Below are 57,671 nucleotides of genomic sequence, written 5' to 3'. Positions count from 1 at the left end.
GCCGCACACGTCGGCAATCTCTTGAAGGGGCATGTCCGTGTCCGCCAGCAGGGAGGTTACGTGCGCTTTCCGCTGTTCCGTCAGCCAGCGGTGCGGAGTGGTGTTCAGCTCCTCCTTGAAACGCCGTCCCAGCGTATTGACCGACATGGCGCATTCCCGTGCCAGTTCCTCCACGTTCTTCACCTTGGGCAGAGCCAGTGCGATTTCTTCCCGGAACGAGCAGCCCCGCAGGTGCGGCAGGTACTTTTCCACCTCCTGCAAGTCCGCCTTGCCGAACATCGGCGGTATGCCCTTGCGGTACTCGGACGCCCGTTCACGGCGGAAGCGGAACAGCAGTCCCGCCAGACGGTTGCAGAGCACGTTCAGGTGCGGGTATTCGTCGTAGGCGTTGATGCTTGCCTGCATCCGGCAGAGGAACAGGAATCCTCTGCAGTCCTTCTCCCGGAAATACGCCTCCGCCGTTTCCAGCAGGAAGTCTGACGAGCTTCCGTGGCGGTGATAGGCGACCAGTATCAGCAGCCCGGCTTCCTCCTTTACCCGGCACGAAAGTACGGGGCAGTGTTCCCGCAGCAGCTCCACCAGCCGCACCATCCGTCCGTTCTCCCGTGCGAGCCGTTCCGCCGCAATCCATGTCACCGGACGCTCCGCATCCGTTTGCGGCAATACCCTGCGTACCTTTTCCATCCATTCCCGCCATCCCTCCCGGACGGCTTCATTCATTAGAATTAGTGTAAGATTCTGTTTCATTTTGTTTCAACACGATATTAAATAATACAAATCTTACACGAAATTACAAATTGTTTGCAATAGATGTCCTGCCGACACCCCGTATCGGTCACGATATTTCCTTGAATTACAGATTCGGATTTTGCTCCATAGGTTCGGATATTCAGTCGTGAAAAAACAGAAAGGCTGTACCGGTTCCACCCGCAGAACGGCATGACAGTAAGCAGGGGGAGCCGGAAGAAAGTCATTCGCCGGTTGGTGAGTGCGTCTTTTCAACGGGATATTTGCCGTCCCGTATCTCCTGCAACCTTTCGATCAGTGGTTGCTCCTTGGAATGGTTCTTTTGTTCGGCTATAATGAAGAACGATGCAAAACTGCCGATAACATACAGCCAGAACAGGCATTGACCGAGCAATTTCCGGTATTCGCCCACTGTCTCGTACTTCGCCTGCATCGCTTTCAGCTTCGCAGGACGGTAATACAACTTTCTGGCAATCCAGATAAAAGGAGCGAGCGTCGCTGCGGCGAACAGATAGGCAACCGGGTTGAACCTGCTCCATTCCACCTTGTCCGTCAGGGAAGAGAACCAGCCCGTCAGCATATCCCATCCCCATGCCTCGAACAAAAGATGGAGAGCCATCAGGTTAAGAAGCCACAGGATTGCCATCGTCCACGTGGCATTGGAGATAACCGCCTTGTCTTTCCTTGCACGTTTGTTCTTGCTCCAGAAGTAATACATCCAGTATGCCGGTTCCTTGAACATAGCTTCCTCCTTTCCTTGTTTTCCGCTTGCTTATCCCGTTACGAAGAACAGCAACAGGGCGCATCCCGTTGCGGCGGCAACGATCAGCCCCAGCCAGAAACGGTAACTCCTTTCACCCAGCGTACCCAGCCAGAAATTCCCTTCCCAACTTCCCGGACGGGAGTACGTCCACCGCCATCCGCAGACAATCCCCACAAGCCACAGCAGCAGGATTCCCGCCACGATCAGGTAGCCGTACCTCGGATGCGCCTGCAACCACTCCGGCAGACCCTCCATAAACTCGCTTATCTTATCGAACCATTCCATAGCAATAACAGAAAAAGCCAAATTCATACCTTACGGACGAACCGTTATACATCAAAGCAAAAATAGTGAAAAGTCCAATCACTCAAAAAGTTTCACCGCAAAAATCTTTTCCGTTTGGAAGAAATACGTTTTATTTGCACCTATATAGCCGCAACGTATGAAGAAAGCCTCCCCACATAAAAGAACCAGTCGGCCGAAGCTCCCCGGATTCTTCGACCACCTCTTTTATTGGACGTGGCGCAGTTGTCGGCACGGCTTCCCGGATCGTAGTTTTGCGGTCATCAGTGTGGTCCAGTTCGCCTGCCTCCTGTTTCCTGTCGCCATCGCTTTACAGTTCTTGGGCACTCCGGCTGTCCGCTTCCTTTACGAAACAGACGACCGCCTTACGCTTTTCCCGCTGATACTGCCGTTCCCCGTATTGCTCTGGAGGAATATGCGCATCTATACCGAGGAGCGTTACCGCATGATGCACGACTATTACGGGGCGTTCCATGTATCGGTACGGCAACGCTATCGCCTCCGTTTCCTTGTCTGCACGGTGCTTGCAGTCCTTGCCATCCTGCTTGAAATACGGCTGTTCACCCTTTATCATGACCGCTGCACGGCCATATCCTCCGGCAACAGCCATCCCGCAAGCCTCTATGTCCCGTACCGGTATGACAACGGCAACGACCCCGTGCAGGAAGGCGTTTACCGCATCGTCGATGAAAAAGGGCGTATCGGATATGCGGACGAGCATGGCAATACCCTCGTAGAACCACGCTTCGCTTTTGGCTTTCCTTTCGAGAACGGGAAGGCGAAAGTAACCGACACGGGAGAACTGGAAGAAGCTCCCGGTTCGGATGGGGAATACCACTATTGGGAAAGCGATGATTGGTATTACATCGACCGCAAAGGGCAAAGGATTGAATAAAAGCCCCAAGACTGCCCTAAGCCCGACATTCCAGCCACCCCACCTGCCAAGCCCTTGCAGGGCAAACACGAAGCCGCCAAGCCCTATCGGAACATCCCGTTCATCCCACCTTTCCCCCGAAACAAACACCAAAACTCAAAACCAACTCATTTACAGAAACTTAAAAGAATATCGGTGCAAGCCGCAAAACAGCCCTGTGTGGCTGGTGCAAGGTGCAGCTATATATATAAATATAGCTGCACCTTGCACCACAGAAATACACACTGAAAATCAACATTTTACACTTCGAGTAAAACCACGGGTGCAACCTCGTTTTTTGCACCGCCTCCTGATTTTATGCTTTTCCTGTAATCCGGTAATCCCGAAAAATAAAAAATCCCCGAAACATTTCCCTTTTTCGGTCAAAATTCCTATATTTGCATCAGTTCCAAGAGCAGAGCGAAGCAATGCAGCGAAACCCGCACAGCTACCAAATCGCTACCGGCTACCGAACTTTCTACTCTTTAAGTCTTATCTACCAACCGATTACAAAAAAACGATTGTTTTGCCCTAAAAAATAGGATTCAAATGTAGACAACAACAAACTTTTGCCAAAACGGCGTGGTCTGCTTAGGAAATATGGCTTTCCCATATTCGCCATTCGCCATACCAATGCCGTTTTATCCACATATAAATAATTTTTCCTTCGGATATCCTCAAAGGTCTGTATTCCAATAGGAAGTTTACGCATCAAGTCATACATATTCGGTTCTTTAGCTGTTATACACATCAAAGGTAATCATTATTTCGAAATAATGATGAATGAACACTTTAAAAACGGGATATATCTGATATATATCATCTTTCTCCTTATATATTTGTTGCTTGCGTAACAAAAAGATTCCCCAAAATGCGGATAAGTGGAAAAATATTAATAATATTGTCATCTGATATTTTACATCTTTGTTATACTTTTGTTCTTAAAATGCGACACTATGATTGAATTTTCAGATGAGAAATTCTTATTGGATGAAATAAAAAAAGGAAATAATCAAGCTTTTGAATATCTTTTTAAGACCTACTATCCTCGTTTGCGTGGCTATGCTATTCGTTTTGTTGAAGATGAAGAAACGGCTCGTGATATTATTCAAGAGTGCTTCTTGCGTTTCTGGGAGAAGCGGGCATTGCTGTCGGCAGTATCGGTCACATCTTTGCTTTTTGCGATGGTGCGTAATGGATGCTTGAATTACTTGAAGCATCTTTCGATTGTTGAGAAACATCAGATTGAATATCTTGCATCTGTTGATGGAGAAGAACGGCTCTACTATTCCGATTTCGCATTAGATGCCGAACACAAACTGCTGTATGACGAGCTGCAGGAACAGATCAACATTGTCATTGGGCAATTGCCTGAACGCTCCCGCGAGATATTCCTGATGAGCCGTTTCAAAGGACTGAAGAATCGTGAAATAGCAGACAAACTTCAAATATCGACCACGGCAGTTGAAAAACACATTGCCAAAGCATTGCAGTGCTTCTCTAAACACTTCAAAGACAAGTATCCGGTAGATATTTATATTATGATTATTGCCTGGGTTATTATGAATAATAAATAAAATGGAAAAGATAAACCATTGAAAATTAGGGCGAAAAAGCAGGAACCGAAAAATTCCTGCTTTTTTATTTCTATCGGTGGTTGGGTAAAAGAAATAATAGTTGTTACATCTTATAGAAAGTGAAATTATGGAAGAAAAGAAAAACATTCGTGAGTTAGCTATTCAGTATTTCGAAGGAAGAATCCTGCGCAAAGACGAGAAACTACTGTTTGCGTATGTCGGGCAAAGCGAAGAAAATCGTGCGACATTCAGACAATGGGAAAAGGAGTGGATTGCATCAGGCTTTTCAGATTCCGGAACAATCGGAGAATGGGAAATTTTGCAGCGCAAGATTCGCACTCAAGAAGCTATTATCCCGATGCTTACTGTTTCAAAATTCCGGTCATCCGTATGGCGGCAAGTTGCTGCGGTTGCGGCTATCGTGATTCTGACCATAGGAGGCACCATAGGTATTTGGCAGATTTCTTCCTCATTAAAGCCGGAGACGTATTTTGTATGTGAAACTCCTTATGGAGAGAAGAGCAAAGTCGTTCTTTCTGATGGGACAGTCGTTTGGCTTAATGCAGGTTCCACACTGAAGTATTCGAACAAGTTTAATACGGCCAATCGTAAAGTCGAATTGAACGGTGAGGGATATTTTGAAGTCACAAAGAAGGAGGGAGCTACTTTCATCGTACAGACACATGGATATGACGTAGTCGTAAAAGGAACGAAATTCGATGTATCCGCATATGCGGACGATCCGTTTATTTCCACCACTCTGCTCGAAGGGTCGGTCGAGTTGAATTATAAGGGGACTCCGGTTATGATGTCTCCTGGTGAATCAATAAGATTGAATGTAGAAACCGGAAAATTTGTCCGTACCCAAGTAAATGCCTCACAATCAAAAGCATGGGCGGAGAATCGTATAGAATTTGATCATATCACATTAAAAGAACTAGTCGCAAAACTATCCCGGCAATATGATGTGAATATTCGATTGGAATCGGAGTCGATAGGCGATAAGACTTTCCGTATTTCTCTGCGAAACAGAGAAACGATAGGAGAGGTGATGACTGCTTTGCAGGAGATCATCCCGATAACTATCGAACGTATAGATAAGGATATATATATCAGAGAATAATTTCTATTTAGTAACAACTATTATTAAATTAAATCAGGAAGAACTATGAACAACCGAAAGAACTTATTACGGTTACTTCTTTTCGTTTCATTGAGCTTTGTTGCAGTAATTTTAAATGGTCAAACAGTGAGTAAGACATTTAAAAATGAAGCTTTGAAAACGGTATTGAAAGAAGTGGAAAAACAAACTGGATTATCTGTTATTTATAAAACAGACGAGGTAAATGAGAACAAGATGATTACGGCAACATTTAAAAATGCTTCGATAAATGATGTCTTGGATAAAATTCTTGATGAAGGCTTGATTTATAAATTGCAGAATAAAATGATTGTAATTTCTAAAAGTAACCAACAAAAGCAATCAAAAAGTGGAGAGAAAAAGAAAATTTCCGGAACGGTTGTAGACGAAAATGGTACTCCTATTATTGGAGCCAGTGTCCAAATTAAAGGTGAAGCGCAAGGAACAATTACCGACTTTGATGGTAAATTTGTTTTGTCAGATGTGCCGGAAAAATCGCTATTAACTATTTCTTATATCGGATATTTGACAATAGACATTGCTGTTACTGATGAGAAACTTTCAAAGATAACCATGATAGAAGATAGTAAGTTGATTGACGAAGTTGTAGTAGTAGGTTATGGAAGCATGAGAAAGCAGGATGTCACTACTTCCATTGCAAGAGTAGGGGGGAAAGACATGCCTGTTACAGGATTTGACCAGGCTATTGTTGGTAAAATGGCTGGTGTTCAAGTAACTCAGACTTCTGGAAAACCTAACAGTGGTGCTACTATTCGCGTGAGAGGTACAGGTACTATTACAGCAGGGGCAGAGCCGCTATATGTGGTGGATGGAGTACCATTGGAAAGAGCTTCAAGTGCTTTGGAAACTGTTGATATGAATGATGTGGAATCGATTGAAATATTAAAGGATGCTTCTTCGGCAGCAATTTATGGCTCACGTGGAGCAAATGGTGTTGTAATGATTACTACCAAAAAAGGGGCGAGTGGAAAAGCGAAAGTTAGTTATAATGGTTCTGTTGGTTTTCAAACGCTTTCAAAAAAGATAGATATGTTAGACGCTTATGAATTTGCAGCATTTGCACGTGACGGGCATAATGGTTCGTATTTAACCTCTTATCCTGACGCTAGTCCTGATGACCCTAATGAAGTACGAAAAAAATCTTACGACAAGATTCCACCTGAGTTATTTCCATATTTAGAAGGACAGAAAGGGCTAACAAATACAGATTGGCAAGATGCATTATATCGTACGGCTCCTATTACAAAGCATTCCATTTCTATAAGTGGTGGTGGAGAAAAGACAAAATTCTTTATTTCTGGAAGCTATTTAAATCAATCGGGTATCATTGTGAATTCGGGTTATGAAAGGTTTGGTGCTCGTCTCAATTTCACTTATAAAAGTGATAAAGTGGAATTAGGTGTTAATTTTTCACCGTCTTATTCGATAGAGGACAGAGTGGATAGTGATAATAATAAAGGAGTGGTAATTAATGCATTAATGATGCCACCTGTATGGCCGGTATATAATGAGGACGGTTCATATAATTATATGGGAAACGGATTTTGGAAAATAGGTACTGACTATCAGCATAATGCTGTTTTAAATCCTGTCGCAATGGCTAATCTGACAAAAGATCAGGTGACTCATGCTAATTTATTAGGTAACTTCTATTTTCAGTGGGAGATAATTAAAGGTTTGAAGTATAAGTTTTCAGCTGCCACTAATTATAATTATTTTTATAATGAGTATTATCGTTCGTCCGAATTGCCGTTACAGGGAGAGAAGTATTTTCAATCACCATCAAACCCCGTAGCTAAATCCAGTGGAACGTACTATTTGAACTGGCTTATAGAAAATACTTTAAATTATCAAAAGAACTTCAATGGTCATAATTTAAATGCTATCATTGGATTTACAGCTCAAAAAGATATGATGAAGAAGCATTCTGTACAAGCTACGGATTTTGTGAATGATTTAGTGCAGAATGTAGCCGGAGGAATTGTTTCTACAGGTGGAGCAGATTCACAGGCATGGGCATTGGCTTCTTTCTTGGCACGGGCACAATATGATTATAAAGGAAAATATTTATTGAGTGCTGCTATACGTTCAGATGGTTCGTCTCGTTTCGGGAAGAATAATCGTTGGGGATATTTTCCGTCAGTCTCTGTTGGATGGCGTATCATTTCTGAAGATTTCATGAGAAATCTTCCTTGGGTTAGTAATCTGAAATTACGTGCTAGTTATGGTATATCCGGTAACTTTAGTATTGGAAATTATGAACATATTGCTATGTTGAAATATAATCAATATGTATTGGGCACGGGTGAAGGTAGTTTAGTATCAGGTTTGCGTCCGTCGCAGATTTCAAATGATGATTTAGGATGGGAAAAAACTCGGATGTACAATGTTGGATTAGACATCGGTTTATTTGACGAACGATTGACATTTGAATTTGATATGTATCAAAGTAACACCTACGATCTATTGTTAGACGTACCTATCCCTCAGATTACGGGATTCTCAGATATGCGCAAGAATATTGGTGAAGTACGTAATCGTGGTGTTGAATTTACGATAGGTACCCATCACAATTGGAGTGGGTTCAGATGGGATGCAAGTTTTAATATTGCTGCCAATAGGAACAAAGTTCTTAAACTTGGCCCCGAAGATGCTCCGATCATCACATCTGCGGGCGTTAGCCATGCATATTTTAAAACAGAAGTAGGTCAGCCTATCGGCAATTACTTTTTGTTGGTTCAGGATGGAGTATTCAAAAATCAGGCAGAGCTAGATGCATATCCACACTTCTCAAATGCAAAAGTCGGTGATTTCAAATTTGTAGACGTTGATGGAAATGGTGAAATGGATTTGGATGATGACCGCGCAATTGTTGGCAATTATATGCCGAAGTTTACATATGGATTTATGAGTTCATTTGCATATAAAGGGATAGATTTGTCATTCAACTTGCAAGGTGTTCAGGGAAATAAAATTCTTAATCTACAAAGGCGTTATATAGCTAATATGGAGGGAAATGTAAACAGTATGGTCATTGCTTTAGACCGTTTTCAATCAGTGGAAAATCCGGGTAACGGACAGGTGAACAGAGCAAACCGTAAGTCAACCGGTAACAATTCACGCACATCTACATGGCATTTGGAAGATGGTTCTTATCTTAGAATGCAAAATATTACTTTAGGATATACATTGCCTAAGAATTTTGTACAAAAGTTCGGATTAACATCATTGAGACTTTATTTTTCCGGTCAGAATTTATTTACGATAACCAATTACTCCGGTTATAATCCGGAAGTAAGTAACTATAATTCTAATGGTTCCTTGACTCCTGGTGTGGATTATGGATCATATCCGTTATCTAAGACTTATTCGTTTGGTTTGAATGTTAGCTTTTAATAAATACATGAAATTATGAAGAATAAATTATTGATAGTATGTGCATTTTTCTGTTTGAGTTCTTGTGAGGGCTTCTTAGATTTGTCGCCGGAATCTCAGCCTAATGCTAAAGAATTTTATGTAACTGAAAATGATTTTAATAGTGCGGTAATGGCGTGTTACCAGTCGCTTCGGAATTATCCGACAATCGTTCTTGATGTATTGGAGTATCGTTCGGATAATATGTTTATGCCAAGTTTTACGTCCGGTTCTCAAGATAAATATGAAATCAACCATTTTCAAGATAACAAGACAAATAGTTTGATTGCTGATATTTGGGAGAAATCGTACAGTGCAATAAGTTGTTGTAATGTGATGATAGATCACATTCAGAATGCAACAATTAATGCCGACAAGAAATTACAATTTGAGGCGGAAGCCCGTTTCATTCGTGCATTTCATTATTTTAATTTGGTGCGTCTCTTTGGTGGAGTGCCATTGGTTGTACATGAACTTTCCGATGGAGAGGCCTTGAAGATGCCTCGGGAGAGCGTAGGCAAAGTTTATGAGCAGATTGAATCCGATCTGATATTTGCTTTACAGTTACCCGATACTTATGATAAATCAGATTTAGGGCGGGTGACATCTAATGCGGCTGAAGCTCTTCTTGCAAAAACTTATCTGACAAATAAGAAATATAATGATGCAAAGACTCATTTAAATAATATCATAATCACAGAGAAATATGATTTGCTTACTGATATAAAGGATGTTTTTGATGTGAATAATGAGATGAATAAAGAGATCTTGTTTGCCATTAAATATAGTAAAACATTGATTGACGGTGGTCATGGAATGTGGTTAAGTCTATCGGATGTAACATTGGGCCATTTTAGTGACGTCCTGAAAGGAGCCTATAATAGTGATGATGCGCGTGCAGGATTTTTGGAGTACAAAAAGAGTGGTTCTGTTTATTTACCGATGAAATATTATGATATTCAGGATGTATCTACTAAAGATGTTGGAAATGATTTTATCGTTTTGCGATATGCAGATATTCTTTTGATGTATGCGGAGGTATTGAACGAAGAATCTTTTGATACGGATATTAACTCAAAGAACAGCGGTTTTTATTATCTGAATAAAGTACGTGATAGAGCAGGGCTACCAAATCTGACATCCTTGGAAGTACCTTCACAATCAGACTTTAAAAAAGCTGTTTTGAACGAAAGATATTTGGAATTTCCATTAGAAGGAAATCGTTGGTTCGATTTAATTAGAACAGGAACGGCAAAAGAGGTCATAAAGGCCGCTTATGATATAGATATTCCGGATTATAGATTGATTTTCCCGATTCCTAGTGCAGAAGTTGAGAAGGTGAATAATCCTAATATACTTCCACAAAATCCTCAATATTAGAAAACTCACTATGTTATATTGGAATATATAGATAAGATAGTTATTTATATATTCCGATATAATTGAAATGGCTGAAACATGATAAATAGAAAATTAGTTGTTTTTGTGAGCTTTTGTATTCTGAGCATTAGTTCATTTGCTCAGACCAGATTAGACAGTATTCGCAATAAACTGTTTGCTCCTGAAAACAAGAATGTATTAGTAGCTTCTCATAGAGGTGATTGGCGAAATGCTTGCGAGAATTCTATAGAGGCAATAGATAATGCAGTAAAAATGGGGGTAGACATTGTAGAAGTTGATTTGGCAAGAACGAAAGATGGACACTTGATATTAATGCATGATTCTAAGTTGGACCGGACAACGACCGGCAAAGGACTGGTTGCAGATCATACGCTGGCAGAAATTAAAGCACTTCAATTGCGAAATGGTTGTCATATAAAAACTATTTATAAAGTACCGACCTTAGAAGAGGCATTACTGTTTGCTAAAGGTAGAGTGATGCTTAATTTGGACAAAGCTTTTGATTATTTTGATCAGGTTTATACCCTATTGGAGAAGACAGGAACGACCGATATGGTAATAATGAAAAGCGATGCTCCGGCAGATTATGTGAAAAAGAACTATGGGAAATATCTAAAAAAGGTCGTCTTTATGCCAAAGATTAATTTGGACGATAAAAATGCAATGCAGCGTTTGGATGACTATTTACAAATAATAAATCCTGTGGCGGTAGAGTTCAAATTTGCATCTGATTTGAACAGATTACCCTATGATGTAAAAAATGCGATGAAAGGGCGAGCACGAATTTGGTATAATACTTTGTGGAATACCCATGCAGGCGGTCACGATGATGATTGCTCTTTAGTTGATCCGGATGAAGGTTATGGCTATTTGATAGATTCGCTCGGGGCTTCTATATTGCAAACAGACAGACCTGCATATTTAATAAATTATTTGAAAAAGAAAGAATTGAAAAAGAAATGGGAATGTATTGAAAATTGGGATTACCTTTCCGTAGAGAATGAATGGACAATGCAAACAAGTCCTAATTTTGATGTAGAAGAAGTATTCTTGAAAGGTAAGCATACTCCTGCTACAAATGAAGATGGGATAATTGTAACTCCCTATTTTGCAGCAGTCATTGATGGAGCTACGGCAAAATCGGAATTGGAGATTGATGGAAAAAAACGGGGCGTATAGCGATGGAACTGGTCATTGAGGCGATACACGATTTCCCTAAAGATATTGATGCCAATGAAGCTCTGAAAAGGATAACAGAGAAAATACATTCTTTTTATGTTCAGCATCGTTTGTTGGAAGAGTTGGAGAAAACACCCGGTAGCCGTTTTACTGCCAATGGAGTGATTTATAGTTATGAAAAGAATGAAATATGGCAAATCGGGGACTGTCAGTGTCTTTTTGGTAATACTTACTCTTCAAATGAAAAGGAAATTGACGCTATAATGGCTAATGCGCGTGCGGTAGTAAATGAAATAGCTTTGTTAAATGGTGCTACACCGGATGATTTATTGAGCAATGATCCAGGGCGTAATTTTATTTATCGTTTTCTCCAGCAGCAAGCTATACTTCAAAACAATCCTGATAAAAATCAACCATATTCTTTTCCGGTTTTTGATGGTTTTCCCATTAATATGCATCAGGTACGTATTTTCTCCATAGGAAATCATACACAAATAGTCTTGTCGTCTGACGGCTATCCTTGTTTGTTTCCGACTTTGAGGGAATCAGAATGTTATTTGATGAATATCTTGGAGAATGATCCTCTTTGTATGCGCCAATATAAAAGTACTAAAGGTATTAAGAAGGGAAACTGCTCCTTTGACGATAGAGCTTATTTAAAAATCAGAATCAATAGATAAAAATACTGAAACAATATGAGAAAGTTATTCATTTTTAGTTTGTTGCTCATTGCTATTTCGGGGATAAATGCTCAGAATAGAAAGTTACGTGCGAATTTGTTAGATAAAAATAATCATTCGGTGATGGTGGTTTCTCATCGTGGTGATTGGAGAAATGCACCGGAAAATTCTTTGCAAGCAATACAAAATTGTATTGATATGGGAGTTGATATGGTCGAAGTTGACTTGAAGAAAACGAAAGACGGACATCTCATTGTGATGCATGATCAAACAATTGATCGCACAACAACAGGAAAAGGGAAACCGGAAAATTACACTTTGGAAGAATTGCGGCGTTTTCGTCTAAAAAATGGAGCAGCTCACAAGACTACTCATCTTATTCCTACTTTAGAAGAAGTCATGTTATTATGTAAGGGCAAAATATTAGTCAATATTGATAAGGGGTATGATTATTTTAAAGAGGCTTATTGTATTCTGGAAAAAACGGGAACAGTTGACCAATGTGTTATCAAAGCTGGACTTCCCTATGAACAAGTAAAAGTGGAGAACGGGGAAGTATTGGATAAAGTGATTTTTATGCCAGTGATAAATTTAAATAAGGAAGATGCTGAAAAAATAATAGATAGTTATCAGAAACATTTGAAACCGATAGCTTATGAATTAGTCTTTGATAATGATGAAAAAGAGACTCTTCGATTGATTCAGAAAGTGCGTGATAGTGGCGCAAGGCTTTTTGTTAATTCTTTGTGGCCTAAACTCTGTGGCGGCCATGATGACGACCGTGCAGTAGAATTTCATCAGCCGGATGAAAGTTGGGGGTGGATAATTGCCCAGGGAGCCAAGCTAATTCAAACAGATCGTCCTGCTTTATTATTGGAGTATTTGCGTAACAAGAAACTTCACGATTAAACGCACTTCCTTCATGTTGAAACAACTAATCAATTTTTACAAGGTCTCTTCACCGAGACCTTGTAACGGAGAAACTTTGTCTTCATCCGATGCCCGCCGTTTGAAGTTTCTGAAATGGTCTACCTTCCTTTCTGCGACTTTTGGTTACGGTATGTATTATGTGTGCCGTCTTAGTCTGAATGTCGTAAAGAAACCTATTGTAGATGAAGGCATTTTTTCGGAAACAGAGTTAGGCATCATAGGTTCCGTATTGTTTTTCACCTATGCCATCGGGAAATTCACGAACGGTTTCCTTGCCGACCGTAGTAATATCAACCGTTTTATGACTACCGGTTTATTGGTAACCGCTTTGGTTAACCTCTGTCTCGGTTTTACTAATTCTTTTATCCTGTTCGCTATCCTTTGGGGGATTAGCGGCTGGTTTCAATCTATGGGAGCAGCCTCTTGTGTAGTAGGGCTTTCCCGTTGGTTCACGGACAAAGAGCGCGGTTCATACTATGGCTTTTGGTCTGCGAGCCATAATATAGGCGAAGCGTTGACTTTTCTGATAATAGCCTCAATTGTCAGTGTGTTGGGCTGGCGGTATGGTTTCTTCGGAGCCGGTATAGTGGGATTGATAGGAGCGTTGATCGTCTGGAAGTTCTTCCATGATACTCCCGAAAGCATGGGATTTCCTTCGGTGAATGTTCCCAAACAGAAAAAGGAAATGAGTGAGACAGAAACGGCTGATTTTAATAAAGCACAGCGTCAGGTATTGCTGATGCCTGCCATTTGGATACTGGCTCTTTCGAGTGCTTTTATGTATATCAGTCGTTATGCTATCAATAGTTGGGGCGTTTTTTATTTGGAAGCTCAAAAGGGTTACTCCACCTTGGATGCCAGTTTTATCATTTCTATTTGTCCGGTCTGTGGCATAATCGGTACTATGTTTTCAGGTGTTATTTCCGATAAGTTATTTGGTGGACGTCGCAATGTTCCTGCGTTAATTTTCGGGTTGATGAATGTGTTTGCTCTTTGTTTGTTTCTCTTAGTTCCGGGAGCTCATTTTGGGATAGACGTGTTGGCAATGGTTCTTTTCGGTTTAGGTATCGGAGTTTTGATCTGTTTTCTGGGTGGTTTGATGGCAGTGGATATTGCTCCCCGTAATGCGTCGGGTGCTGCATTGGGAGTAGTTGGTATTGCCAGTTATATCGGTGCCGGATTGCAGGACGTGATGAGCGGTATACTGATAGAAGGGCAAAAGACTGTTCAGAATGGAGTAGATGTTTATGACTTCACCTATATCAATTGGTTTTGGATTGGTGCTGCTTTGCTTTCGGTGTTGTTTGCTTTGCTGGTATGGAATGCAAAATCAAAAGAAATGGATTAAAGTGAGTACATTAGGTTAGAATATAAGTCTTTGTTTTCGAGGTATTAGACACCATTCCGGGAAGTAAGTAATGATTGCTTATCTTTCTGGAATGGCTTTTTTATAATCAATTAAATAGAAAGTTTTATGGAAAATTCATTGAATGATGAATTATTGTGTTCATTGAAAGACGAACTTCGTGAAGTAACCGCACAAATCAATGTGCATAGTGAAAAATTAATGGATCTGCTCGACCAAAAAAAAGAATCGTCAGTCAACTGACTCGAGAGATGTCGCATCTCACGCCTGTCATCATCGAGTATCGGGGAAATCCGAAGCAATATGTCTCTGTTGTGCTCGATGCCATCAATCTGGGTAGGTTGACGTATGACGGAGTAGCAAATTGCGAACAGACTTTTCGTGCGTTAGCAAGCGTTGTAGATGTGATAAGCCCTAAGAATGGGAAAACGCTTAGTGTAGAGACGCTGGTGTCTTATGAGAAGAAAAAGCGTGCTGGAGAATTTGAGGAAAAATAATATAAAATAAAAAGACGATTGTTGTATAGTTGAACAACAATTCGTATATTTGCAGTATGGAAAAGAAACGTAAGATCCGTACATACGGAGGTTACTTTGAGGCTTTCATGGAGACTTTAACCGAAAAGGAACAAGATAAAATCCAGTATGGACTACTCTTGTTGAAAACACAAGAAAGACTCTCCACTAAATTTGTAAAATTTGTTCAGGACGGAGTTTTTGAACTTCGTACAGAATATAATGGTAATATATAACGGGTATTTTTCATTTTTGATGATGGAAATATTGTAGTGTTGTTTAATGGCTTTCAAAAGAAGGCGCAAAAAACACCGGGTAGTGAAATAGATAAAGCATTAAAAATAAAGGAGGAATATTATGCAGATAAACAATCATCAAATAGTAGATTATGACGCTGTTCTTGATGCGAAATTTGGAGCAGAAGGTACTCCCGAACGTGCGGAAGCAGAAGAAAAAGCGTATGCTTTCTACACCGGGCAAATTATCGAAGACGCAAGGAAAAAGGCTAAGATTACTCAAGCAGAGTTAGCCCGGCGTATCGGTTCCGACCGTTCTTATATTTCAAGAGTGGAAAGTGGTCAGACAGAACCTAAGGTTTCTACTTTCTATCGCATCATGAATGCGTTAGGTTGTAGGATCGAATTTTCGATGTCTTTATAAGAAGCGAATCTTTTTATCCATAATTACAAATATCGGAATATAATTTTGAAAATTGGAATTATATTCTTATTTTTGTTGCATGATAAGTGAGTAACTAATGAGAATATTTACAGAACAAGCGTTAAAAGAATATGCAGAGGAGCATCCCGATTCAAAAGTTGCTTTGCAAGAATGGGTTACTATAGTAAAGAAAAGTGAATGGGCTTGTTTCGCTGATATAAAGAAGACCTTTAATAGTGCCGATAGTGTAGGTAACCAGCATTATGTTTTCAATGTTAAAGGGAATAATTATCGCTTGGTAGTAGTGGTGAAGTTCACTGTAAAGTTTGTATATATTCGCTTTATTGGTACTCATAAAGAATATGATAAAATAGATTGTGCTAATATTTGAAAATATGACAAAGATAGAAAACCAAACCCAGTATGAATGGGCTGTAAAGAGAGTGGAGGATCTTCTTCCGTTAGTGAAGGATGATACTCCTTTGAATAACCCTAACAGCATCGAGTTGGAACTTCTTTCTAATCTTGTTGCCGATTATTCAGAGGAACACTTTTCTTTGGGAGAACCTTCGCTTGTGGATGTTCTGAAGCTTCGTATGTACGAAATGGGGCTCAATCAGAAATCACTATCACAACTGATAGGAGTTAGTCCTTCGCGTCTTAGTGACTACATTTCCGGAAAATGTGAGCCGACATTGAAAGTGGCTCGTGAAATAAGTAAAAAACTGAATATTGATGCTAGTATTGTGCTAGGAGTATAACTTCGATTCAGATTAAAAAAACATGGTGGGAAATTTGAAAAAGATAACTGTCTTTTTCAAATTTCCCACCGTTTTTTTGAGGAAGAAAAAGGAAAAGGTGAGGGTAGGTGAGGGTAAATTTCTAACATTCGTATTTTTTTTGGTACTGATATACATATCTACACTGGAAATCCTTCCGTCCTCGGAGGGATTTCTTTTTAATTATACGTATCTGTAAATTTGTCTGCGGACACCGTACAGACACTCCCTATCTACGTATATAATATCAGTATTAACCAAAGCATATATTGATATGACAACTAATGATGTATTTTTAGACGCCTGTAAAGGGCTAGTGATGCACTGTAATTGCAACATTCTTATTCTTAATGTGCTAGGCGATTTTAGAGCATATATAGCTCCGGAAGTCAGATTAAAAACTAGGGAATGTCGTTACAACGAAGTCCAGGACGCGCAAGACATTACAAAACTAATCTTGAACCTCGGACACAATTTCGCTCAAGGAATGAATGAACAAACACTTCGTGAAAAGGTGCAGTCCGTGCACAAGGAAAGTTTCAAGTTTGGTACTGATGATTATATGTGGTTCACAAAAGTTGATTTAAATAGATAAAATTATGAAAGCAATTAGTGTGCCTAACAATGAAATTAGAAAAAAGATAAACTCTTTGGGGTTTTCCCAAAAACAATATATTGAATATATTATGTACTTAGTTCAAACTAAGGTGTTAAACTCTCGTGTTACTAAGGAAATAGCGATAAGAAATGCTAGATATTTATTCAATCCTACTTCAGAAGAACTCAAGCAAGAAGAATTATATCTTAAAGAAATTTGCGCAAAAGGGTTTCCTTCTGATTATCAAGATTATTTATCTTCAACTCCTTTCTTTTCTAAAGTAGATGATTTTTTAGCTTTAGGAAGTTCTTGATTGTAAATAATCATGATAGCATTACAATATGGACATCTTACCATAGTTTCATTTAAGGGAACTGAAACTGATTTGTGACAATTATTACATTCAACGAGACTTTTATTTGTTTCCATAATATATTGTTTAAAATTTGCTCTAAGATAAGAAAATAATTATATTTGCGCAAGCCTTTTGGGGCAAAACATTGTTGGAAAATAAAAGAAGTGCCTTTACCAGTTAAAATCGCCAAATCTTTAACAAATACACAAGGCACAGTCAACCTGCTATATAGAAGTGGGTTGTCTGTCTGCGTGTATTAATAAGGCGTTTGGCGATGCCTAACTGGTAGCGGACGGCAGCCTACTTCTTCGTATATAAACCTTTCCTTTTGGGGCTGCGGAGGAAGCCAAATTCTTAATATTATGAAGAAAGTTAGTTTTGTAACCATTGTTATTCTATTTATTGTATTTATGCAAACATTTGCTCAAGATAAAATTCCCATAAGTGCTTCTATGAATGAATCTACAATAATAGATACTCTTAAAAAAGTCCAAGGAGGTGATACCTTCCATTTTCCACGCAATGCTGGTATTATTTATAATGATAAAGGTAGATTAGGAGGATGGTTAATGCGAGGTAAAACACTCCCCAGTGTGTATGATTTGATGAATCTAGATGTTGTTCAGTTTAATGATTTGAATAGTAAGTACGATACCGAACTAAAACGTAAAGTGTTCTTGGAAAGTGAAGAAGGAATCGAAATGTCAAAAAGACTAAAAGCTCTCAAAGGGCAAGTCCTGAAATACCCTTTTTATTTTGTCTTACCATTGTCCGGGTACACTACTAATAATACCGCACATGCTGAATATAATTTGAAAACAAAAACACTTGATATAGAATTTAGGACAAACTATTCTTATTATGCAGGATTTATAAATTTTCCATCTTTAATTGTAAAATGTCATCCTTCAATAACCCAAAAGCCATTCTACAATATTATAAGCGGACATAAATATAACTCTAATATAGTGAAAATACCTATGACAGAGAAGGTTGCAATTAAAGTCGAAGATAATATAAAAACTCTAAATCTTATAGTTGAATTTAAACTTCAACAAGTAAAAGGACCTCGGCTATTACAGGGAATATCTACTAAATTCTTTATTGTAGACAAAGCTACAAATGAAATTTACTTTTCATTATAGTTTTCTAGCTCTCAACAAAAACTTATCAAACCTTTTAAAATCAGCCGGACTAAGTTCCGGCTCTTTTTGTATTAGTCCGTTTTTAGGGTCTATAATGAACGGGAGTGCTTCTGCCAATAACTTCTTAAATCCACGTTTACTTTTCGCTTTGGACGACTTATAGAGGTGATTTATTACGGTTAGAAAATAGCCTTGTTTGCCACATATTTCGAAGTAATACTTTTGAGGTATTTCCACATCGGACAAGTCCCCGAAGTAGGTGTTTATCAATAATTGCGTTCCCTGTACCGTCAGACCTATAACTTCATTGACCATTGTTACACAGGGAATAGTAACTCCACCTAATATAAGCTTTGTTTGTTTTCTGTTAGTTCTATCCATTTTGCTTCTTTTATTTCTTTATGTGTTATACGTCCGTCAGAACAACAGAGGAAACAATTAAACATATCAGAAGCGTTAATGTCCCTCAAATTATATCTGAATATAAATTCGTCAACATACTTTTGCAAGTATTTCTTCGTGTGAACATTGCGATATGCACCTAATATCATACGTTTAAAATGTGTCCAACAGGCTTCTATTCTGTTAGTTGTGATATTGTCGTAACTATACAAATTCTTACTGTGGTCAACAACCTGACGAGGATATTCCTTGCCTATTTCATTGTAAGAAGCATTTTCATCTGTATAGATATTGGAATCGGGCTGCACGTGTTTCTTTATAAATGCAGAAAGAGTTTTGGCGGTAGTATCTCCCGTTACTAGAGCATTTATTAAGAAATCCCGTTGTATCATTCCAACTACCGGAGTTTTGTCTTTATGGGAACGTCCTTGCGAGTGCGCCACTTTCTTGTTCCAATGGCGGTTCTTGTTTCTACCCCCGACAAGTGTTTCATCAATTTCCACATCATCCGTTAGAGGATTTTCGTTTGCAAGATACATTTGGCTCCTTATTTTGTGTAGCATAAACCACGCTGTCTTTTGAGTGACATTTATATCTTTTGCCAACTGGTAGGAAGAAAGCCCTGCTTTATGATTAACAACCAACCATATAGCAACGAACCACCTTTGTAGGTCAATCTTAGTTTTCTCAAACATAGTTCCTGTCTTTACGGTAAAGTTCTTCCCTGTGTTTTTACAGCGATAATCCCCGTTTTTCAATTTGTAGACTTTTGAAGTTTTATCAAACGGTGAAATGGGTTTACCGTGCCAATTAATAGCCTCAAGATGTTTAATGCAGGCTTCTTCATTTGGAAACTGCTTGTAAAGAGCTGGAATTGAATTTACTTTGATGTCAAACGGGTCTTTCATAAGGCTGTCCTCCAACTATTTTGTGACGTAACAATTTACAAAGATTTTATGAAATATCAAAGAAATCCACAGACAAATTTACAGATACGTATAATTAAAAAGAAATCCCTCCGAGGACGGAAGGATTTCCAGTGTAGATATGTATATCAGTACCTTTTTTTTTAGAAGAAAATAGAAGAATAGAAATAAGAAATATAAAAATGAAAAGTTGCAAAAGTACCCTCACCAACCCTCACCTTTTTGCGTGCGAAGGAGATGAAATCTTATTCATATAGCCTGTTTGATTTCACCTGTTCCGTATCAATAATGAATACAGTGTATCTTCTCCCGTTTTTTCCCTTATGAAATTCGAAGCCGTGTTTGGACATCACTTTTCCTAGTTGGGCTTTGGTTCCGTGAGAATATTGATACCCCGTCCGTTCGCGAATCAATTCCGCAATTTCAGTGACCGTCAGATAATGCACCTTTTCGAAACGTTCCGGTTTGCGGATATGTGTCAACACCAGTTCTTCTTCCGGTGAGTGGAAAATGAAATCCTCGTTGTTCTCTTCAATCCGTGAGTTTTCCGACTGGGTGAACCAATACTGATATCCCGGCTTGTTGAGTAGATACTTGATTTGTGCATACAACTGCGCGTAGTTTATTTTGATAAATTCCATCGAGTCGACATGAAAGCAGAGAAAACGGCGGTTACCAGTGGTGTCGTGAAGCACTTCCTGATAATTGCATGTGCCGGCAAAAGAAGCCGTGTGAGGAAAGTTCTGTGAACGCCGCGCGTATGGCAGGCGGATGCTGATTACTTTGCGGGTAACCAAATCCTTGAAGATATTCAGTTCCCGTCCGTTCATCCCTTCAAACTCATCCAGATTGATAAGCATCGCCTGCGCTATTTTGGCCAGATCATCCTTGTTGTTCGGGTTGATAAGACCGGTAGAAAGATAGGCGCGCAATTCGGGCGGCAGCAGGTTGTTGATAAACGTAGTCTTTCCAATGTTCTGTATTTCGCTGCAAAGCAACAAAACAGTGTGGTTCACCACATCATCTTGTGTGGCGGCAGCGCACATTCCCACCAGATAACGTTCCAGACATTCTACCCAAAATTTCTGGTGACTAGTATGCACGCTGTTGGCAAGGATACCGATATAATCCGTTCCGTCCCATTCAGGCAGCGAGTCTAAATACTCGCGAATAGGATGGTAGGTGCTGCTGAAGTCGGAGTAGATCAGATTCTGAATCGTTTTGACGGTGCACGAATAGCCTAGTTCGTTCATCTCCATCCAAATGCTGTTTTCCATCATTTCGTCGAGAATATGGAAAGGTTCCGGTTGCTCCGTGTCCGTTTTCCTTCTGCGATATTCCATGATATGAAGCACTTCGTTGTAGCGTGTATCGTAATTTTCTTTGATATGTTGCTCAATCTGTAATATTCGCTTCTGCGTACTATTCAGCTTGCGGGTGTCGAATTCCTCGTTGTGTCCGTAAGCACTCCCGATCAGTGCGTCCATTTCATCCGCGGGAAGATCGGTGAACTGGCTCTTGATAAAAGCTGCCGCCTCTTCCTGGGGGACGCCGTAGCGATTGTACATACAAGCCAGGCAATGCAGGTAGTTGTTCCGGTTGCCGGTGACGTACTTTTCGGATTTATTGTGATAATAGTTCAGAGTCACCATTAAGGAAGCGTGCGAGGAATGGTAGTTGAGTGCCACTTGTTCGGTGAGGGGATTGTTGTCTGGTGCTGTCGTCTTCTTCTTTTTGCCGGATGCCCTTTTCTTCTTTTGAGACTTGAAGAACATCGGTGGCTGTTCCACGATGACAGCTGTGGCATCGGGATTGAAATAAATATCCGGATCGTAAGAGAACAGGCAAGTACGGCTGACATCTTGTCCGGAAGTGTCGACCTCAACTCCGCAGAGCTGGGCATAAAAGGAAGCGATTTTGTGATAAGCGGCATGATGGAAATCTTCAATTTCCTGAATCGTTTCGGGCAATGTCCCGTCCGTCCGGCATACACGTACCACGATTTTCAGTCCCATTCCTTTGGGACTGATGAAAGCGATGCGGGTGTGGGCACACTTTTTTGCCAGTGCGAGGATGCGTGCCAATGCTTCCTGTGTCTGATGGTCGATGTCTACCACGATGTATCCCAGATACTTGACGAGAGTTGCGTTTGAACGTCCTCCCCGGTAGTTGGCTGAAAAGGTGATTTCCGGTAGTTCTATTTTCTTTTCGTTGGCTGCTTTCTCGCCTTGTTCCGTGAAGATTCGGCGCACGTCCTCCACTGTTTCCTGGTATGTGCCGTTGCTGATGGCCGATACGATTTCTTCTTCTGTCATTTCGGCTATGACGCGGTAAAAGTCTTGAAAGATGGTAAAATGCTCCATGTTGGTTTGTTCTTTTTAATTTGCGGTTGCAAAGAAATTTGTTTGTAAAATAATAGAATGGAACTTTTCGTTTTTTTGATTAAGTTCCTAGGGTTCTCCCAAATAGCGTATGATCGTTGCCACTTGCCGGGGAGAGAGAAGGCGGTTGCGGGCACGATAGCCTTCTTGTTCGAGTTCTTGCAGGAGCGGAAGGTTGTAGACAATCCAACGACGTAGTATTTGTAAGGCTACTTTGAGGCATACGTTGGGGTTGTAAAGATGAGCTAGTTCCGACTTTTTATAAGTGCGGATAAGAAACGGTTGGTCCGGATAATACATGATGAATGATGTTTGATTTATGCTATAAAGTTACTGAAAATTAATGGTTTATTAAAAGAATAACGTCATTATTATTCATAGAGTATCAGGAAACTTCGTTGGGGAATCCGGAGGGTGGAAAATGTGTTATCTTTATGTCGTTAACAAATAAGGAACGCGTTCGAAATGTGTGAAATCTTAAAATTATTTTATTATGGCAATGACAGTAACTTATTCAGTAGTGCCGCGCAAGAATCCTGCCAAAAAGGATGAGTCGGCAAAGTATTACGCGCAGGCACAGGCTTCGGGAGAGTTGGATTTTGAAGAGTTGTGCGAGGGAATCACCAGCCGGTCTACCTGTACGGAGACAGATGTGCGTGCCGCCATTTCGGGTATTCTTTATGAGGCGAAGCGTGCGTTGAAAGCGGGAAGAATAGTCCGGCTGGGTGATTTGGGCAGTTTGCAGATCGGGTTGAACAGTGAAGGAGCTGTGTCGGTCAAGGAGTTTTCAAGTTCGCTGATTACGGCTGCCCATATTATTTTCCGTCCCGGAAAGACGTTGGCGGACATCACGAAGATTCTTAGCTACCAGCAGGTAACGACGCGTGCGGTGGCCCAAACGGGCGGTAGCGGCAATGAAGGAGAAGACGATGACAAAGGTTCCGGTGGTGGTTCAGACGGTGGTGGAAGCGGAGAAGCTCCGGACCCGGCAGCATGATAACTTTAATATTGGATCAAATGAAAGAAATTGTAACTAAGATTTTGGATGTAATCATGTTCCTTGTGCCTTTCTTCGGAAAAAGAAAGCGGAACAGAATTGTGAGAGAGGTGCGCTTCAATGCTACCCATAAGGAAGTGTGTAATGTGAAAACAACGGAAAGGGAGAAGGACGATGAGAAAGATTAGTCTGATTGTGATTCACTGCTCTGCTACCCGTGCTGATCGCGACTTCACGGCGAAGGATGTGGACACTGCCCATCGCTTTCGGGGCTTTTCGTGTTGGGGGTATCATTATTATATCCGCAAGTCGGGACAGATAGAGCCGATGAGGGATGAAGATACGGTGGGTGCTCATGCACGCGGTTTTAATGCGATTAGTTTAGGGGTGTGCTATGAAGGCGGACTGGATGAGGACGGAAAGGCAGCGGATACACGTACTTCCCGCCAGAAAGAGGCGATGCATCGTCTGGTAAGCGAGTTGTTGCAGCGTTATCCGGATGTAAAGGTGGTCGGTCACCGGGACTTGAGTCCTGATACTAATTATAATGGAATTGTTGACCCTTGGGAGCGGATCAAAGAGTGTCCCTGTTTCGAGGTGATTGAAGAATTTGAGAGTTGAGAATGGAGAGTTGAGAGTTGCCTGCGCACTGTTATATATACTGCATAGTTAACTCTCAATTCTCAACTTTTTCAACTAATTGACCACCACAGTAGTGAAATACTCTTTAAATACCTCCGCAGCTTTTTCAAGTTGTTCGGGGGTATTTTCTTTTACGTCTTTCAGCTTGTATTCCTGCTCCATCGCTTCATACTTATGTACGCCTAATGTATGATAAGGCAGGATTTCCACTCGTTGCACCATTTTATATTTTCCCAGAGCTTCTCCTAAATAGCGGATGTCTTTCTCGAAATCGCTGTATCCGGGCACTAATACATAACGCAGCCAGAAAGGTTTCTCGTTTTCTTCCAGCCATGCTGCCGTGCGGATGGTTTGCTCGTTACTTCTTCCGGTCAGTGCTTGATGGCGTGCCGGATTGAACTCTTTAATATCCAGCAATACAAGATCCGTCAGTTTGAAAAGTTCTTCTACTTCTTCGTTCCAGATACCGCCGTTGCTGTCTATGCATACATGTATTCCCTTTTCTTTCAGTTCACGCACTAAAGGGACTAGTGCTTTGGCCTGAAACGTAGGTTCTCCTCCGGAGAAAGTGACTCCTCCGCGTTTCCCGAAAAAAGGACGTTGGCTCATAGCCATGCGGACGATTTCTTCCGGTGGGGTAGGTGTACCTCCTTTTCCGGCTATTGTGTCGGGGTTGGCGCAATATAGGCAGCGGAAATTGCATCCTTGAAGAAAAACGACGAGCCGTAAGCCCGGCCCGTCGAATGTTCCCATACTTTCGTATGAATGTACGTTTATCGTCATATTGAGTAGATCTGATTACATACGTTCGTGGAAGCTACGGCTGATTACTTCCAATTGATGTTCGCGGCTCAACTTCACGAAGTTTACGGCATAACCGGAAACACGGATGGTGAGTTGCGGATATTTTTCCGGATGTTCCATGGCATCGTAAAGCATTTCACGGTTCAGTACGTTCACGTTCAGGTGGTGAGCGCCTTTGGTGAAATAGCCATCCATCATTGTCACCAGATTTTCTACGCGATCCTCTTCAGTAGCTCCCAGTGATTTGGGGACGATGGAGAAAGTGTTGCTGATACCGTCCTGTGAGTCGCGGTAACGTAATTTCGCTACGGAACTCAAAGAGGCGATGGCACCGTTCTTGTCACGTCCGTGCATAGGGTTGGCTCCCGGAGCAAAAGCGACACCTTTGGCGCGTCCGTCGGGAGTAGCACCTGTCTTCTTGCCATACATCACGTTGGAAGTGATGGTGAGCAAAGATAAAGTAGGACGGGCATTTTTGTAAACCGGAAGTTTCTTCAATTCTTCGCTGAAGAAATAGACCAGGTCAACACCCAGGTGGTCTACCTTGTCGTTGTCATTACCGAAGCAAGGGAATTCGCCTTGAATATCGAAACCTTCTGTCAGACCGATGTCGTTGCGGCGTGCGGTCACTTTGGCATATTTGATGGCCGACAGTGAATCGAGGGCGATAGAAAGTCCGGCTACACCATAAGCAAGGTTGATGCGTGGGTTGGTATCTACAAGAGCCATTTGGGCTTTTTCGTAGTAATACTTATCATGCATATAATGGATGATGTTCATCGCTTCGTTGTAAACACGGGCGATTTCTGTCAATACCTTCTTGTAGTTGCTCATTACTTCTTCGAAGTTCAGTGTGTCGCTGGTTAGTACGGGGATATTTTTCACCATTACCGTACCGGTGTTTTCGCAACGTCCGCCGTTGATGGCAAGCAACAGGGCTTTTGCCAGGTTGCAACGTGCGCCGAAGAATTGGATTTGTTTTCCGATTTCCTGATAAGATACGCAGCATGCGATTCCGTAATCGTCAGACTGGCGCACTTCACGCATCAGGTCGTCGTTTTCATATTGGATGGAAGAAGTGTCGATAGATACTTTTGCGCAGAATTCTTTGAATCCTTCCGGAAGTTCCGGGCTCCACAATACAGTCAGGTTCGGTTCCGGTGAAGGGCCGAGGTTGTAGAGTGTTTGCAGGAAGCGGAAAGAAGTCTTTGTCACCTTCGTGCGTCCGTCGTTGAGGCGTCCACCCAGGGATTCGGTTACCCATGTCGGGTCACCGGCAAAGATGTCGTTGTAAGATTGCATACGCAGGTGACGCACCATACGCAGTTTGATGACAAACTGGTCGATCAGCTCCTGTGCGAAAGATTCTGTGATGGTTCCTTTGCTCAATTCATATTCCATATAAATGTCGAGGAACGAAGAGACGTTACCCAGTGACATGGCAGCACCGTCTTGTTCTTTTACGGCAGCAAGGTAAGCCATGTATACCCATTGTACTGCTTCTTGTGCGGTGTAGGCAGGACGGCTCAAGTCGAGTCCGTAGTATTCGCCCATTACCTTCATGTCTTTTAATGCCTTGATTTGCTCTGCCACTTCTTCGCGCAGGCGGATGCGGGCTTCGGTCATCGGACCGGTAAGGTTACGCAAATCTTCTTTTTTTGCCTCAATCAATCGGTCGATACCATAGAGAGCCATACGGCGGTAGTCGCCGATGATACGTCCGCGGGCATAGTTATCAGGAAGTCCGGTGAGGAATCCCAGAGAACGGAACGAACGGATTTCTTCGGTATATACGTCAAATACTCCGTCATTGTGCGTCTTGCGGTAGTGAGTGAATATATCTTTTACACGGTCGTCCACTTCCACGCCGTTTTCATGGCAGGCTTTGCTCACCACGTTGATACCTCCGAAAGGTTTGATTGCACGTTTCAGAAGTTCGTCTGTTTGCAGACCGACGATCAGTTCGTTTTCTTTGTCGATATATCCGGCTTTATGAGAAGTGATGGTTGAGACGGTGACATTATCCAGTGAGCGTACTCCGTTATTGGCTCTTTCTTCTGCCAGTGCTTCGAGGCAGCGGTTCCATACAGCTTTTGTGCGTTCGGTAGGTCCTTCGAGGAAAGAAGCATCTCCATAATACGGAGTGATGTTGTGACTAACGAAATCTCTTACGTTGATTTCTGTGCTCCAAAGACCGTCTTTAAAGATCTTATTTAATTCCATAAATGATAAAATTAGAGGTTGTAGTTATCCTTTTCTTTAGAGCGCACAAAGTTACAACGTTTTTTCATATAATCAGCATAAATATGCTCTATTTTATGCTTTTCAACATAAAATACCTAGATATTGCTATTCTTTGGAAATGATGTTCGTGATTTTTTTTTGTGAAAACTCTTGTAAGTTTAAAATATATTCGTACCTTTGCACCGCTTTTAACGAAAAGCACTTCTGATAAAGAAGTTTTGGAGAGGTGGCAGAGTGGTCGATTGCGGCGGTCTTGAAAACCGTTGTACTGCGAGGTACCCGGGGTTCGAATCCCTGTCTCTCCGCTGGAAAGAATTGCAAAACAAAGAAAATCCCTGTAAATTAATACTTTACGGGGATTTTTTGTTTTTGGTGCATAGCAAAAATAAGCATATCAAAGCATTCTTTCGGTGTACTATTCGGTGTACCTGTTTGCCTTCAATGTCAGGTACACCTATTAAGTAAATAATTCATTGTTTATCAGTGTTTTGCATCTTGACTTGTTGCTCTTGGAATTTTAGTTTTGTGATTAAAAAACAAGTAAGATGGAAAGAACAACATTTTGTCTATTGTTCTACATTCGTAGGACGAAATTGAATCGGAACGGTGAGGCTCCGATAATGATGAGAATTACAGTGAATGGAGTCCGGGTTGATGCTTCAGTGAAGAAAACAATTCTTCCGGAGTTCTGGAGTGCGGCAAAAGGAAAGGCTCTGGAAAAGAAGCGTGAGTACAAGGAACTGAATCTGTATCTTGATTCTATCCGTTTGAGGATAATGAAAATTCAGCGTGAACTGGAAATAGAAGGTGTAGCGGTTTCTGCCGGCAGTGTCCTGGACCGTTTTTGGGGAAAGGATGCTCCCGTACAGCGTACCCTGTTTGAGGTTTTCCGTGAGCATAATGATAAATGTGTCCAATTGTCCGGTACGGACATGGCGCCTGCAACCGTGCAGCGTTATGAGACATCCTTGAAGCATACCCGGGATTTTGTCTGGGAGACATATCATAAGAAAGATGTTCTTTTGGATGAAGTTTCCCGCCAGTTTATTGAGGATTACGAGTTTTGGCTTAAGACAGAGAAAAAGTGTTGTCATAACACAGCCACCAAATATTTGAAGAATTTTAAGAAGATTATCCGTATTGCTTTGGCTAAGGGATGGATGAAGAACGATCCGTTTTTAGAAATTAGATTCTCATTGGATAAGGTGGAACCGGACTTTTTGGAAGATTCAGAAATCCAGAAGCTGATATCGAAGGAAATTGATATTCCACGGTTAAGTCAGGTACGGGATATTTTTGTGTTCTGTTGTTTCACCGGTTTGGCTTTCTCGGATATTCATGGTTTGAGAAAGGAACATATCGTGGAGGACTCGAACGGTGTCAGGTGGATACGAAAGGGGAGACAGAAGACCAAAATCATGTGTAATATTCCATTAATGGAAATACCATTGAAGATTTTGGAAAAGTATTCCACCAATGAATATTGTAAGAAACATGGTGTGCTTTTTCCGGTGCTTTGTAATCAAAAAATGAATGCATACCTCAAGGAACTGGCTGATATTTGTGGTATTAAAAAAACATTGACCACCCATGTTGGGCGTCATACTTTTGCCACATTTGCTCTGGCCAATGGTGTCTCGATAGAGAGCGTTGCTAAGATGTTAGGGCATACCAATGTCCAGATGACCCGTCATTATGCACGTGTGCTGGATCGTACAGTGATACGTGAGATGTCACAGATAAAGATGGATTTTCATATCTCTATTTAGAATTATCTGGTAGGAGGTTGTGTCAAAACTCTGGCACAACCTCTCTTTAGAATGGAGGAAATACAATAGCCTTCGCTCTTTGAGTTATATGACTACATCGCTGTTAATATGTGTTTTGTTGGAAAACTCTTTTAGTGAGTTCTATAGGTCTGTAAGATGCGAGCACTGGAAAAAATTATAATCAAAGATTGTTGTTTTTTCGAGAGGATGTATGATATTTTTTAGTATATGATGTTTGTGTTTTCTTATTCTATAGTTCTTGTTCTTTCTAGCAGTGAAAAAAGTAAATACTGGCTTTTACTGTAGAATAATGCATAAAAAACTATTTTGATAGGATCCGTAGCTGATGGCTCGCTATTTTGGGATGTCATATATCCTAATCTGATGAAAAATAAACTTTTGCTCTCCTTGCGTATTCAACGCAACAAGTTGATACATACTAGCGAGCAGACACAAATCGGAAACCACTATATCCTCGTCAGTGGCTTGTTGCAGGAATCTTTAATTTCTTCAATTTTTATTTTGTAATATTGGCTGCTTTAACTTAATCCATAAACACAACATAGGTGTATCTTTGAATTTAGTTAAACACACATCAGCATCATTTAACGTTAGAAATCTATTCCAATTGTCAGCTTTTAATAGAGGGATTTCTACTGCTTCATCGAATAAAGTAAAGGTAGCTCCCATATCATTAAACACTCTAACAATCCTATTAGTTATAATCTCTAATTCTTTCGCCAGAATAGGTTGCTTCAAGTCGTTGTTCTTATGGAGTATAATAACCGTCTCATCTTTTGATTTTCTTTCTATCATGCAGTTAAAATATCCGAAGTATTTATAAGAAGTACTCAGATAAGTTAAAAATTGCCCAGATTTTGTTTCGACTCTAGTTACTTGCCTTGTAATATAATCGCTAAGAACTTCATCAAAATATTCACGCGCAGATTTTTTATTGTTATTTATTGCTTCATCAAATTTTTCTATAAACTCATCTATTGAATATACTTTAGTGTTGAAATTGAAAAGTTTGTATAATGTTTTGCTCTTGAGGCGCATACCTTCGTCATCACTAACCATGCAATCGCAGTATGAGCCGAAGAAACTGTGGTAACAGTCGACTTGCATATTTCTAAACTTAACCTTCTTCCGGGTTTCTTTATTAACTCCAAATAGATCAAGAAGTATATATGACATATAATATACCGTTGCAAAATCAGTGTATGATAATCCTGTTTGAGTTAAAGAGGCTTGAATAATATCTAGAAAGGATAATCCTAATGGAGATGAGGCTAACTGCTCGTTAAAAACATTTTCACCTTCCGCTTTAATTGATGTCGGATTATATCTAGCAATAGTATTGTCTCTCATAATTTTGTATGACTCCTTATTCTCATAAAAATAGTGGGAGACGAATTTCATTAATGATGTAAAAGTTGATATGTCCATTTGGAGTTCATCGACTGAAATTGGGGCTCTTTTTTTTAGCCAATCAAAATCTAATTCACCTTTTAAATCCTTAATGCTAATATCAACAATGTTATTGATAACATTCCGCTGTTCTTCTGTTATTTGTGAAAAATCAAAATTTTCAAGCCAAGAGAAATCCTCTATTTTGCCTATAGTTTCGAAAGCATTGCGTGGGGATTGCTTTATAACTTCCTGTTTATGGTTTTCGTATATTAAATGATATCCACTTACTATCGATTGCATATATTCCATTTCAGTATATTTAATATCCGTTTTATCATCTTGCAAATCAAATAAATGAGCATTTGAGTAGAAGAAAATAAACTCATCTTTGTGAGATAATATCTTTTCACGCAAAAGAGAATACTTTTCTTCTTTTGCATTAAATAGATGACTGAAAACTTGTTTATCCAAATATATTGTAACCATAAATTGTAAAATAATAACGATTTGTTTGTTGTTTTTACCTTCTTCAATACTAAACCTTTTCGTTGTATTTCTGGAAGATTTTTTTTAATCTTCTTTGTCTTAGGAAGTTTGAAAGAAGGGTTAAATAGAGTAACAGATTGGCAATCGTTTCTGGGCTTTGTTGTGCATTGCTGTCAATATCACTCTCTTTAGTACAAAATTACGAATAAAAATCAGAAGCACATCACCCCGTCCTGTGTTTTTTACGTGGAGGTCTTTTTGCCATCACCAAATAAATCCGGTTTAAGCGTAATATCAATTCTTAGTGAATTACCGACTATTATTGCTGGAATTTATACTTCAATCCATACTTCTTCCAGTTTGCTATACAGTGTTGTACGTTCGATTCCGAGCAGTTCGGTGGTAACCTTTCATTTTCTGTTTGCCTGTTTCAAGGTACGGAAAATCCTCTCTTTGTTTTCAGCGTCATTGCGCAGGGCGAAGCTGACGGATGAGGTTGCTCTCGTCATGGTAAGCTACAGGTGCTCTTTCGTGACAAGATCTGTCTGTACCTGTAACACCGCATCCATAATTTTCTATCGAAACTTAAGGACATTGCCCGGTCACGCATGGGCAGTAATGTCTTATTGCGCACGTCATGGATTTGCGACCCTTACTCCCAGTAGGTGTATTCTCGTTGAGAGTATAAGCCGAGTATTGCGGCATACGAAATTATCACTGCATAGAAGTATGTTATGATAACCATCTGAAAAATAGACCTGGATTTGACAACGTTTGGCAACAGACTTAACCAGTCATCTACTGAAATCTCAGTGGCTATATTACTCATGGAACGAACAATTATAACAATCAGAGAAAACGGCAGAGTGAATATCCCGAAGGGTAATGTATGGATGTCAGAAATGGAGTTGGTGGTGCTGTTCGGAGTGATAGCTCAGGTATTCCAAATTGTCATCAGAGTGATATACAAAAGTGAAACACTCACCCCTATGACAACTCAACAATGTACTGTTATTACTTTTACAAGTTGGAAGATATTCTACAATCATGAAATTATTATTGTCCTTGTGTTTTAGAAGAATACACTATTTCATCCACAAGTTATATTAAAATGGTCATTTACTACATTTTCAGTTTGGGAAGAAGTGATGGGAACAGATTGACTTACTACACAAACATAAGATAACACATCCGTCTGCCTCACCGCTTACCGTTGAAACCTTAAGAGAATTTTATGTGATTCGATTATTGTATTTAAAGATAGGCGTTATAAAATTGGCTTATGGTACATATTAGGGTAAGTATAATACTTATTTTTAGCTTTAACCTCATTCTTACATCAATTTATACCTCACCTAGGCAACCTTATTTAACTGTAACCACCACTATCTATGTATCTGTCATTCATTGGTAAATAGAAAAAATGTTTTTTTCAAATATAATCAAAACTAAAAAATGGCTTATTCTATTCATTGAAAACTGAAAGTGTTTTTTTAGCCATTTCGATTCGCTGATTAAAGAATATACGAGTTTTTTCCCAAGAGTAATATGGGAAACAAGCGGTTGATATAGGAAGCGCTGCTGCTTCCTCATTTAACAGAATCTTAACCCAAATTCTTTGGTCTCTGTCACGATAGAAAAGCCACTGTACATTAGCGGCCATTGGAGATATTTCATAATCCTTCCAATAGACTGAAACGGAATCGGGCCGGCAAACCTGTACATCAGTTTTTTCTATGCCCATCAACGACACAAAAGGTATAACTGTTTCTGCATGAGCAAAACGAAAGTTAGCCTGATAATCGGATTTCCCACTTATCACCTCTTGAGCAGAACGAATGAATTCAGAAAGCAAAGGCCAAGCGATTGCAACCGGTAACATCTTACCGACAGGTGCAGAGCTCTTACTCATATATTGTCGCAAATTCTGGGTTTGCCAATAACGATGCCATTCATCAAGTGTAAAAAGGTCTTCCAAATTTAATGGGATGCTTGTATCAGGAAGAATAGCCGCAACAGAAAATAAAGCCATGACAAATTCCTCTGCCTCTTTATCCAGATATTGTTCCGGATTAAGAAGAAACTTCTTCATTATAGGAACTGGAGATATCTTCTTGTGTACAAAAGCTTTGTATATAGGAAGCCAGTCACCTTTCTCTTTATAATTGACATAAGATTTATTCAGATCAAAAAAACGAAGGATATGATTATATTGTTTTCCTTCACTTCGCTGTACCTGTAAAGCTGGATTATGCCTTATCATGCAAGAAAGAAAAGCGTCCATACTATTTATGCTGCGGGGAACATAGGTTGCTATTGCTTCAATCTTGGCAGAATTGCTGAATAGTTGAGGATAGTTCCTTATCATACGTCCGGCAATTCCTTCTTGTTCCGTCTCGCCCAACTTTGACAATTTTCCCCATTGACCGTCAAATAATCTGGATAAACGTCGTATCATAGAGAGTAAAGCCATGCCTTCTGAGGTCAGTCCATTCTCTTGTTGGGCTGATACCAATACCTTCTCCACTTTGTCTAGGGCTTTTCTTGAAGTTGGGAAGCGGGCTCCATGTCTTCCCAGATGATTTATATAAAATGGGGTCATACCATCCCGAAAAGTAATGGACGAGTCTGTCCTATTAGGATAGGGCATGGCCGTCCCTGCATACTTCTGTATCTTAGTTTGTCCCCATATAACAGGAAAAGTGAGAGACATAAAAGTCAAAACAAATAATAATCTTTTCATATTATACCTACTTAATTCATAGGCTATAACGATAAAAATGAGGATTATGTTTGCTCAAAATCAATCTTAAGACATCCAAAATCTTCATGTCCGCAAATAGTTGAACAAACGAATAAAATACGAACCAATAATGATTATCACTATATGAAGTTACTAAAATGATTGAAAATTAGAATATTCTTTTATTAAATAAGTGGTTATCCAGATGATATATTCAGCAGATTCATTTGTTTGTCACTATTTTAAACTTTATATTTGCATAAAGAATTAATATCTATATTAAAGAACTGATTTTAACACGGAATAAATGGACAGCCTTTACTTATAAAAACAAAATGGGCGAAGTATTGAATTATATAGAATTATATAATTTTTATTGAGAAAACATTATGGAGAATACACAAGAATCCACTCAAGTGCCTTCGGCGCAAATTGAGCAGGTATCACAATTTCAAGAATCCTTAACTCCGACCTTGCTGAAGGAGAATGACTCCGCTTATGAGTCTGTCCGTGATTTACGGGAAGCACTCAAGGCTGAGGATGTTTTGAATATTGCCCTGACCGGTCCTTATGGGTCAGGAAAAAGTTCTGTATTACACACTCTGATGTATTTGAAAGATGAAAAATGGAACTATCTGCCCATATCCTTAGCAACATTGGATGACGACAAACATCAAAAAACAAAGGATGAAGAAACGGAAGACCAACAAGAACTTCTGGATAACCAAACCAGTGAAAAATCTACAGGTAAAGATAACTTCGATGACCGGGATAGTGAAAACTATAAAGAAAAACTGAACCGAAGAATAGAATACAGCATTCTCCAGCAATTAATTTACCGAGAAACGATTGATACTCTACCCAATTCACGCTTCAAACGGATCACACACATTACCCCAAAACATATATCGAAATTAGCATGTGGTTTTATCGGAACGATTCTTGCATTTGCAATCCTTTTCGAACCTAGTTGGATGAGAATTGACTCGTTTTATCGTGTTTTCAGTCAAGGATTTGTTTTTAACCTAATAGGGGATATTGTGGCTCTGCTATATCTGTTATTTGTCTTATATACAATAGCACAATATGTTATCCGGATATATGGCAGTACCAAACTGAATAAGCTCAACTTTAAAGACGGCGAGATTGAGATTAAAGACGAAAACTCCATTTTCAACCGCCATCTAGACGAGATTCTGTATTTCTTCCAGGCAACTGATTATGACGTAGTGGTCATTGAGGACCTAGATCGCTTTGATACCCCCGATATCTTTCTGAAATTGAGGGAACTCAACTTCTTACTAAACAATTCGGCTGTCGTAGGACGAAAGATAAAATTCATCTATGCAGTGAAAGATGATATGTTCAAGGATTCCTCCCGGACAAAGTTCTTTGATTATATAACCACTGTCATTCCGGTTATCAACCCTTCCAACTCGAAAGACAAACTGAAAGAAGAATTGGAAAAGAGAGGGCATAAGGAGGAGATCAAAGCTGATGATTTGGAAGATATAGCCTTTTTCATAGATGATATGCGCTTGTTGAAGAATATTGCAAACGAGTATCACCAATACCACAAGCGGCTTTTTGTCAACGGTACGGAATTAAGCCACTCAAAACTACTGGCCATGATTGTGTATAAGAACTATTATCCTGATGATTTCTCAGCACTACACAACAGACGTGGAAAGGTTTATCAATGCGTATGTCATGAAACCAAACAGGAACTCACCAAGTTTGCGCTCCAGATATTGAACAAACGGAAGGAGGAGATGGCCAAACGTCGCGAAACAAAGGAAAGGAACCGACACCTGAAGGCAGGTGAATTGCGAATGATTTATGTAAACGGATATGTTACCCATATCAACGGCAATCTAATTTCTATAAAGATTAATGATAACTATTATGAAACGAGTGCTATATGGAAGGATGAGGATTTATTTAATGAGCTCATCCAAAAAGAGAGAATAGAATACAAATATTTTAATTCATATAGTATTTATACATCCCATACAAACATCCGCTTTAGCGAAATAGAGAAAAAGATTGATCCAAAAACATCTTATGCCCAACGGTTAGCCGCTATTACAACAAAAGACAAAGATTTAGCCAGGGAAGAGGAGGAACTGAAAAAGGAAGAATATCGTATCAACAGTTTTTCTTTGAAGCAACTGTTTATGCAGTTTAAGATGAATGAATGTGAAGCTTTCCAGAAAATCAAATTGGCTCCAATGATGGATCTCTTTATCCGGCGTGGTTATATTGATGAAGACTATTATGACTACATTTCTTATTTCTATCCGAACACGATTTCTCAGAATGACCGTCTTCTGCTTATAGCCATGAAGCTGGACAAAAGTCCCGAATATAATGCCAAGATAGACAAGATACAAAGTTTTGTTGCACAATTACCAACCTATGCTTATCTCAGTGATAGCGTGCTTAATATTAATCTGTTGGATTATTTGGGCAAACATACGAACATCGAACGAGAACGGTTCCTTCTATTCATGGCACGATTGGAACAACCCGTAGCTAAAATGGATTTTCTGGCCCAATATTACAAAGAGGGAAAACAAAATTATAATGTGTTTAATCACTATATCAATTGGAACGTCAATGATAGCTGGACTTCGGTATTGAACTGTGAGTACAGAGACATTCTGATCGAAGCATGGTTAAAGTTTTGTGAGAACAGCCATATAGGTGAGTTTCAAAAAACATGGTTGAAAGATAATTATGATTACTTAGCAAACAGATACGATTGCTTTGACGATAAGAAAATCAACTTTATTGCCAGTGTATGCTGTTATGAGGAATTGACAAATACTTCCAAACCCTTGTTGGAACTTATTATTAAAGGTGACAGCTATACTTTGACGAGACACAACATAAGCTTATTACTGAATCATATCAGCGATAGAGCAGGTGCAAATGAAAACAATATCACCCTAACGCGCATCAAAAGAGTCGGACGGAAAGACGTCATTGAAAGGATACAAGAAAATATGGAAGAATGCATTCAAAATGTCTTCCAGAATATATGCGATGAAGATGAAGAATCCATGCTGGAGATTTTAAATAACAAGGAGGTTAAAATGGAGGTTAAACAGAAATATCTCAAGACCCATATTAATCCTATCAATGATGTATCTAAGGTGAAAGATGACATGAAAGGTTTAGCATTTGGACTGGATTTACTAGTACCTAACTGGGATAATATAACCAATTACTATGTACAAAACGACTGTAATATAGACGATGTCTTATGGGCATATTTAGATAAACATGCGGAAATACTGGGAACAAGAAGATTTGCAGGAAGTGAGCCACATAAGCATTCGCTATTTAATAATATTATGGGTAGTAACCGGATTAGTATTAATTCCTACAAGCAGATATTCTCAGCCTTCCTGTGTAAAATGGATCTGAATGAGGAACTTTTAAATTTGGAAGATGAGCGAATCAGCTATTTAATAGATCAGAATAGCATTGAGTATACGGAGGATAATATCCGATACCTCAGCCGTCATAGTGATATACTCTATGGCAATTTTCTGTTGCATCATAAAAATGAGTTTTTAAAGGACAAAGATAAAATAGCTTATAACAAAGACCTGGCTCTCTGTTTGCTTGGTAGCTACAAGTTATCCGGCAAAGAAAAATCAGTTGTGCTCCAACAACTGAAAGCAACTTCCATAGATGTCAGTCAGAAACTCGCCAATATTATCTGTGAAATATTAACAGATTATGAAACAGAAATAGATTATGACCTGCTGAAAAAGGTTCTTGTCAAGGCATCCGTATTAGAGAAAGCAATAACAGTCATTTATCATACTATCAGACAAAACCAGGATAACCATGATGTGATTGATGAGCTATTGGCATTGTTGCCATTACCCTACAGCAAGATGAAGGAGAACGGAAAACACCCAATTATACCCGACACAGAACTGAACCGAAGCCTTTTATCATTATTAAAGGAGTGTAACTATATATCGTCTTTCTCCAAAGATAAAAACGGATTGAAGGTCAATACGAGAATTATCAAACAGTAGGAACAATTTTATGCCTTATAGAAAAAGACACGTCTTCGAAAGAAACTGAATTATCTAATAATTTGTAAGCTGAAGAAACTTTAGTTCCAAACTGCAGAAACTAAAGTTTATCACCGAAAAACAATGTATTTTGATGTAACTCTCTAAAGATTAGAGAAATATAGAGAGTCTAAAAGATGCAGGTAACGATTTGGAGACGGAAGTCCTGCTTCGGGTTACACTGCTTTGCATAGTCTCAAATAACTCGTATACAAATGTAGTCAATATTTGGAATATAGCAAAATATTCTGCTATTTATTTTTGTATAAATCTGATTATTAACATATTAAGCATTTAAAGTATTACTTTGAATGTCTGCTCATTATAGAATAGCCGGGGAAAGTGCCTCGGCTATTTTTTTGTCCTCATTTGGCGTTTTCTGTCTTTTTTTGACGGTTGCTCAACGGTTGAGTAACCAATGACCTTAAAACAACTTCGTAATATTGCACCATAAACGATAAAATCAAGGTCATTATGAATAATAGAAGAACTCTTTCCGGTGCCGGAGTTACCCACATGCTCAGCACCATACTTGCCAAAGTGAACAACATCGAGAAGCTACTTTGTCCTTCGGTTGAGAACATACCGGATAGTGAGATACTGGACTCGAAAGGCGTGCGTCTACTGACAAAGATGTCGGACAGGACACTGCTTAGAAGACGTAACGACGGTACGCTTCCTTTTTATCGGGATAAAGGGAAAATCTATTATCGCCGCTCGGATGTCCTTCGTGCCGTATTATTGGAAAAAACAGAAAACTCTAAAAAATAAGCGTTATGAAAAAGATGGTCAAGATTGAAAGCAGTTCTTTCGCTGCACTTGTGAGAAGTTATAAGAAGTCATTGAATATGCTGGCTGTGTTGCAGCATATCTGTCAGGAGAACGACGTGGCATTGTCCATGTTGCCAGATGAAGTATGCGAGTTGATTAACCTCGATCCCGCTGAAATAGAAAAGCAGCGTTTGAGAGGCCGCCTGCGTTTCGCGGAAGAGGAAAACGGTACAAGACATTATTCGATTGTGGATATAATCAATCTGAAGGATGCCATTGATTGGAAGACCATAAACAGACAGGTTGAAGAACTTTCCTTTGAGGAAGAAGAATGATGTAAATGCTTCCCTTTACAGACAAGGGCACGGCGGGCAAGGTCGGATTTATCCGGGTGCCCGCCGTGCCTTTGTCCTTTCCTTTAAAAAGCGGCTCTTTGCTGTAACCTGCGGAAGTGGAGCCTGCGTAGCTTCCACAGGTTACAGCAATGTGCCGCGGGAAACATTAGGATATTTTCTTCAGTTCCTTTACGGGATTTAAGATTTCCATTGACGGAACATGCCTTGCCTTACCGGGTGAATCCGGTATGACATCACTGCCGCTGACAAGTTTCGGTTCTTCGACTTCCGTTTTCTTCTCTTCTCCGCTTTCGTGTTTGTCCACCGGTTTAAGGGTGAGCTGTATTTTCCGGTTCACTGCGGCAAGCTCCTCACCCAACTGTTTGAGTTCCGCTTCCTTCGGCCATGCATCCGCCACTATCTGCTGCAAGACCGGAAGGTCTTTTGACAACTCCGCATTGTCTTTCTGCCGTTTCTCTATCATGCCGGGAATACGTTCCAGGGCATTGATGAAATACATTACGGCCAGTTTCGGGTCTTTGGCTATATACCCGTTATGATAGGTATATTTGATGCCGTCCAGTCCCTCAACCATGAACTTGTTCTGCAAGGCTTGCGTGTCACCGTTGTAGGTCTTTTCAGTACGCACCAAGATGCGGAAATCGAAGAGAGTGCCGATTTTCATGTAATCATCCTCCGTCCGGGCTTTCTGATTGATTGCGGCAAGCCGATTGCCGAGTATTTCAATATTGTCAGAGTCTACACTGTCCAGCCGTAAAGGATTGGGCCGAAGTCCGGTTTCCGCGTCCACGGGAGCCACATTGTTCAGATATTCCCAGTCCCGGGTGAAGCGTCCGATAAAGACGTTGTTCTTCTCTATTTCGGAAGTTCTTTCATTCAGCTTGCCTTTTGCGTTCCCCTTGTTGCGGTGATATGCCAGCCTTTCGCTTTCAAGGACTGCCAGTTTCTTTTCCAGCTTTGTCTTCTCCAACAGGTCGTCATTGCCCGAAAGAATGGCCACGTATTCACTGAAATGTACGCCCCCGCTTTCATCCATCGCCCCCTCGTCGATGATACGTGTAGCCAGATTGCGGCTTTTAAGCTGGCTGATGAATACCTGTTTGTTATGCAGCAGGTTGAACTTGTAACTGTCCAGTGACTTCTCCACCGCATAGATAAAACAGTCCACCTTGTTGTCGGCATATTGCTTGGCAATGATATTGCCTTTTCTTACCGCACGTCCGTTGCGCTGTTCCAAGTCGGAAGGCCTTCAGGGGATGTCCAGATGATGGATGGCCACGGCCCGTTCCTGCGCGTTGACACCCGTTCCCAACTTCTGTGTGGAGCCGAAGAGGAAACGGATACGGCCGGAGTTCATGTTGCTGAACAGTTCCTTGCGCGCTTTGTCACTGTTAGCTTCCTGAATGAACTTTATCTGTCTCTCGGGGATATTATGGTCTTCCACGAGCTTGCGCTTTATCTCGCTGTAAATGTTCCACTGGTCGGGCTTATACGTACTAAGGTCTGAAAAGATGAATTGTGTCCCCTTCTGGTCAAGATATTTATAGTAATATTCCGCAATCTTGGCCGCGCAATGGGATGCCTTGTTTCCCGGATTGTCACCGTATTCGGGGTCTATCAGGCGCATGTCAAGCGACATCTTGTTTGAAAAGTTGGTTGCAATCAGCATTTTCGCTTTTTCCTCCGCTTCGGACAGAGGCTCCCTGTCTATATAGGTGGCATCCCCGGTTTCGGCGAACTTCATCAGCTTCTGAATGAAAATCTCCTGTTGGGGAGTGGGCGGTATATGATAAAGCTGCTCATTGAGTTCCGGCCTGTCAACTCCCACGTCCTTGGCTGTCTTGTAATCGGTAATCTCCGCATAGAAGTTGGCAAGTTCCGGGACTTTAATAAAATAGCGAAAACGCTCCTTCTGTACGATCTGGTTGGTTACGGAAAACTCGAAGTCCGTGCTTTTCTTTGCATATACAGCCGCCCAACCGTCAAAACATGTAATCCCCTGACGTTCCATTTCTTTGGGACGGAGGTATTTGAAAAGGAGATAGAGTTCGGTCAGGCTGTTGGAAATGGTCGTACCGGATAAGAAAGTGGCACCCAAATCCCTGCCCGTGCGCTCCTGTATGGTACGGATGGCGAAAAGCAGGTTCATGGCTTTCATGCTTCCTTCCGGGTTCCCAAGTCCCGAAACCCTTGCGTGTCGGGTATTGAAGAGAAGGTTCTTGAACGCATGCGATTCATCTACGTACAGGTGGTCGATGCCCATTTGCCTGAAATCGGTCACGTCATCCGTCCGTTCCTTTATCTCCTGATCCAGCTTTTCCAGTTTGGTCTCAAGGTTCTCCTTCCTTCTTTCCAGCCCCTTCTTTATCCAGCCGCTCACTTTATTGCCCTGCCGCTCGAATACGGCAAGGTTCTCTTCGATACTGTTTATTTCCTGCGTATATATCTCCTGCTGCATTTCGGGTGACTGGGGGATTTTTCACCGTCTTGGTTATGCCGGGCACCGTATTATGCAGCGCGTGTTTGAGCAGGTCGCTTACGTAATACCCTCTTTTTTCTCCTTTCACAAAATATTTGTCCGTGATGTTCGCATTGCTTTCCTCGAAGTTCACACTGAACTCGTCGATGGATTCCGTATAGGTGAATATAACCCGACCTTGTCAGGTCGTATACCTTTCTATGTTCTCCCCTATGGAAGCTAACAGGTGTGTTAGGGCATAGGCTAACAGGTGTGTTAGATGTAACAATGACGTACGGGTAAATGCCGCCGCAAGTGCTTCCTGCGGGGTATCCACATGTTTCACTTCATTGGTATTGAACGATACGGGGACGGTGAATATGTCCGCTTTCTCTATTTTTCCGTTAATGGAACGTTCCAGCGAAAGCATTTCCCTTCCGCCTGCGTCCATCAGCAGGAACTTGGCGTTATCCTTGCCATTCAACTCCCTGAGCATACGGTAAAAACGGTCGTACTGTTTGACCAGTTCCTCCCTGAGTTCCGGCTGTTCCGTTTCCGTTTCGGCTTCCGCATTATAAAGGTTATGGTAGGCTTCCCGAAGGGGGATATAGTAGGCGGCACGGTATTGCTGGGTGACGGTCAGTTTGAGTGGGTGGAACTGTATGTCCGGAGTTCCAAGTCCCCGCAGATACCCGTATTGCTCACCCGATTTCACAATGGAGCCGTTCTTGTATTCGGGACGTATCTCTCCGGTAAACGGTCGTGGTTCCATTTCTTTCTTCCGCTCTTCTTCAAACTTCTGTCTGCGCTCCAGCCACTTTGCTTCCGCTTCCGCCCGTTCTTCCGTCATGCCTTCCTGCACGGCGGCTTCGTCATACATGTTCTCCTGCGAGAAAAGATTGAATATTTTAGGTTCATTCTCTTTTTTCTTGCGGGGCGACGAGGATGTCCGGCTTGTCGAGGGTCTGGTCTCTACTACTTGTACCTCTGTTTCCTCTTCATCGGCATAGGCGGCAAACAGGTTGAGCATGGGTTCATAGGGTTTGGGAGAAAGGGGGCTTTCTTCTTGTATTTCTTCCCTCTGTTCCATTTCCACTGTTTCCGGCGGTGACTCATGTTCGGTTTTGAGAGCGGAAGAAACGGCAGGTCGGGGTAGATTGTCTTCATAGAGTTTCCGGTCGAGATAATTCCCTGCATCTTGTGTCAATAGTTTTTTAAGATGCTTGGAAATAGCCTCAATTCCACCTTCATGAGTGAAATTCATGGCAGGCTGTCCGTACATGTTTTTGCCCACCAATAGGGATGTATAGATGATATGGTCTAAACCGGAGTAACTGTTGTTGATAGGGATGTTACCGGATATAAGATGGGTTTCGATGAAGTTCAGTTCTCTTTCGGCCAGTTCCGATTTCCGGGTATTCTTCTGCAATACGATCAGGTCGGTGCCCACTTGTGTACCGGCATCAATAAAGAGATTCTCCGGCAGGCGGATGGCGGACACAAGGTCGGCATGATTCATCAGCCATTCCCTTATAGGACGGTTCCCTGGTGAGTCCATGACACCCGAAGTCGTGATATAGGCCAGTATCCCGCCTTCCCGCAGCATATCCATGCCTTTTAGAAAGAAGTAGTTGTGTACGGCGCCAAGTGAGGATTTGCGCACGGCATCTTCGCTCCGGTCAAAATCCCGGTCATACACTCTGGTATTTCCAAACGGGATATTGGAAGAAACAACATCGAAGTAGTTGTTATAAAAAGGTTGTATGGACTGGAAACCGTCTATGGTTACTCTGCTTTCGGGATAAAGGGATGAGAGTATCTTTCCCGTGAGCCTGTCCTTCTCGAAACAATGGACTTCGGGAATATCTTTTAACCCCCTGATAAACATGCCCGTTCCGGCAGAAGGGTCAAGAAAACGTTCCGGAAGGATTCCCGCAGACTGCAACGGCTCCTGTATGGCCGCAGCGACCACTTCCGGTGTATAAAAGGCTGTGAGTACGGAGTTTTTCAGGCTTTGGATATATGCCTTGTATTCTTTCTCGTCTTTGGAATACTCGCGCAACAGTTCATGCAGTAACCGGACTTGGGGAAACAGTTCCCTGTCTGTCCTTCATCTTTCAATGTCGGTGTCTTTCTCCGCCGGATTCAGGATACATTTCAGTCCGCCAAAACCGGAGTAGCCGTTCAAGACTTTGCGCCCTTCTTCCGTGAGACAGGCTTCGGGACGCATGAATATCCATTCAAGTGCGGCGATATTGTCCGCCAGATGTTGTCGTTTGTTATATGCCATATTCTTCTATATAAGATTGTATGAAACCTGTAAGTTCAATGGTTAGGGTACGATAGGAAGGGGATGTTTCAAACCGGTCGTCTATGGGATATTTACTGAATACGGCTTCTGTGAGCAATAGTATTTTCAGGCAGAAATCCGTCCGTCTTCCCGGTCGGATTTCGGGAAACCATTCCGACACGACCTCGAACACCGTATCAAATTTGGAGAAGCGCAAGTCCTGATAGAGAACGGCCTCAGCCAGTTGCAGTGCCTGCGCGGGGTATAATCCGTCACGTATGGCACGTTCATAAGCGCCTGCCGCTTCATCAGCCCGTGAGCAGACAAGTTCCCTGTTTCGGGCAATATGCGGATGGCTTTCCTTTAAATAAAGAAGGAGAGTCGTCTCAAAATAAGACAATTCTCCGGTTGCGGTATTTTTATCTTGTATCATCATCTGTCATCGCTTTAAAATGTTAATGGGATATTTAAGCATATACCCGGCTGACATAAAAGAAAACCGGGTATATAACTGCCAAAAACATGAATAATCTCTCTGTTACATAACCGAGAGGCTCTTCTTGGACTGGGCCTTTACGGATGCCACATGGCGGGGTGCCTGCTGTTTCACTTCCTTTTTCTTGTCGTTCTTATTGTCAACGGTCGGTTTGTATTCCCGGGCATTGCGTCCTATCAGCAATTGGTTGCTCTTGTTGCTGAAACGCACATCATCGGAAAATACCCTGCCTTTGTAGCGCATATTCTCAATAAATACCATTTCATGGTTCTGAAGCATCTTTTTCTGTTCGGGGGTGATTCTGGCGCCCATTATGGTGTCGCTCACTTTCAATTGTTCCCCGGACTGTTTGAATGCGATGTCCATTATTCTTGGATCGACGAAGGCAACGCCGGAAAGCAGCGTATCGTTTTTACGCTGTATGTCGTTGAGGGGAAGCTGTCCGCCTGAGGCGAGGATTTGCTTCTGTTTGTCGTCCAGTCTTTTCCCGTAAATATAATCCGGTATCTTGATGGCATCCACCGGCATGGTAATGATGCGGTTGCTCGGTTCATGGAAAGCCACATAACATTTGCATACTGCTCCGGTATGAATATCTTTCATTTCCTTGACGGCTCCCAGGGTTCCGGTGTCTTTAAGCGACTGCTTTTCCTCATCCGTGAATACTCCCTTATAAGTAGGCAAATCGTACTGCGGTTTGTCAAGCCTGCTCAGGGTTTTGAGTTGTACCTTACCGTCCTCGCCCTTGACACAAAGAAAGCAGGCTTCTCCCATATCCTTCTTTTCACCGTTCACTTCCTTGCTGATTGGAAAAGCCTTTGAGGTGATTCTTCCTTTAAGCATTTCGCCCATGCAATGGTTGTCGAACAAAAGTTGCTTGTCAATTCCAAGTGCGCCGAGTTCTTTCCACGGAAGCTGGTGTTCGTCGAACTTATACCTTCGGGCAAGTTTGGCGATACGTCCCTCATCGTTAAGCTCGCTGTTCTCTACCAATTTTTTACCTTCCACTCCGGGGTCTTCGCCTTTTCGGATCTGGACTACGGCATTCAGTGTCTTTTCCAAAAGGACGAGAGGAACAAGGAAAAAACTGAAACTCGTGGGATTGTCGTACTGGTTCTTGAAATTCCTGAAGAAGAGTTCCAGCGGTGAGGTACGGTCCAATTTCAGGAAGCTGTTACTGTTCTTCTTGTCGGGTGGTACGATTTCGAGACTACCGTCCTGTTCGTTCATTTTGGAAACCACGGCGGTCTTGTTCGTTCGTTTGTCGAGGATGGCCATTACATGTTCGTCCTGACGTTGTTCTTGTTGTTCTTGCTTTTTCTTAGCCATAAAATCAAAAATTTAGTGATACAATAATGATTACTACCGGGTAGACTTTAGCCCGTCGGTGCGAATGTAGAACATTATATGATAGGATGATATGTTTGAGGAACTAGTGTGAATGGATGGCGGAGATTGGCGGGAAATGGCGAGATAGGGATATAAAAAGAGAGTGATCAGATTATCACTCTCTTTGTCTGTTATATAGGATTATAAGATTCTATATATCTATATGCTTATTATTAAGTTATACACGAATATGTGTTTGAATTTCAATTCTATCCTTAATTTGATTATACAATGGAAGATTTTCTTCCGGTGCAACCTCAAGAGTCGCTATAAGTACATAGGGAATATTCTCTGACATGCTTTCTTCTTTTCCACATGAAACAACGATCTCTATATTTTTACCCTCTAAATAAGGGATGGCTTTTTTACCTTCAAAAATCTCATGTTGTATGGTTCCGTGTTTCACTGCATTATTATCAGCTTCTTGACGTTGATCTGTAATTTCATTACCTTTCGGTGAGAAGGATAAACGTGCTTTCCTATATATTTTATTACTAGGATTAATTGGAGTGAACCAAGACAAAGTAATTGTGAGACGTTTTTTACAGGTTTTGGATTGTAAACACTGTGGCAATGGATAGTCAAACACAACTTCTTGATTCTGTCTTATAGTTCCATGTCCTATTAGAGTTACTCTTTGCTGTGTACACTCTTTTACCCGTTCTATGTCAGGCATTCCATATCCAATCCAATTAGATATAGACCGTTTCTTCATCCTGCCATTTGTTCCAAGGCATTCATTCAATTTTTCACCGATCTCTCCCCAACTACATCCATGCACCAACATACCTTTAACGGCAATGGCCATAAGATTATCTGGAAGTTCTAGAAGAGGTATTTCGCGGATTATATTGACAAGATATGCCCCTAAATGACTGACAAGGGCTGTGGCATTACTTGTACCTTTTAAATATGCTATACTTGTAGGATTAGGAGGATAAGCTACCATTTGTCCAGGAGCTCTAGAAGAAATTTTGGAAATACGAAGTGTAGCATCCATTGAGTCCGCATATATTTCATTATATAAAAGTTTTCCTCCTCTATACACTAAGTCAGGTTTGATACTTCTGTCATATCCACCTCCAATAGCAGTATACGTAGCAGGCATTAATGAAGGAATAGGATTAATACGCCCATCCATTACACAAGGATTAGACATATCAGCATGTAATGCTCCCACTGTTAAACAATTTACACTTTCAGCAGGCGCAAGCAATGTTCTATTCCTCTTATCAGCTTGAAGATGTTTATAGATTATAGACATTTGTTCTTTTTGTGCTTTTTCTTTAAAACTTCCATAAGTACCATTGAGGTATAAGAATGAAGGGTGATTTCCTGCACTTACAATAAAAAGTACTTTATAATGAAAACTTAGCCAATCGAGCATACGAGCCTCAGGACTCATTGAATGTAAAAATAGACGAGATGAATCACCTACTGAAAGATTAATAATTTTGACTGTCTTGGAAACATCCTCTTCCATGATGCGTTTTACTGCCCTGTGCAGTAAATCTACAAATATAACATCATCGGGCACACATTCTTCATGCTCTATATTAGTGCGAAATATTGGTCGGACATAAAGACGGCTGGTAAGAGGAGACCATGGAGCATTAGCGTCACCATGAATTAGTAATGAGGCCATAGCTGTTCCATGTTTGCGATCAGCTGCAAGATAATTTTCTTCCCAACCATCTGGATCATCAACTATTAATCGATCGCGTAACATTGTATGATTCTCCAGTGGCATACCATCCAATAATGCCACTAAAGGACTTGTCTCTATTAAATTTGTATCATAATCAAATATTCTCTCTATTTCTGCGTTTTCATCTGAAATAACCTTGTCAATGACTTGTCCAGTAGGTCTTATCCACTGCACTTCATTTGCCTTTATAAGCGGAGCTGAGCCTTCAAGCATTTGTTTAACTGTAGCTGCACTGCATTCTATTATTATAGCATGAAATTGAATATCTACATTTTGATACGTACTAATTATACGGCCACCTGCTTGTTCTGTCAAAATACGGATCTGTAATTCTCTTGCTGAACGTTTTTCACTAGATGAAGAAAACCAAAGTTCTATCTGTACTTTGACCGCTGAAGTTTCTTTTATGGCTAACTCCTCAAGTTTATCTCTTACTCCGTATTCATCTAAACGGTCTATTTCATTCCATAATCTGACATCTTTTAATTGTTCAAAAAGCGTGCGAAAGGGGGCAAGCCCAAAATCAAATTGACCTTTGTCACAATAGATTTGCCAAAGTGACAATAATTGTTGTAAAGCACGCTGGTTAGACATCACAAAATAAAATTTTTCATTATATTTTTTGTCTTGGCCTTTGGAATCTAAATTTGCAAAATCTTCATCAGGTTCTTTATCTTCACCATCTAACTCCCCAATCCATTCAAAGCCTTCTATTTTTTTTGCAGCCTTAATAAATGAATCTACACTTCCTGCCACTTCAAACACAAGCACTGATTCTGGATCAATACCATCTACATTCATCTGAACTCCTATGTTTTGTGTTTGAAATGCGTTTTGCAAAGCTTCAAATCTAGGAGCTAAACGAGATTTCTGATGTTCTATCGTTGGTTTGCGCATATTTTGCGGAAATGACCTCGTAGGTTTAGGTCGAGGTTGGCGGGGAGTAAATGTCAGTATATCCATAAGTCCCTTTTTATTTATGAGTTGGAAAATCTTTTAGTACTTCAAGTGAAATATTGCGAATATTTGATTGAGGAATTGAAAGAATATAGCGTCGCATTACCGAAAGTCCAAATTCTTCTATTTCAGCATAGCTATAACCCAATAATCGTTTTGCTATAGTTTCAGCGGCTAGTCCAAAAGATATTGCATATTGTTTTTCAAAAAGCTTTACCCAACGACAAATATTATCTCGTGTGGGTATAGGCATTTCTAGCTTAATCTGAAAACGACGCCACATAGCCCTATCAAGTAGTTCTGGATGGTTAGTAGCACATATAATAATATTATAACTTGGAAGAGCATCTATTTGTAATAAAAGTGAACTGACTACACGCTTTATTTCACCAGTTTCATGCATATCACTACGCTCTTTCCCAATAGTATCAAACTCATCAAAAAAAACAATGCATTTGCGTGAACGTATAAAGTCAAATAATCGGCGCATACGTAATGCTGTTTCTCCTAGATAAGAACCTACTAACGAATCATATCTAATAACATAGATAGGAAGCATCAATTCTGTAGCAATCACTTCTGCCAATGATGTTTTACCAGTACCAGGAGCACCTGTTAATAATATACGGTTACGAGGTTCCAAGCCATAAGAACGCAGTAAGTCGGAACGATAATGTTCTTCTACAAGTTCCTTGCATAATTTCACAATATGAATTGGTAATATAAGCTCCTCAATTCGTTTGGAAGGTTTAAGTTCAACAAGATAGTTTTCAATTTCATTTAATGATGTTGTTACATTTTCTTTATTCGGTGGTATATTAAGTGCATTTTGTTCTACTAAAGCATTCAGTTCTTGTTCTAGCCTATTGGCCAATACGATATGTTGTTTATTACGCTCTTCTGCAATAATAGACTCCGTCACCCGGCGAAACATTTTTTTATCGCCAGAGACAACACTCTTTACGAGTTCTATTATAAGGTCAGCACGTGCCATAAATTGATATTATATGCATTACAATAGTTTATTTTACAAAGGTATGAAAACTAATTTATTCTCTGCATATATATGATTATATTTCTTTTCTGGAATGGTCTTTCGATAGCTTTACTTCAGATTCAATGTATCAGTCTTACTTGTAATATTCCTCATTCTGTACTTTCAGATATTTTTTTTGAAATATATCGAATAGGCAAGAGCATGGCAGGCCGGTCGGACTTGTCCGGGCGCCTGCCATGCTTTTGTCCTTTCCTGAAAAACGGCTCTTTACGGCAATCTGCGGAAGTAAAGCCTGCGTAGCTTCCGGGATTGCCGTAATGTGCTGTGGGAAACATCTTGTTAGAACGCCGTTTCAGGATTAAGCCTGTTCTCCTTCATTACCTCCCAATAAATGTTTGAGTGCCGGGTCATTCTCAATACGGATCAGTTCGTTCTCTACCAGTTCGACAATATCCTGTTTGATTTGTCGGTAGTTCGCTTGTATCTGCTGTTCCATTGTATCATTGCCGTCCTCGTCCAGAAAGCTGCTGATTTCGGGAATAGGTTGATAGGCTGCCGTTTCCTTTTGCACAGCTTCATTATCCACAACAATCTGTGCATGGAAGATTTTCTGGTCTATCGTTTCACCAAAATTGTCAGCTACGGCTCCAACAAACATACCTTGCGATAACGTACTTATTTTGCTGGCAGGTATAAGACTGTCCAGTTGGGTATTGATAGAAGTGGATGTATCATTGCGATTGATGCTCATGGATTCTCGTTTTTGCAGGATTTTCCCGAACCGTTCCGATAATGTTTTAGCCGTTTCGCCTACTACTTGACCGCTGAATACATTGCCGACAGTTGACATGATTACAGCGGCCTCTTTGTCTCCGTAGTCACGCTTTAACTGGCTGAAATCCTGAAAACCTAACACGACTGCGACCTTGTTGCTTCGTGCCGTGGCAATAAGATTATCCAGACCTTTAAAGAAGATAGTTGGTAGCTCGTCAATAATCACACAACTTTTCAATTGTTTCTTCTTGTTTATCAACTTGACGATTCTTGAATTATAGAGTCCCAATGCCGCACCATAAATGGAAATTCTGTCAGGATTGTTACCCACACATAATACTTTCGGCTCTTTTGGATTATTAATATCCAGCGTAAAATCACTGCCGGACATCACCCAATAAAGTTGCGGACTTATTAGTCTGGACAGTGGGATTTTAGCACTTGCAATCTGGCCCTGGAGCTGCTCGCTCGCCCCTCCTTTCCATGCGTCTATAAACGGACTAAGATAGTTTTCCAAATCGGGATAACTTGTTAGGATAGTAAAAACGTCTTCATACCTTTTATTAAGCAGTTCGATGGCATGAGGGAACGTGCAAAACTTGCCGCCTTCATAGATTTTCAAGAACCAGATTATGGCCGTAAACAATACAATCGGAGATTCTACAAAAAAGTCCCCCTGCTTTTGCACCCAACTTTTATTCAAATTAAGCATGATAGTATAACTTGATTCGTAAGCGTCCGAAATATCCGTCATCAGTTCCGGAGCCAGCGGATTACAACGATGGCTCTTGCGTGGGTTATCGAAGTTTATCACATAGAACTTGGGCGGTATCTTGTAGCGGTGCCGATACTTGATCAGATGATTGTAAGCGATAACCGATAGGTCGTCAAACTTAAAATCATATATATAAAGTGCATAGGACTTCTCGATTGCCTGCTTTATATAATTGTTTACTACGGCATAGGACTTGCCGCTACCCGGTGTACCTAAAATCATACTGGCCCTAAAAGGATTCACTACGTTTATCCAGCCTTTCCATTCCTTGCCCCTATACCAGAACTTGGTCGGCAGATTAACGGAATACTCGTTTTCCATTAACTTGGTTTCCTGCATGAACGATTCGTTCTCACGGTTGAAAACATCCTCCAACAGATTACCTTTAAGCAAGCGGCTTATCCATAAGCCGGATGCCAACAAAGAAAAGAAACCTCCGGTTAAAGTCGTGGTATATAGTACCGCACAAACACCCGATGAAGCATTGATGGAAAGCAACCACCAATTAAAGAAAAAGAGTATTGCGCCCGCTATGGCCGCAATAATAATCTGCCTTCATGTGATTTCATGTTTCTTTACTCCTTTATTGCCCATACAGGACAGACCGAGAAAGAGAACACAAAACAGCTTTGTATACAATAGGGACGAGAACAGCCCGGTCGTGCGTTGGAAATTGGAAAGTATCCGGTCCACTATACCGAGCGTTCAGCCCATTTCATGGAGCCAGCCGTAACAAAACCAATAGATGTGTATTGCCATAAATAAAAAACTGATGGCCCGCATAAAGTCCGTAACCTTTGCCAGACCTCTTAAATCATCTTCATTCTGCATAATCGTAAATTTAAAATTAGACTTCTGTTCTATACATTATTACATTATAACCTGCGCCTGCGCTTTTTCTTCTTTTTCTTGCGTCCATAGCGGAAAGACGGGTCGATATACTCGTGAGTATGGTCGTCTTCCATAAGCATGGAGAATATATCGACGGCTCCCAGTGCGGATGTGTCAATCAGACTTTCGGAAGTTTCCGGTTGCCGGCGGTGTTGTTGTTCCTGCCGTTCTTCCCTCTCTTGTCTTTCTTCCCGTTCCGTATCTCTATCCTGCCGGGGCGTTTCCGGCTGGGTTGGCGGTATCAACCGTTCATGGTCTGCATTGGGGTTGTTGAATAATTCATTGAACACATTGGCAGAAAAGGCTTTACCCAGGCGTGAACCGTTGAATACAGTCCGGCAGGTATGGTCTATAAAAGTGATACCGTACAGACGTCCTTCGGGATTGATACGGTAAACTACTTCTATATCCGCCTCTTTCAGCCTGCGGGCAAAATCCTCTTTCGTGCCTATGTCCTGCATGGCTTTGATGATTTCCTGCCTTGTCCTTTCTGCGAGGTTGTCCTGCTTCACCTTTTCAGTGGAAGCGGCAAATTTCTTTTGCAGTGCTTCATAACCGAACGCCTTGCCGAACTTACTGGATTTGAAAGGTGTGCCTACCTGCTGTCCGTTATCATCCAAAGCTCCGTACATGATGCCGTGGTATTCCTTCCCATTAACACTTCCCCTGACTTCATAAACGGTTACGTTATACAGGTTCAGAAGGGTGTTATATTCCGCAAGCGAATGGCAGTTGTAGCATTCCAGTAATGTACGGGCGGTATGCTTCACCTGCGCTTTCACGTTGCCTTTCGGATAATCCACTTTTTGCAGGTTTACCAATTCCCGCTCGCTATGTTCTCCGAGTGTGGGATGAAGCCCATACTTCACTTCCATTTCCCGACAGATGTTCTGTGCCCGGATGGCTTCCCGGTTGTGGTCTATCTTTTCTCCTTTCTCGTTGATGCGTACCGAAACGATGTGCATGTGCTTGCGATCGATGTCTTCGTGCAGCCAGACAATATAAGGCTGGTTCCCGTAACCGAACTTTTCCATAAACTCCTGAGCCAAAAGGGTCATCTGTTCTTCCGAAAGTATGTCTTTCGGGGAAGGATTCAATGAGATATGGATAACCGGTTTCCTAACGTGTGAATTAAGTGCGATATAAGGTTCAAAAGCCTGCATACAGTTTTCAATCGGAACATTCCCCGAAGTGTCCGCCGCAATTTTGGGATGTCACAATACCTTTGCCGTACCGTCATCCACCTTTATCTTATTATAGGCAATCACTCCATAGAATGAACTACCTGATGTAATATTCGGCACCATGATGTTATTCCTTTTTAGTGAGATACTCCTTCTCGAACCGCTTTGTCAGTTCGATAATCTGTTTGCAGAGTTCCTCCAGCTTGCGGGTTTCTTCGGCCAGTTTATAAAGGAAAGCAAACGATTTCTTTTCCCCGTAAATGGTATGGATGGTCTTTACACATTGGTTGTAGTTGTTTCCAATACGGCGGAACTGTTGATAGAAAGCGGTTAGCTGGGCGTAATACTCCTGCGCTTCCTTATCAATCTTCACTACCTTGAACTCTCAGCCGAAGATGCGGGCAAAGATAAATTCGGCCTTGTTCTTCATGCCGGATTGTTCAAACATCGTGAGAAACTTCTCGTTCTCACTGTCATTGAGACAGAGGTAATAGCGGTGTGTGCGCGGGTCTGCCAGCACCTTGCGCCCTGCGGCACTACGGATTCTTGTTTCATCTTTCATAACATGAATAATTTAGGAAGTTCGACTTAGGAGAACTGACATCCCTGAAAAGCCTTTCGGGGCGAGACTTTCAGCGGGTAGAAATATTTTCAACCGCTGAAAGTACACCTCGCTATATGCTGACGCATATTAAAATCCGGCTGTGCCGGATTAAAGGTCTAAAGGATTTGTTTAACGTTCTCTTTTCGAGAACGGGCTGCGCTCTCCCGGCGACAAAGGTAGATAGTTTTTTCGGTATGGGTATTATCAGGCGTTACGCCAACAGCTGCCAATAAATGACTTTGAAACCACGGTTATGTCACGGATGCTCTTTTTGAGGTTTATTTGCAGCCGGATAGCTATTCAGTTACTTATTTGGATAGATAAAAAGGTAGTTATCAGGATAACTATCCGAATAGCTTTCTGACTAAACAGGCATTTAATTAAGCAAGTTTTCAGATAAGCATTCATAAGGCTATCTATTTACTTGCACAACTATATACAAAGATGTATAGACAGGCAAGTGTATATTCGGATAAATGGAGAGGTAAATATACTATTAGCTAAATACTTAGATAGACAGCCAGATAGCTATGTAGCTACATAGCTGAATAGATAAATAGCTATATAATTGCATAGCTATGTAAGTATAAAGCTAAACGGATAGTGAAATGACTGAACGGATAAGTGGATAGATGTCTATCTGCTGAATTATAAATAAAATTATTCACTTAAATTAGGCAACGATGGAAAAAAGAAAGGAAACGGTATTCATTTCGTTCGCTTCCCAGAAAGGGGGCGTAGGTAAATCGACGTTTACGATTTATGCGGCATCATGACTGCATTATGTAAAAGGTCTCAGCGTAGCGGTAGTGGATTGCGACTATCCGCAACATTCTATTATGAAACAGAAAAAGCGGGATATGGAAGTGGTGAAGACCACACCCGTTTATCAGAACCTCTTGGTGGAGCAGACCGGGCGGTTGAAGAAAAAGGCTTATCCGGTCATTGGAAGTACCCCGCCGGATTGTATGACTGACTGAAGGAGATTTGAAGGGAAATCGGACATACATTATGACATGGTACTGTTCGACCTGCCCGGAACTATGGGTAGCGACGGGGTTATCGCTGCAATTAGTGCGCTCGATTATCTGTTCGTGCCGATAAAGGCAGACCGTCTTGTGCTGGAAAGCACGCTGAACTTTGCCACCACCATTAATGACCGGCTGATAAAGACCGGCGTGTCCGCACTGAAAGGTCTTCATCTATTCTGGAACATGGTTGACCGCAGGGAACGCACGACATTGTATGATGTGTATCAGCAAGGTTTTTCCCTGTTAGGGCTGGATTGTCTCAAAACACGTATTCCCGTGCGCAGTAACTTTACCAAGGACTTGTCCGCTATGGGCGGCCCCGTTTACCGGAGTACGCTGTTCTCTCCCGATGCGGCATTCACCAAAGAGTGCGGCTTCGATACGTTTATGGATGAAATCATATCTGTACTTAAAACCGAATAGTCATGGCAAAGAAAACAAGCGGACAAAATCCGGTGGATGAAGCGTACCTGCGCAGCCTGATGGCAGGGGTTCCTTCGGAGCCTCCTTTATCATCTGTACCTTCAACCGGCGGAGGTAATGGCGAAAATAGAGAAACCGCTTTATCCGATGAGAAAGGAAAAGCGGATGGCACTGCAAATGAAACCGTCAGGGATGTTTCCGATGCAGGTGGTGCCGACCGTTCGGAAGTGGTTACGGAAAAAACGTCACCGAAAACGATTCGCACGGCTCTGGCTGACTTTATACGCAGATTCCTCACCCCTTATAAATGTGAAGGCAGACAGGGGGTATATATAGACAAGGAACTGCACCAGAAAATATCAGTCATCGTGGGCATTGCCGGAAAACGGCAGTTGACGGTAGGAAACTACATAGACAATGTATTGAAGGAGCATTTCGAGAAACATGCGGATGAGGTGAAGACCTATTTACAAAAGAGTTATAACAAAATATTTTAGGGTATGAATATACAATCAGGTTACTATGAAGCCGGAATCGCTCTGTTCTGGCTATTGTTCGCCTATCTGTTCATGGATAAGTTCCTGTTCAAGGGACAGCTTGGCGAAATATGTTTCGGAAAGGCACGCCGCCGCATGGCAAAAGCTCTGCGGGGCGTTGCCGGATGGTTCGATCCGGTGAAAGAGGAACAGAAAAAAGGGCGCAGGCGCTCGAAAGGGAAAGCGGAAAAGAAAGACGTTCTGGTAGCGCCGGAGTCTGAAAAGAGGAATGTCACGACCGCAAAAACGGAAGTGAAGGACAAAGAAAAGGCTGAAGTCAAGGAAAAGGCAGAGGGCAGGAACATGGAAAAACCTCCCCAAAAACGCTCTGAAACGGACAGTCTTGTCGTTACAAAAAGCTACGGGATACGTCAACGGCCGCCAATAAACGTCACCGGTTCCGGAACTATTGCAGGTAAAGAAAATGCCTCTACTTTTGCTGGCAGAAACGAAGATACAGCGCCACAAAAGGTAGCACAAGTGCCGCCGGAGCGCATTCCGGAACTGTTCCGGGACAAGCGCGTGGAAGAGTGGAGGGCTTCTTCGGATGAGAGTTCCGGCAAGCCGGATGGCGATAGCGGACAGGGAGGAAACGGTGACGAAGTGGATACGGATGAGTTGAACGAGGAACTGGATGATTTGAACTGTATCCGCGAAGAGTATTCGGGCGAGGCAACCGGCATAGGGCCGGAAGAGATTGACCTGATTATCGACCTCTGCAACGGCAAGGATATTCCGACAGACAAACGATTGTCCCTTTTAAGGGCGATCCACCATATCAAAGATACGCAGATTGAACGCTCGATACTGGAAAGTATCAATGGCAGCGACAGCCGTATCAGCAAATTTCTGGATGAAGCCGAGCAAATGGGCGGGGCTGCTCCGGACAGAGATTAACCAATTAAAAAAGGAGGTAACAATGACAAGAGGTTATTTTGATACGGGTTGACAGCCCGTATCACCTTAAAGAGAGAAATTCGCTATGGTATTAATGACTGAATAAACCAACAAAACCATGTATATGACTTATTTCGATTCGGGTTGATAAATGGATGTTCCCGCCTGGTAAGGGAACACTCCAATCAAGAAGAGACAATACCTTTGGTAACTTACTTATAAAACAGAATGGCTATGACAAAAGGCTATTACGATTCGGGATGACAGACCGCCTGCGGCATTCACCCGGTAAGGCAACAAGAACTATTCACCATTAAATTTTATCCGTATGAATATAGGACTGGTAGATGTGGACGGACATAACTTCCCCAATTTTGCGCTGATGCGCCTTTCAGCTTATTACAAGGCAAAAGGGCATCGGGTGGAATGGGCAGAACCGACGGGACGGTATGATAAGGTGCTGGCAAGCAAAGTGTTCACTTTTAGTTCTGACTATGATTACAATCTGCTGGATGCGAAGGAAATCATAAAGGGCGGAACGGGATATGATATTGCCGGCAGGCTTCCCGAAGCTGTGGAAAACAGCCGGATGATGGATTATTCCATTTACCCCCAATATCCTTTTTCCCTTCAGTTCTTTTCAAGGGGCTGCATCCGTAAATGCCCCTTCTGTCTCGTCCGTGAGAAGGAAGGATACATTCAGGCCGTGGAGCCGGTGGAGCTGAACCCGAAAGGGAAATGGATTGAGGTGCTGGATAACAATTTCTTTGCCAATCCGCAGTGAAGATCGGCGGTAGATTATTTGATGAAGGCCCGGCAACCCGTTAAACTGCACGGTGTGGATGTGAGGATTATGAATGAGGAACAGGCCTGGCATCTAAACCGGATGAAGATGAAGCAGAACATCCATATTGCGTGGGATTTGCCCCGGCTGGATCTGACCGACCGCCTGAAAGAGATGGTCAGGCATGTGAAACCTTACAAGATAACCTGCTACGTGCTGATAGGATTCAATTCGACCGTTGAGCAGGATTTGTTCAGGTTGAACGTACTGAGGGAACTGGGGATTACTCCCTTTGTTATCCCTTTCCGGGATTATGCAAACAAGCGGACGCCTACGCAATACGAGCGTGACCTTGCCCGATGGGCGAACCGGATGTGGCTATTCAAGTCTACCTCCTTTGAAGACTATACACCCCGCAAGGGTTTCAAGTGCGGAGAATATCTGAAATAACCTGATAAAGACAAGACACAATAGAGACAATGAGAACAAACGGTTATTACGATTCGGGATGATTCACATCCTGCTTTCAAGAGAGAATTAACAAGAATGTTTCACCACCAAATCAAGTGACAATGCAAATAGCATATTATGACTCCGGCTGATTTCCGGCCGGAACTTACCCCCTGAATCAGTAAACCATAAACGGCCACGGCTGCCTTATGGGGATAGTGAAAGGGGGCAGTCCGTGGCTTTTTTAATCACCTAAAAAATCACGGAAATAAATGAAAAAGAAAAGATTGATTATGATGCTTGCCGCTGTTGCGGCGGCAAGTGCGGCAATGGCCCAGGGAAACGGGCAGGCAGGTATTACGGAGGCCACCCAGATGGTGACAAGTTATTTCGATCCGGGAACAAAATTGATTTATGCAATCGGTGCCGTAATCGGTCTCGTTGGCGGCGTCAAAGTCTACCAGAAGTTCAGTTCGGGCGACCCCGACACGAGTAAAACTGCCAGTTCG

General features: G+C 41.4%; 49 protein-coding genes, 1 tRNA gene and 7 pseudogenes (2 of these 57 running past the window's edge). 34 read left to right on the top strand and 23 right to left on the bottom strand.

What is annotated here, in order from left to right; all coding sequences use genetic code 11:
• From HMPREF0106_RS12070 to HMPREF0106_RS12080, 3 genes are all read right to left on the bottom strand, one after another.
• Positions 1-747 carry the 5' portion of a helix-turn-helix domain-containing protein gene (locus tag HMPREF0106_RS12070; protein WP_009040051.1) on the bottom strand. 99 nt of this gene lie to the left of the window's left edge, so only the first 747 of its 846 coding nucleotides appear in the window; its start codon is at positions 745-747; its stop codon lies beyond the left edge, outside the window.
• A 223-nt stretch (positions 748-970) separates the two neighbouring features.
• Positions 971-1,489: a hypothetical protein gene (locus HMPREF0106_RS12075; RefSeq protein WP_008627612.1), complete on the bottom strand. Its 519-nt coding sequence runs from the start codon at positions 1,487-1,489 to the stop codon at positions 971-973.
• Between the two features lie 30 nt (positions 1,490-1,519).
• Entirely contained in the window at positions 1,520-1,822 is a 303-nt protein-coding gene (locus tag HMPREF0106_RS12080) for an immunity 17 family protein (protein WP_008627610.1), read from the bottom strand.
• 259 nt (positions 1,823-2,081) lie between these two features.
• Between HMPREF0106_RS12080 and HMPREF0106_RS0124745 the strand changes: the two genes are divergently transcribed.
• Positions 2,082-2,708, top strand: a complete 627-nt coding sequence (locus HMPREF0106_RS0124745) for a WG repeat-containing protein (protein ID WP_224262758.1) — start codon at positions 2,082-2,084, stop codon at positions 2,706-2,708.
• Between the two features lie 532 nt (positions 2,709-3,240).
• Here HMPREF0106_RS0124745 and HMPREF0106_RS12085 read toward each other — a convergent pair.
• Positions 3,241-3,450 (bottom strand): annotated as a pseudogene (locus HMPREF0106_RS12085) (AAA family ATPase); the annotation flags it as partial.
• 232 nt (positions 3,451-3,682) lie between these two features.
• On the opposite strand from HMPREF0106_RS12085, the gene HMPREF0106_RS12090 reads away from it, so the two are divergent.
• The 15 genes and pseudogenes from HMPREF0106_RS12090 (at position 3,683) to HMPREF0106_RS12160 (ending at position 18,487) form a co-directional block, all read left to right on the top strand.
• A complete protein-coding gene (locus tag HMPREF0106_RS12090; RefSeq protein ID WP_009040048.1) occupies positions 3,683-4,303 on the top strand; it encodes an RNA polymerase sigma-70 factor in 621 nt (206 codons plus the stop codon).
• 127 nt (positions 4,304-4,430) lie between these two features.
• Positions 4,431-5,426 carry a FecR family protein gene (locus HMPREF0106_RS12095; protein WP_032851359.1) on the top strand — a complete coding sequence of 332 codons (996 nt, stop codon included), beginning with the start codon at positions 4,431-4,433 and terminating at the stop codon, positions 5,424-5,426.
• Positions 5,427-5,471: 45 nt separating this feature from the next.
• Positions 5,472-8,861, top strand: a complete 3,390-nt coding sequence (locus tag HMPREF0106_RS12100) for a TonB-dependent receptor (protein WP_009040046.1) — start codon at positions 5,472-5,474, stop codon at positions 8,859-8,861.
• Positions 8,862-8,876: 15 nt separating this feature from the next.
• Entirely contained in the window at positions 8,877-10,259 is a 1,383-nt protein-coding gene (locus tag HMPREF0106_RS12105) for a RagB/SusD family nutrient uptake outer membrane protein (protein WP_009040045.1), read from the top strand.
• A gap of 78 nt (positions 10,260-10,337) precedes the next feature.
• Positions 10,338-12,139 (top strand): annotated as a pseudogene (locus HMPREF0106_RS25430) (glycerophosphodiester phosphodiesterase family protein).
• 15 nt (positions 12,140-12,154) lie between these two features.
• On the top strand, positions 12,155-13,048 hold the full coding sequence (locus HMPREF0106_RS12115; protein ID WP_009040042.1) for a glycerophosphodiester phosphodiesterase family protein: 894 nt from the start codon (positions 12,155-12,157) through the stop codon (positions 13,046-13,048).
• Positions 13,049-13,061: 13 nt separating this feature from the next.
• Positions 13,062-14,417: an MFS transporter gene (locus HMPREF0106_RS12120; protein ID WP_004315522.1), complete on the top strand. Its 1,356-nt coding sequence runs from the start codon at positions 13,062-13,064 to the stop codon at positions 14,415-14,417.
• Between the two features lie 126 nt (positions 14,418-14,543).
• Positions 14,544-14,678 carry a hypothetical protein gene (locus HMPREF0106_RS28125; RefSeq protein WP_004302294.1) on the top strand — a complete coding sequence of 45 codons (135 nt, stop codon included), beginning with the start codon at positions 14,544-14,546 and terminating at the stop codon, positions 14,676-14,678.
• A gap of 8 nt (positions 14,679-14,686) precedes the next feature.
• Positions 14,687-14,932 carry a hypothetical protein gene (locus HMPREF0106_RS12125; protein WP_004315521.1) on the top strand — a complete coding sequence of 82 codons (246 nt, stop codon included), beginning with the start codon at positions 14,687-14,689 and terminating at the stop codon, positions 14,930-14,932.
• A 56-nt stretch (positions 14,933-14,988) separates the two neighbouring features.
• Positions 14,989-15,342 (top strand): annotated as a pseudogene (locus tag HMPREF0106_RS12130) (type II toxin-antitoxin system RelE/ParE family toxin).
• Complete coding sequence (locus HMPREF0106_RS12135) at positions 15,308-15,610, top strand: helix-turn-helix domain-containing protein (protein ID WP_004302297.1); 303 nt, start codon at positions 15,308-15,310, stop codon at positions 15,608-15,610. The pseudogene HMPREF0106_RS12130 and the gene HMPREF0106_RS12135 overlap by 35 nt, the downstream one beginning before the upstream one ends.
• Before the next feature lie 97 nt (positions 15,611-15,707).
• Positions 15,708-16,001 (top strand): type II toxin-antitoxin system HigB family toxin, encoded by a 294-nt coding sequence (locus tag HMPREF0106_RS12140; protein ID WP_004316673.1) that lies wholly within the window; start codon positions 15,708-15,710, stop codon positions 15,999-16,001.
• A gap of 4 nt (positions 16,002-16,005) precedes the next feature.
• Positions 16,006-16,371: a type II toxin-antitoxin system HigA family antitoxin gene (locus HMPREF0106_RS12145; protein WP_009040041.1), complete on the top strand. Its 366-nt coding sequence runs from the start codon at positions 16,006-16,008 to the stop codon at positions 16,369-16,371.
• Between the two features lie 617 nt (positions 16,372-16,988).
• Positions 16,989-17,300 (top strand): hypothetical protein, encoded by a 312-nt coding sequence (locus HMPREF0106_RS12155; protein ID WP_009040039.1) that lies wholly within the window; start codon positions 16,989-16,991, stop codon positions 17,298-17,300.
• 404 nt (positions 17,301-17,704) lie between these two features.
• The gene (locus HMPREF0106_RS12160) at positions 17,705-18,487 is read left to right on the top strand and encodes a hypothetical protein (RefSeq protein WP_009040038.1); all 783 of its coding nucleotides are present in this window, start codon (positions 17,705-17,707) and stop codon (positions 18,485-18,487) included.
• On the opposite strand, the gene HMPREF0106_RS12165 is transcribed toward HMPREF0106_RS12160, so the two are convergent.
• The 4 genes from HMPREF0106_RS12165 to HMPREF0106_RS12180 all read right to left on the bottom strand — a co-directional run bounded on the left by HMPREF0106_RS12165 (position 18,482) and on the right by HMPREF0106_RS12180 (position 22,496).
• Entirely contained in the window at positions 18,482-18,868 is a 387-nt protein-coding gene (locus tag HMPREF0106_RS12165) for a hypothetical protein (RefSeq protein WP_009040037.1), read from the bottom strand. The genes HMPREF0106_RS12160 and HMPREF0106_RS12165 overlap by 6 nt on opposite strands.
• Positions 18,829-19,584 carry an IS1595 family transposase gene (locus tag HMPREF0106_RS12170; RefSeq protein ID WP_232286782.1) on the bottom strand — a complete coding sequence of 252 codons (756 nt, stop codon included), beginning with the start codon at positions 19,582-19,584 and terminating at the stop codon, positions 18,829-18,831. The genes HMPREF0106_RS12165 and HMPREF0106_RS12170 overlap by 40 nt, the downstream gene beginning before the upstream one ends.
• Before the next feature lie 476 nt (positions 19,585-20,060).
• Positions 20,061-22,178, bottom strand: coding sequence for a BT4734/BF3469 family protein (locus tag HMPREF0106_RS12175; RefSeq protein ID WP_009040034.1), 2,118 nt, complete (start codon positions 22,176-22,178; stop codon positions 20,061-20,063).
• Positions 22,179-22,265: 87 nt separating this feature from the next.
• Entirely contained in the window at positions 22,266-22,496 is a 231-nt protein-coding gene (locus tag HMPREF0106_RS12180) for a DUF4248 domain-containing protein (RefSeq protein WP_004302304.1), read from the bottom strand.
• 193 nt (positions 22,497-22,689) lie between these two features.
• Here HMPREF0106_RS12180 and HMPREF0106_RS12185 point away from each other — a divergent pair, with 193 nt between their 5' ends.
• Genes HMPREF0106_RS12185 through HMPREF0106_RS12195 form a run of 3 tightly spaced genes read left to right on the top strand, consistent with a single transcriptional unit; the run spans position 22,690 to position 23,814 of the window.
• Entirely contained in the window at positions 22,690-23,193 is a 504-nt protein-coding gene (locus HMPREF0106_RS12185; RefSeq protein WP_004305836.1) for an HU family DNA-binding protein, read from the top strand.
• Entirely contained in the window at positions 23,190-23,381 is a 192-nt protein-coding gene (locus tag HMPREF0106_RS12190; protein ID WP_004302306.1) for a hypothetical protein, read from the top strand. The genes HMPREF0106_RS12185 and HMPREF0106_RS12190 overlap by 4 nt, the downstream gene beginning before the upstream one ends.
• The gene (locus tag HMPREF0106_RS12195) at positions 23,368-23,814 is read left to right on the top strand and encodes an N-acetylmuramoyl-L-alanine amidase (protein WP_009040033.1); all 447 of its coding nucleotides are present in this window, start codon (positions 23,368-23,370) and stop codon (positions 23,812-23,814) included. The genes HMPREF0106_RS12190 and HMPREF0106_RS12195 overlap by 14 nt, the downstream gene beginning before the upstream one ends.
• A 75-nt stretch (positions 23,815-23,889) precedes the next feature.
• On the opposite strand, the gene pflA is transcribed toward HMPREF0106_RS12195, so the two are convergent.
• Both pflA and pflB read right to left on the bottom strand, forming a co-directional pair.
• Positions 23,890-24,618 (bottom strand): pyruvate formate-lyase-activating protein, encoded by a 729-nt coding sequence (gene pflA, locus HMPREF0106_RS12200; RefSeq protein ID WP_009040032.1) that lies wholly within the window; start codon positions 24,616-24,618, stop codon positions 23,890-23,892.
• A gap of 15 nt (positions 24,619-24,633) precedes the next feature.
• Positions 24,634-26,862, bottom strand: coding sequence for a formate C-acetyltransferase (gene pflB, locus HMPREF0106_RS12205; RefSeq protein WP_004308785.1), 2,229 nt, complete (start codon positions 26,860-26,862; stop codon positions 24,634-24,636).
• Positions 26,863-27,103: 241 nt separating this feature from the next.
• Between pflB and HMPREF0106_RS12210 the strand changes: the two genes are divergently transcribed.
• Positions 27,104-27,188, top strand: a tRNA-Ser gene (locus HMPREF0106_RS12210).
• 240 nt (positions 27,189-27,428) lie between these two features.
• Positions 27,429-28,652 carry a site-specific integrase gene (locus tag HMPREF0106_RS12215; RefSeq protein ID WP_009040031.1) on the top strand — a complete coding sequence of 408 codons (1,224 nt, stop codon included), beginning with the start codon at positions 27,429-27,431 and terminating at the stop codon, positions 28,650-28,652.
• A 510-nt stretch (positions 28,653-29,162) separates the two neighbouring features.
• Here the strand turns inward: HMPREF0106_RS12215 and HMPREF0106_RS12225 are convergent.
• Positions 29,163-30,551, bottom strand: a complete 1,389-nt coding sequence (locus tag HMPREF0106_RS12225) for a hypothetical protein (RefSeq protein WP_009040029.1) — start codon at positions 30,549-30,551, stop codon at positions 29,163-29,165.
• Between the two features lie 319 nt (positions 30,552-30,870).
• Positions 30,871-31,153 (bottom strand): annotated as a pseudogene (locus tag HMPREF0106_RS27840) (sigma-54-dependent Fis family transcriptional regulator); the annotation flags it as partial.
• 225 nt (positions 31,154-31,378) lie between these two features.
• Between HMPREF0106_RS27840 and HMPREF0106_RS12230 the strand changes: the two are divergent.
• A complete protein-coding gene (locus HMPREF0106_RS12230) occupies positions 31,379-31,627 on the top strand; it encodes a hypothetical protein (protein WP_009040028.1) in 249 nt (82 codons plus the stop codon).
• 389 nt (positions 31,628-32,016) lie between these two features.
• Here HMPREF0106_RS12230 and HMPREF0106_RS12235 read toward each other — a convergent pair whose 3' ends face one another.
• A complete protein-coding gene (locus tag HMPREF0106_RS12235; RefSeq protein ID WP_009040027.1) occupies positions 32,017-33,294 on the bottom strand; it encodes a histidine-type phosphatase in 1,278 nt (425 codons plus the stop codon).
• 389 nt (positions 33,295-33,683) lie between these two features.
• On the opposite strand from HMPREF0106_RS12235, the gene HMPREF0106_RS12240 reads away from it, so the two are divergent.
• From HMPREF0106_RS12240 to HMPREF0106_RS0124730, 4 genes are all read left to right on the top strand, one after another.
• Positions 33,684-37,352 (top strand): hypothetical protein, encoded by a 3,669-nt coding sequence (locus HMPREF0106_RS12240; protein WP_009040026.1) that lies wholly within the window; start codon positions 33,684-33,686, stop codon positions 37,350-37,352.
• A 513-nt stretch (positions 37,353-37,865) separates the two neighbouring features.
• Positions 37,866-38,162 carry a helix-turn-helix domain-containing protein gene (locus HMPREF0106_RS12245; protein WP_009040025.1) on the top strand — a complete coding sequence of 99 codons (297 nt, stop codon included), beginning with the start codon at positions 37,866-37,868 and terminating at the stop codon, positions 38,160-38,162.
• A gap of 5 nt (positions 38,163-38,167) precedes the next feature.
• Positions 38,168-38,497, top strand: coding sequence for a hypothetical protein (locus HMPREF0106_RS12250; protein ID WP_009040024.1), 330 nt, complete (start codon positions 38,168-38,170; stop codon positions 38,495-38,497).
• Entirely contained in the window at positions 38,481-38,699 is a 219-nt protein-coding gene (locus HMPREF0106_RS0124730; protein WP_032851347.1) for a hypothetical protein, read from the top strand. The genes HMPREF0106_RS12250 and HMPREF0106_RS0124730 overlap by 17 nt, the downstream gene beginning before the upstream one ends.
• Here the strand turns inward: HMPREF0106_RS0124730 and HMPREF0106_RS0124725 are convergent.
• The 10 genes and pseudogenes from HMPREF0106_RS0124725 to mobA all read right to left on the bottom strand — a co-directional run bounded on the left by HMPREF0106_RS0124725 (position 38,664) and on the right by mobA (position 52,999).
• The gene (locus tag HMPREF0106_RS0124725; RefSeq protein ID WP_032851355.1) at positions 38,664-39,686 is read right to left on the bottom strand and encodes a hypothetical protein; all 1,023 of its coding nucleotides are present in this window, start codon (positions 39,684-39,686) and stop codon (positions 38,664-38,666) included. The two genes, HMPREF0106_RS0124730 and HMPREF0106_RS0124725, sit on opposite strands and share 36 nt — an antisense overlap.
• An 81-nt stretch (positions 39,687-39,767) precedes the next feature.
• Positions 39,768-42,933: pseudogene (locus HMPREF0106_RS28275) on the bottom strand (N-6 DNA methylase).
• Positions 42,934-43,086: 153 nt separating this feature from the next.
• The gene (locus HMPREF0106_RS12255) at positions 43,087-43,266 is read right to left on the bottom strand and encodes a hypothetical protein (RefSeq protein WP_009040023.1); all 180 of its coding nucleotides are present in this window, start codon (positions 43,264-43,266) and stop codon (positions 43,087-43,089) included.
• Positions 43,256-43,702, bottom strand: coding sequence for a DUF1896 domain-containing protein (locus HMPREF0106_RS12260; protein ID WP_009040022.1), 447 nt, complete (start codon positions 43,700-43,702; stop codon positions 43,256-43,258). The genes HMPREF0106_RS12255 and HMPREF0106_RS12260 overlap by 11 nt, the downstream gene beginning before the upstream one ends.
• 102 nt (positions 43,703-43,804) lie before the next feature.
• A complete protein-coding gene (locus tag HMPREF0106_RS12265; RefSeq protein ID WP_009040021.1) occupies positions 43,805-45,091 on the bottom strand; it encodes a DUF3945 domain-containing protein in 1,287 nt (428 codons plus the stop codon).
• Between the two features lie 238 nt (positions 45,092-45,329).
• On the bottom strand, positions 45,330-47,822 hold the full coding sequence (locus tag HMPREF0106_RS12270) for a S8 family peptidase (protein WP_009040020.1): 2,493 nt from the start codon (positions 47,820-47,822) through the stop codon (positions 45,330-45,332).
• Between the two features lie 10 nt (positions 47,823-47,832).
• On the bottom strand, positions 47,833-48,810 hold the full coding sequence (locus HMPREF0106_RS12275; RefSeq protein ID WP_009040019.1) for an AAA family ATPase: 978 nt from the start codon (positions 48,808-48,810) through the stop codon (positions 47,833-47,835).
• A gap of 361 nt (positions 48,811-49,171) precedes the next feature.
• Positions 49,172-51,193, bottom strand: a pseudogene (gene mobC / locus HMPREF0106_RS12280) (conjugal transfer protein MobC).
• Between the two features lie 44 nt (positions 51,194-51,237).
• Complete coding sequence (mobB, locus tag HMPREF0106_RS12285; protein ID WP_287656512.1) at positions 51,238-52,458, bottom strand: conjugal transfer protein MobB; 1,221 nt, start codon at positions 52,456-52,458, stop codon at positions 51,238-51,240.
• A gap of 106 nt (positions 52,459-52,564) precedes the next feature.
• Positions 52,565-52,999 (bottom strand): annotated as a pseudogene (gene mobA / locus HMPREF0106_RS27825) (conjugal transfer protein MobA).
• Positions 53,000-53,724: 725 nt separating this feature from the next.
• On the opposite strand from mobA, the gene HMPREF0106_RS28165 reads away from it, so the two are divergent.
• The 8 genes from HMPREF0106_RS28165 to HMPREF0106_RS12310 all read left to right on the top strand — a co-directional run.
• A complete protein-coding gene (locus tag HMPREF0106_RS28165) occupies positions 53,725-53,817 on the top strand; it encodes a ParA family protein (RefSeq protein WP_146110359.1) in 93 nt (30 codons plus the stop codon).
• Positions 53,818-53,880: 63 nt separating this feature from the next.
• Complete coding sequence (locus HMPREF0106_RS0124705) at positions 53,881-54,021, top strand: conjugal transfer protein (RefSeq protein WP_011109418.1); 141 nt, start codon at positions 53,881-53,883, stop codon at positions 54,019-54,021.
• Between the two features lie 63 nt (positions 54,022-54,084).
• Positions 54,085-54,495, top strand: coding sequence for a ParA family protein (locus tag HMPREF0106_RS0124700; protein ID WP_032844135.1), 411 nt, complete (start codon positions 54,085-54,087; stop codon positions 54,493-54,495).
• Positions 54,496-54,497: 2 nt separating this feature from the next.
• The gene (locus HMPREF0106_RS12290) at positions 54,498-54,992 is read left to right on the top strand and encodes a DUF3408 domain-containing protein (protein WP_009040018.1); all 495 of its coding nucleotides are present in this window, start codon (positions 54,498-54,500) and stop codon (positions 54,990-54,992) included.
• Between the two features lie 3 nt (positions 54,993-54,995).
• Complete coding sequence (locus HMPREF0106_RS12295) at positions 54,996-55,928, top strand: hypothetical protein (RefSeq protein ID WP_009040017.1); 933 nt, start codon at positions 54,996-54,998, stop codon at positions 55,926-55,928.
• A gap of 328 nt (positions 55,929-56,256) precedes the next feature.
• The gene (locus tag HMPREF0106_RS12300; RefSeq protein ID WP_009040016.1) at positions 56,257-56,712 is read left to right on the top strand and encodes a hypothetical protein; all 456 of its coding nucleotides are present in this window, start codon (positions 56,257-56,259) and stop codon (positions 56,710-56,712) included.
• Positions 56,713-56,733: 21 nt separating this feature from the next.
• Positions 56,734-57,162, top strand: coding sequence for a hypothetical protein (locus HMPREF0106_RS12305; RefSeq protein ID WP_009040015.1), 429 nt, complete (start codon positions 56,734-56,736; stop codon positions 57,160-57,162).
• 272 nt (positions 57,163-57,434) lie between these two features.
• On the top strand, positions 57,435-57,671 hold the 5' portion of the coding sequence (locus HMPREF0106_RS12310) for a DUF4134 domain-containing protein (protein ID WP_009040014.1). The gene runs 63 nt beyond the window's last position; the window shows 237 of its 300 coding nt (coding positions 1-237); it begins with the start codon at positions 57,435-57,437; its stop codon lies off the right edge, out of view.

The sequence above is a fragment of the Bacteroides sp. D22 genome, assembly GCF_000163675.1.
Lineage (GTDB): Bacteria > Bacteroidota > Bacteroidia > Bacteroidales > Bacteroidaceae > Bacteroides > Bacteroides xylanisolvens.
This window is presented reverse-complemented; position numbering and strand designations above follow the sequence as displayed.

Excerpts from the sequence above, each read along its gene's own strand:
- HMPREF0106_RS12075 (WP_008627612.1), bottom strand. The coding sequence starts at position 1,489 with ATGTTCAAGGAACCGGCATACTGGATGTATTACTTCTGGAGCAAGAAC.
- HMPREF0106_RS12080 (WP_008627610.1), bottom strand. The coding sequence starts at position 1,822 with ATGAATTTGGCTTTTTCTGTTATTGCTATGGAATGGTTCGATAAGATA.
- HMPREF0106_RS12090 (WP_009040048.1), top strand. The coding sequence starts at position 3,683 with ATGATTGAATTTTCAGATGAGAAATTCTTATTGGATGAAATAAAAAAA.
- HMPREF0106_RS12095 (WP_032851359.1), top strand. The coding sequence starts at position 4,431 with ATGGAAGAAAAGAAAAACATTCGTGAGTTAGCTATTCAGTATTTCGAA.
- HMPREF0106_RS12100 (WP_009040046.1), top strand. The coding sequence starts at position 5,472 with ATGAACAACCGAAAGAACTTATTACGGTTACTTCTTTTCGTTTCATTG.
- HMPREF0106_RS12105 (WP_009040045.1), top strand. The coding sequence starts at position 8,877 with ATGAAGAATAAATTATTGATAGTATGTGCATTTTTCTGTTTGAGTTCT.
- HMPREF0106_RS12115 (WP_009040042.1), top strand. The coding sequence starts at position 12,155 with ATGAGAAAGTTATTCATTTTTAGTTTGTTGCTCATTGCTATTTCGGGG.
- HMPREF0106_RS12120 (WP_004315522.1), top strand. The coding sequence starts at position 13,062 with ATGTTGAAACAACTAATCAATTTTTACAAGGTCTCTTCACCGAGACCT.
- HMPREF0106_RS28125 (WP_004302294.1), top strand. The coding sequence starts at position 14,544 with ATGGAAAATTCATTGAATGATGAATTATTGTGTTCATTGAAAGACGAA.
- HMPREF0106_RS12125 (WP_004315521.1), top strand. The coding sequence starts at position 14,687 with ATGTCGCATCTCACGCCTGTCATCATCGAGTATCGGGGAAATCCGAAG.
- HMPREF0106_RS12135 (WP_004302297.1), top strand. The coding sequence starts at position 15,308 with ATGCAGATAAACAATCATCAAATAGTAGATTATGACGCTGTTCTTGAT.
- HMPREF0106_RS12140 (WP_004316673.1), top strand. The coding sequence starts at position 15,708 with ATGAGAATATTTACAGAACAAGCGTTAAAAGAATATGCAGAGGAGCAT.
- HMPREF0106_RS12145 (WP_009040041.1), top strand. The coding sequence starts at position 16,006 with ATGACAAAGATAGAAAACCAAACCCAGTATGAATGGGCTGTAAAGAGA.
- HMPREF0106_RS12155 (WP_009040039.1), top strand. The coding sequence starts at position 16,989 with ATGAAAGCAATTAGTGTGCCTAACAATGAAATTAGAAAAAAGATAAAC.
- HMPREF0106_RS12160 (WP_009040038.1), top strand. The coding sequence starts at position 17,705 with ATGAAGAAAGTTAGTTTTGTAACCATTGTTATTCTATTTATTGTATTT.
- HMPREF0106_RS12165 (WP_009040037.1), bottom strand. The coding sequence starts at position 18,868 with ATGGATAGAACTAACAGAAAACAAACAAAGCTTATATTAGGTGGAGTT.
- HMPREF0106_RS12170 (WP_232286782.1), bottom strand. The coding sequence starts at position 19,584 with ATGTTTGAGAAAACTAAGATTGACCTACAAAGGTGGTTCGTTGCTATA.
- HMPREF0106_RS12175 (WP_009040034.1), bottom strand. The coding sequence starts at position 22,178 with ATGGAGCATTTTACCATCTTTCAAGACTTTTACCGCGTCATAGCCGAA.
- HMPREF0106_RS12180 (WP_004302304.1), bottom strand. The coding sequence starts at position 22,496 with ATGTATTATCCGGACCAACCGTTTCTTATCCGCACTTATAAAAAGTCG.
- HMPREF0106_RS12185 (WP_004305836.1), top strand. The coding sequence starts at position 22,690 with ATGGCAATGACAGTAACTTATTCAGTAGTGCCGCGCAAGAATCCTGCC.
- HMPREF0106_RS12190 (WP_004302306.1), top strand. The coding sequence starts at position 23,190 with ATGATAACTTTAATATTGGATCAAATGAAAGAAATTGTAACTAAGATT.
- HMPREF0106_RS12195 (WP_009040033.1), top strand. The coding sequence starts at position 23,368 with ATGAGAAAGATTAGTCTGATTGTGATTCACTGCTCTGCTACCCGTGCT.
- pflA (WP_009040032.1), bottom strand. The coding sequence starts at position 24,618 with ATGACGATAAACGTACATTCATACGAAAGTATGGGAACATTCGACGGG.
- pflB (WP_004308785.1), bottom strand. The coding sequence starts at position 26,862 with ATGGAATTAAATAAGATCTTTAAAGACGGTCTTTGGAGCACAGAAATC.
- HMPREF0106_RS12215 (WP_009040031.1), top strand. The coding sequence starts at position 27,429 with ATGGAAAGAACAACATTTTGTCTATTGTTCTACATTCGTAGGACGAAA.
- HMPREF0106_RS12225 (WP_009040029.1), bottom strand. The coding sequence starts at position 30,551 with ATGGTTACAATATATTTGGATAAACAAGTTTTCAGTCATCTATTTAAT.
- HMPREF0106_RS12230 (WP_009040028.1), top strand. The coding sequence starts at position 31,379 with ATGGAACGAACAATTATAACAATCAGAGAAAACGGCAGAGTGAATATC.
- HMPREF0106_RS12235 (WP_009040027.1), bottom strand. The coding sequence starts at position 33,294 with ATGAAAAGATTATTATTTGTTTTGACTTTTATGTCTCTCACTTTTCCT.
- HMPREF0106_RS12240 (WP_009040026.1), top strand. The coding sequence starts at position 33,684 with ATGGAGAATACACAAGAATCCACTCAAGTGCCTTCGGCGCAAATTGAG.
- HMPREF0106_RS12245 (WP_009040025.1), top strand. The coding sequence starts at position 37,866 with ATGAATAATAGAAGAACTCTTTCCGGTGCCGGAGTTACCCACATGCTC.
- HMPREF0106_RS12250 (WP_009040024.1), top strand. The coding sequence starts at position 38,168 with ATGAAAAAGATGGTCAAGATTGAAAGCAGTTCTTTCGCTGCACTTGTG.
- HMPREF0106_RS12255 (WP_009040023.1), bottom strand. The coding sequence starts at position 43,266 with ATGGCATATAACAAACGACAACATCTGGCGGACAATATCGCCGCACTT.
- HMPREF0106_RS12260 (WP_009040022.1), bottom strand. The coding sequence starts at position 43,702 with ATGATGATACAAGATAAAAATACCGCAACCGGAGAATTGTCTTATTTT.
- HMPREF0106_RS12265 (WP_009040021.1), bottom strand. The coding sequence starts at position 45,091 with ATGGCTAAGAAAAAGCAAGAACAACAAGAACAACGTCAGGACGAACAT.
- HMPREF0106_RS12270 (WP_009040020.1), bottom strand. The coding sequence starts at position 47,822 with ATGGATATACTGACATTTACTCCCCGCCAACCTCGACCTAAACCTACG.
- HMPREF0106_RS12275 (WP_009040019.1), bottom strand. The coding sequence starts at position 48,810 with ATGGCACGTGCTGACCTTATAATAGAACTCGTAAAGAGTGTTGTCTCT.
- HMPREF0106_RS28165 (WP_146110359.1), top strand. The coding sequence starts at position 53,725 with ATGGAAAAAAGAAAGGAAACGGTATTCATTTCGTTCGCTTCCCAGAAA.
- HMPREF0106_RS0124705 (WP_011109418.1), top strand. The coding sequence starts at position 53,881 with ATGAAACAGAAAAAGCGGGATATGGAAGTGGTGAAGACCACACCCGTT.
- HMPREF0106_RS0124700 (WP_032844135.1), top strand. The coding sequence starts at position 54,085 with ATGGGTAGCGACGGGGTTATCGCTGCAATTAGTGCGCTCGATTATCTG.
- HMPREF0106_RS12290 (WP_009040018.1), top strand. The coding sequence starts at position 54,498 with ATGGCAAAGAAAACAAGCGGACAAAATCCGGTGGATGAAGCGTACCTG.
- HMPREF0106_RS12295 (WP_009040017.1), top strand. The coding sequence starts at position 54,996 with ATGAATATACAATCAGGTTACTATGAAGCCGGAATCGCTCTGTTCTGG.
- HMPREF0106_RS12300 (WP_009040016.1), top strand. The coding sequence starts at position 56,257 with ATGAATATAGGACTGGTAGATGTGGACGGACATAACTTCCCCAATTTT.
- HMPREF0106_RS12305 (WP_009040015.1), top strand. The coding sequence starts at position 56,734 with ATGAAGGCCCGGCAACCCGTTAAACTGCACGGTGTGGATGTGAGGATT.